The sequence below is a fragment of the Streptomyces sp. V2I9 genome, from assembly GCF_030817475.1.
In the GTDB taxonomy this organism is placed as follows: domain Bacteria; phylum Actinomycetota; class Actinomycetes; order Streptomycetales; family Streptomycetaceae; genus Streptomyces.
The window spans coordinates 5,515,148-5,572,818 of sequence record NZ_JAUSZJ010000002.1 but is presented as its reverse complement, the minus strand read 5'-3'; the positions used below and the strand labels follow the sequence as shown (position 1 = coordinate 5,572,818).

Annotated in this window: 43 protein-coding genes, 1 pseudogene and 1 riboswitch (2 of these 45 running past the window's edge); of the genes and pseudogenes, 12 read left to right on the top strand and 32 right to left on the bottom strand. The window is 70.6% G+C overall.

Going from position 1 to position 57,671, the window contains the following annotated elements; all coding sequences use genetic code 11:
* On the top strand, positions 1-150 hold the 3' end of the coding sequence (locus QFZ71_RS24410) for a hypothetical protein (protein ID WP_307670302.1). 537 nt of this gene lie to the left of the window's left edge; 150 of the gene's 687 nt are visible here — the last part of the coding sequence; the start codon falls outside the window, past its left edge; it ends in the stop codon at positions 148-150.
* A 60-nt stretch (positions 151-210) separates the two neighbouring features.
* Here the strand turns inward: QFZ71_RS24410 and QFZ71_RS24405 are convergent, their stop codons facing one another.
* The 5 genes from QFZ71_RS24405 to QFZ71_RS24385 all read right to left on the bottom strand — a co-directional run bounded on the left by QFZ71_RS24405 (position 211) and on the right by QFZ71_RS24385 (position 16,365).
* Positions 211-7,071 (bottom strand): polymorphic toxin-type HINT domain-containing protein, encoded by a 6,861-nt coding sequence (locus tag QFZ71_RS24405; RefSeq protein WP_373465146.1) that lies wholly within the window; start codon positions 7,069-7,071, stop codon positions 211-213.
* A gap of 113 nt (positions 7,072-7,184) precedes the next feature.
* The gene (locus QFZ71_RS24400) at positions 7,185-9,719 is read right to left on the bottom strand and encodes a LamG domain-containing protein (protein WP_307670300.1); all 2,535 of its coding nucleotides are present in this window, start codon (positions 9,717-9,719) and stop codon (positions 7,185-7,187) included.
* A 22-nt stretch (positions 9,720-9,741) separates the two neighbouring features.
* Complete coding sequence (locus QFZ71_RS24395; RefSeq protein ID WP_307670299.1) at positions 9,742-11,403, bottom strand: hypothetical protein; 1,662 nt, start codon at positions 11,401-11,403, stop codon at positions 9,742-9,744.
* Positions 11,404-12,623: 1,220 nt separating this feature from the next.
* Entirely contained in the window at positions 12,624-13,952 is a 1,329-nt protein-coding gene (locus QFZ71_RS24390; RefSeq protein ID WP_307670298.1) for a class I SAM-dependent RNA methyltransferase, read from the bottom strand.
* A gap of 301 nt (positions 13,953-14,253) precedes the next feature.
* The gene (locus tag QFZ71_RS24385; RefSeq protein WP_307670297.1) at positions 14,254-16,365 is read right to left on the bottom strand and encodes an APC family permease; all 2,112 of its coding nucleotides are present in this window, start codon (positions 16,363-16,365) and stop codon (positions 14,254-14,256) included.
* A 322-nt stretch (positions 16,366-16,687) separates the two neighbouring features.
* On the opposite strand from QFZ71_RS24385, the gene QFZ71_RS24380 reads away from it, so the two are divergent.
* Positions 16,688-17,356 carry a TrkA family potassium uptake protein gene (locus QFZ71_RS24380; RefSeq protein WP_030114657.1) on the top strand — a complete coding sequence of 223 codons (669 nt, stop codon included), beginning with the start codon at positions 16,688-16,690 and terminating at the stop codon, positions 17,354-17,356.
* A complete protein-coding gene (locus QFZ71_RS24375) occupies positions 17,356-18,045 on the top strand; it encodes a TrkA family potassium uptake protein (RefSeq protein WP_307670296.1) in 690 nt (229 codons plus the stop codon). Before QFZ71_RS24380 ends, QFZ71_RS24375 begins: the two co-directional genes overlap by 1 nt.
* 178 nt (positions 18,046-18,223) lie before the next feature.
* Here the strand turns inward: QFZ71_RS24375 and QFZ71_RS24370 are convergent, their stop codons facing one another.
* The 8 genes from QFZ71_RS24370 to QFZ71_RS24335 form a co-directional block, all read right to left on the bottom strand.
* Positions 18,224-19,015, bottom strand: a complete 792-nt coding sequence (locus QFZ71_RS24370) for a DUF3159 domain-containing protein (protein ID WP_307670295.1) — start codon at positions 19,013-19,015, stop codon at positions 18,224-18,226.
* Positions 19,016-19,018: 3 nt separating this feature from the next.
* A complete protein-coding gene (locus QFZ71_RS24365; protein WP_307670294.1) occupies positions 19,019-19,444 on the bottom strand; it encodes an OB-fold nucleic acid binding domain-containing protein in 426 nt (141 codons plus the stop codon).
* A gap of 215 nt (positions 19,445-19,659) precedes the next feature.
* Positions 19,660-20,355 (bottom strand): response regulator, encoded by a 696-nt coding sequence (locus QFZ71_RS24360; RefSeq protein WP_307670293.1) that lies wholly within the window; start codon positions 20,353-20,355, stop codon positions 19,660-19,662.
* A 139-nt stretch (positions 20,356-20,494) separates the two neighbouring features.
* Positions 20,495-23,038 (bottom strand): sensor histidine kinase KdpD, encoded by a 2,544-nt coding sequence (locus QFZ71_RS24355; RefSeq protein WP_307670292.1) that lies wholly within the window; start codon positions 23,036-23,038, stop codon positions 20,495-20,497.
* A gap of 258 nt (positions 23,039-23,296) precedes the next feature.
* Positions 23,297-24,031, bottom strand: coding sequence for an ABC transporter ATP-binding protein (locus QFZ71_RS24350; protein ID WP_307670291.1), 735 nt, complete (start codon positions 24,029-24,031; stop codon positions 23,297-23,299).
* Between the two features lie 171 nt (positions 24,032-24,202).
* Positions 24,203-24,976, bottom strand: a complete 774-nt coding sequence (locus tag QFZ71_RS24345; RefSeq protein WP_307670290.1) for a DUF3710 domain-containing protein — start codon at positions 24,974-24,976, stop codon at positions 24,203-24,205.
* A 1-nt stretch (position 24,977) separates the two neighbouring features.
* Complete coding sequence (dut, locus tag QFZ71_RS24340) at positions 24,978-25,508, bottom strand: dUTP diphosphatase (RefSeq protein ID WP_307670289.1); 531 nt, start codon at positions 25,506-25,508, stop codon at positions 24,978-24,980.
* Positions 25,505-26,089 (bottom strand): PaaI family thioesterase, encoded by a 585-nt coding sequence (locus QFZ71_RS24335; RefSeq protein WP_307670288.1) that lies wholly within the window; start codon positions 26,087-26,089, stop codon positions 25,505-25,507. The genes dut and QFZ71_RS24335 overlap by 4 nt, the downstream gene beginning before the upstream one ends.
* A gap of 58 nt (positions 26,090-26,147) precedes the next feature.
* On the opposite strand from QFZ71_RS24335, the gene QFZ71_RS24330 reads away from it, so the two are divergent.
* A complete protein-coding gene (locus QFZ71_RS24330) occupies positions 26,148-26,606 on the top strand; it encodes a DUF3093 domain-containing protein (RefSeq protein ID WP_307670287.1) in 459 nt (152 codons plus the stop codon).
* A gap of 59 nt (positions 26,607-26,665) precedes the next feature.
* Here QFZ71_RS24330 and QFZ71_RS24325 read toward each other — a convergent pair whose 3' ends face one another.
* The 4 genes from QFZ71_RS24325 to QFZ71_RS24310 form a co-directional block, all read right to left on the bottom strand.
* On the bottom strand, positions 26,666-27,628 hold the full coding sequence (locus QFZ71_RS24325; RefSeq protein ID WP_307670286.1) for a hypothetical protein: 963 nt from the start codon (positions 27,626-27,628) through the stop codon (positions 26,666-26,668).
* Between the two features lie 13 nt (positions 27,629-27,641).
* A complete protein-coding gene (locus QFZ71_RS24320) occupies positions 27,642-27,938 on the bottom strand; it encodes a DUF4193 domain-containing protein (protein WP_003965732.1) in 297 nt (98 codons plus the stop codon).
* Between the two features lie 405 nt (positions 27,939-28,343).
* Positions 28,344-29,585, bottom strand: coding sequence for a cell wall metabolism sensor histidine kinase WalK (locus QFZ71_RS24315; protein WP_307670285.1), 1,242 nt, complete (start codon positions 29,583-29,585; stop codon positions 28,344-28,346).
* Positions 29,586-29,590: 5 nt separating this feature from the next.
* Positions 29,591-30,244 (bottom strand): response regulator transcription factor, encoded by a 654-nt coding sequence (locus tag QFZ71_RS24310; RefSeq protein WP_307670284.1) that lies wholly within the window; start codon positions 30,242-30,244, stop codon positions 29,591-29,593.
* Between the two features lie 392 nt (positions 30,245-30,636).
* Here QFZ71_RS24310 and QFZ71_RS24305 point away from each other — a divergent pair, with 392 nt between their 5' ends.
* Positions 30,637-30,810 (top strand): hypothetical protein, encoded by a 174-nt coding sequence (locus tag QFZ71_RS24305; RefSeq protein ID WP_307670283.1) that lies wholly within the window; start codon positions 30,637-30,639, stop codon positions 30,808-30,810.
* Positions 30,811-30,920: 110 nt separating this feature from the next.
* Here QFZ71_RS24305 and QFZ71_RS24300 read toward each other — a convergent pair whose 3' ends face one another.
* Together QFZ71_RS24300 and QFZ71_RS24295 are read right to left on the bottom strand one after the other, a co-directional pair.
* Positions 30,921-31,721, bottom strand: coding sequence for an inositol monophosphatase family protein (locus QFZ71_RS24300; RefSeq protein WP_307670282.1), 801 nt, complete (start codon positions 31,719-31,721; stop codon positions 30,921-30,923).
* Between the two features lie 56 nt (positions 31,722-31,777).
* Complete coding sequence (locus tag QFZ71_RS24295; protein WP_307670281.1) at positions 31,778-32,905, bottom strand: ferrochelatase; 1,128 nt, start codon at positions 32,903-32,905, stop codon at positions 31,778-31,780.
* 76 nt (positions 32,906-32,981) lie between these two features.
* Between QFZ71_RS24295 and QFZ71_RS24290 the strand changes: the two are divergent.
* Together QFZ71_RS24290 and QFZ71_RS24285 are read left to right on the top strand one after the other, a co-directional pair.
* Positions 32,982-33,410: pseudogene (locus QFZ71_RS24290) on the top strand (MFS transporter); the annotation flags it as partial.
* Positions 33,370-34,692, top strand: coding sequence for a D-arabinono-1,4-lactone oxidase (locus QFZ71_RS24285; protein ID WP_307670280.1), 1,323 nt, complete (start codon positions 33,370-33,372; stop codon positions 34,690-34,692). The pseudogene QFZ71_RS24290 and the gene QFZ71_RS24285, both read left to right, overlap by 41 nt.
* Positions 34,693-34,784: 92 nt before the next feature.
* On the opposite strand, the gene QFZ71_RS24280 is transcribed toward QFZ71_RS24285, so the two are convergent.
* Positions 34,785-35,948: a hypothetical protein gene (locus tag QFZ71_RS24280; protein WP_307670279.1), complete on the bottom strand. Its 1,164-nt coding sequence runs from the start codon at positions 35,946-35,948 to the stop codon at positions 34,785-34,787.
* Positions 35,949-36,443: 495 nt separating this feature from the next.
* Here QFZ71_RS24280 and sepH point away from each other — a divergent pair, with 495 nt between their 5' ends.
* Positions 36,444-37,535, top strand: a complete 1,092-nt coding sequence (gene sepH, locus QFZ71_RS24275; RefSeq protein WP_307670278.1) for a septation protein SepH — start codon at positions 36,444-36,446, stop codon at positions 37,533-37,535.
* A gap of 93 nt (positions 37,536-37,628) precedes the next feature.
* Here the strand turns inward: sepH and QFZ71_RS24270 are convergent, their stop codons facing one another.
* Positions 37,629-38,459 (bottom strand): sulfurtransferase, encoded by an 831-nt coding sequence (locus QFZ71_RS24270; RefSeq protein WP_307670277.1) that lies wholly within the window; start codon positions 38,457-38,459, stop codon positions 37,629-37,631.
* Positions 38,460-38,695: 236 nt separating this feature from the next.
* Between QFZ71_RS24270 and QFZ71_RS24265 the strand changes: the two genes are divergently transcribed.
* Positions 38,696-39,487, top strand: a complete 792-nt coding sequence (locus QFZ71_RS24265; protein WP_307670276.1) for a VOC family protein — start codon at positions 38,696-38,698, stop codon at positions 39,485-39,487.
* A 54-nt stretch (positions 39,488-39,541) separates the two neighbouring features.
* On the opposite strand, the gene QFZ71_RS24260 is transcribed toward QFZ71_RS24265, so the two are convergent.
* The 5 genes from QFZ71_RS24260 to QFZ71_RS24240 form a co-directional block, all read right to left on the bottom strand.
* Positions 39,542-40,594 (bottom strand): DUF4073 domain-containing protein, encoded by a 1,053-nt coding sequence (locus QFZ71_RS24260; RefSeq protein ID WP_307670275.1) that lies wholly within the window; start codon positions 40,592-40,594, stop codon positions 39,542-39,544.
* 134 nt (positions 40,595-40,728) lie between these two features.
* Positions 40,729-41,379, bottom strand: coding sequence for a thymidine kinase (locus tag QFZ71_RS24255; protein ID WP_307670274.1), 651 nt, complete (start codon positions 41,377-41,379; stop codon positions 40,729-40,731).
* A 47-nt stretch (positions 41,380-41,426) separates the two neighbouring features.
* Complete coding sequence (locus QFZ71_RS24250) at positions 41,427-42,614, bottom strand: alkaline phosphatase family protein (protein ID WP_307670273.1); 1,188 nt, start codon at positions 42,612-42,614, stop codon at positions 41,427-41,429.
* Positions 42,614-43,210 carry a DUF5998 family protein gene (locus tag QFZ71_RS24245; RefSeq protein ID WP_307670272.1) on the bottom strand — a complete coding sequence of 199 codons (597 nt, stop codon included), beginning with the start codon at positions 43,208-43,210 and terminating at the stop codon, positions 42,614-42,616. The genes QFZ71_RS24250 and QFZ71_RS24245 overlap by 1 nt, the downstream gene beginning before the upstream one ends.
* Positions 43,211-43,281: 71 nt before the next feature.
* Positions 43,282-46,209 carry a GNAT family N-acetyltransferase gene (locus QFZ71_RS24240; RefSeq protein WP_307670271.1) on the bottom strand — a complete coding sequence of 976 codons (2,928 nt, stop codon included), beginning with the start codon at positions 46,207-46,209 and terminating at the stop codon, positions 43,282-43,284.
* A 172-nt stretch (positions 46,210-46,381) separates the two neighbouring features.
* Between QFZ71_RS24240 and QFZ71_RS24235 the strand changes: the two genes are divergently transcribed.
* Positions 46,382-46,663, top strand: coding sequence for an HPr family phosphocarrier protein (locus tag QFZ71_RS24235; protein WP_307670270.1), 282 nt, complete (start codon positions 46,382-46,384; stop codon positions 46,661-46,663).
* A 184-nt stretch (positions 46,664-46,847) separates the two neighbouring features.
* Here QFZ71_RS24235 and QFZ71_RS24230 read toward each other — a convergent pair whose 3' ends face one another.
* The 4 genes from QFZ71_RS24230 to QFZ71_RS24215 all read right to left on the bottom strand — a co-directional run bounded on the left by QFZ71_RS24230 (position 46,848) and on the right by QFZ71_RS24215 (position 51,716).
* Positions 46,848-47,555 (bottom strand): GntR family transcriptional regulator, encoded by a 708-nt coding sequence (locus tag QFZ71_RS24230; protein WP_307670269.1) that lies wholly within the window; start codon positions 47,553-47,555, stop codon positions 46,848-46,850.
* A gap of 191 nt (positions 47,556-47,746) precedes the next feature.
* On the bottom strand, positions 47,747-48,541 hold the full coding sequence (locus QFZ71_RS24225) for a M23 family metallopeptidase (protein ID WP_307670268.1): 795 nt from the start codon (positions 48,539-48,541) through the stop codon (positions 47,747-47,749).
* Between the two features lie 13 nt (positions 48,542-48,554).
* A riboswitch (cyclic di-AMP (ydaO/yuaA leader) is annotated at positions 48,555-48,722 on the bottom strand.
* Between the two features lie 223 nt (positions 48,723-48,945).
* Positions 48,946-50,316, bottom strand: coding sequence for a pitrilysin family protein (locus tag QFZ71_RS24220; RefSeq protein ID WP_307671564.1), 1,371 nt, complete (start codon positions 50,314-50,316; stop codon positions 48,946-48,948).
* A 26-nt stretch (positions 50,317-50,342) separates the two neighbouring features.
* A complete protein-coding gene (locus QFZ71_RS24215; RefSeq protein ID WP_307670267.1) occupies positions 50,343-51,716 on the bottom strand; it encodes a pitrilysin family protein in 1,374 nt (457 codons plus the stop codon).
* Between the two features lie 268 nt (positions 51,717-51,984).
* Here QFZ71_RS24215 and QFZ71_RS24210 point away from each other — a divergent pair, with 268 nt between their 5' ends.
* Entirely contained in the window at positions 51,985-54,438 is a 2,454-nt protein-coding gene (locus tag QFZ71_RS24210) for a DNA topoisomerase (ATP-hydrolyzing) subunit A (RefSeq protein ID WP_307670266.1), read from the top strand.
* 87 nt (positions 54,439-54,525) lie between these two features.
* Here the strand turns inward: QFZ71_RS24210 and QFZ71_RS24205 are convergent, their stop codons facing one another.
* Together QFZ71_RS24205 and QFZ71_RS24200 are read right to left on the bottom strand one after the other, a co-directional pair.
* A complete protein-coding gene (locus tag QFZ71_RS24205; RefSeq protein ID WP_307670265.1) occupies positions 54,526-55,680 on the bottom strand; it encodes a GTP-binding protein in 1,155 nt (384 codons plus the stop codon).
* 24 nt (positions 55,681-55,704) lie between these two features.
* The gene (locus QFZ71_RS24200; protein WP_307670264.1) at positions 55,705-56,859 is read right to left on the bottom strand and encodes a citrate synthase; all 1,155 of its coding nucleotides are present in this window, start codon (positions 56,857-56,859) and stop codon (positions 55,705-55,707) included.
* A 116-nt stretch (positions 56,860-56,975) separates the two neighbouring features.
* Here QFZ71_RS24200 and QFZ71_RS24195 point away from each other — a divergent pair, with 116 nt between their 5' ends.
* On the top strand, positions 56,976-57,671 hold the 5' portion of the coding sequence (locus QFZ71_RS24195; protein ID WP_307670263.1) for a citrate synthase. It continues 564 nt past the right edge of the window; the window shows 696 of its 1,260 coding nt (coding positions 1-696); it begins with the start codon at positions 56,976-56,978; its stop codon lies off the right edge, out of view.

The window sequence follows — 57,671 nt, the reverse complement described above, 5'->3', positions numbered from 1 at the left end:
CCGAGCGATGATCCCGACGAAGGCCATGACGTCACCCTGGCGGCGAGGGCGCCAGGCGATCTCTCCTGGGCGGAGAATATGCCAGGAGTCAAGTGGCGCTCATACTCCGGCGCTCAGGACCACACAACCGATGAACCACTGCCCTGGTAGACAGGGAAACACGAATCGGCGGCCGATCCACCTGGATGGGCCGCCGATTCCTTTCCTAACTCAGTCAGGAAGTCCCGTGAATTTTTCAGTCCTACGCGGTGAGATCACCCACAGCTGAGCACCTTCGGGCAGCATGTCAGGCAATGTACTTCTGCATGTTCCGCAGGCCCCCGTCGGGTAGTCGATGTAGAGCACGGCCTTTCTGACACCCGGGTTCATACGCAAGAAAGCTGCTGCGTGAGTCTCCACGTGCTCCCCGTTGGCCTTCGTACGACCTGGGAGGTTCTTGAGGAGTCCAGACTGACCGCCTGGACCACTGATCATCGGCAGCTGATCGCCCCCGACATCAAGAATTCCCACAGTGCGCCGCGGGTAGTCCTTCTGCAAATCCTTCAGGGACGGGCCGCAGTTGCTGTTGTGAACAAGGACCGGAGTCTGCCCCGCCAGCACATAGTACGTGTGCAGGTCGCTGACGGTCAGGTTGTAGACGGTGGCCTGCTGGGCCGTCCAGCGACTGATGGCGGTGACCTGGACCCGGGTGCCGTGGCTGGTCTTGAGCCCCTGGCCGGATTCAAGATCGATGGCGTCGATCCATTCACCGATATCCGAGACCCAGAAGGGGTGGTTGTGAGTGGCGGTGATGCTTGCCGTCTTGGATCCCTGGTCACCATCGATGTCGATGGTGACCTCGACCAGACGCTTGGTACCTTCGCCCTTTATCTCGGCAGTGACGGTCTCGATTTCTCTTTTGCCAGACTTGGGGTCGGTTGCCAGGACCTTTTCGCCGATCTTAACTTCCTCGATCGGCTTGGTACTGCCGTCGGCCATCAACACCTTCGTACCAGGCACGAAGCTGTTGGGCTCACATCTCGTCTTCTTGAGCAAGCTTTTCGCCAGCCGCGCCTCACCTACCAGAGGGATAGCACTTATTGCTCTCTCGCTTGCTGCTTGATAGTTCCCCTGAATGAGATCGTTGATTCCCAGGACAGCATCAGCTGCCGGCCCAAGAATTGGGACGAAGATACCCACGGCCTCGACGACCTCGGTCCACGGAATGACCCGGGTCCTGTCGATCCAGTTCTTGCAGCCGAGACACCCGTGGGTGTAGTAGCGCTTTCCGGCCTTGTTTTCGTCGTACTTCTTCCAGTACCAGCCGCTCTTTTTCTTGGTCCAGGATTCGTTGTAGGTGACGGTGGCACTGGATATCGAGTTGCTTGGCACGCACGTGCTGCTGTTTCCGCCACAGATTCCGTCTGGACGCAGGCCGGTGGGGTCGGAAAGGGTGGCCGGAGCGTTGTTGGCGTAGTTATAGCCGTTGATCTGTTGTGGGTCGGCGAGGTCCATAATCGGGTCGACGCTGATGAATCGGCCGATGCCTGGGTCGTACTCGCGGGCACCGAGGTGGGTCAGTCCCGTGCTGGTGTCGGTGGTGCCGCCGACGAAGCCCTTGGTGCTGGGCCAGCTCGTCGGGACATCGCCGCGGGCACTGCCGAAGGGGTCGGTGCGGCGCTGGGTGAGGGCGAGGCTTGCGGCGTCGACTGCGAGTTGGCCGGTGCCATGATGGTCGCCGATCGTGAAGGCGACGCTGCCGTTATCGTTACGGACGGCCTGCTGGCCGTTGCCCAGGTCGATGAACCGGGTGGCCTTCGGTACCGCCGAGCCCTTGGGCAGGACAATCTCGGTGTGGCCGAGGTAGAGAGTGGTCTCGCTGTCCGTGCGACCGATCAAGCGGCTTCCGCCGGCGTCGTACAGATACGCGGTGGTCTTGTCAGCGGCACCCTCAACCGGCTCCGTAACCGAGGCCAGGTGGCCCTCGGGATCCCAGCTCAGTCTCTGCGTGGTGCCTGCGACCGTGCGGCTGGTCGTGTTGCCCATCTCGTCGTAGGTGTAGCTGTCGCGCGAGGTGACCGTCGGACCGACGCTGGTCACCGAGGTCAGGGCGTGTGGCTTCGCCCCACCAGCCGGGGGGTAGGCGTAAGTGCGCTCGGTGTTCTTGGCCTGGTCGCCCGTCAGGTCGTGCGAGGTCTCGCTGAGCCGGTTGCCGACCTTGTCATACGTATAGGAGTTCCAGTAGGGCGCTGGGCCGCCGACCTTCCCCGCTGTGGGTGCGCTCGTGCAGGTGGGGGCCGGCTCTGTCCACTCCTGAGTCACCCGACGCAGGTGGTCGTAGGTGAAGCACTGGGTGTCGGTGCCAGACCGGGAGACATCCGCGACGGACAGGACATTCCCTGTCTCGTCATAGCGGTAGGTGGCGTACTTGTCCACGCCCGCGATGTCTTGCCGGTCGACGCGGCTGGTAGCCAGGCGCTGGGTGCCCCACTCGTAGGTATTGGTGACCTGAGTCTGCTTACCGGTGCCGCCGTTGGTCATCTTCACTTGTAGCGGCTTGCCAGTGAGGCTGTAGCTGGTGGCAGCGCTGTAGCCCTGTCCTGTGACCCCGTTGAGGCGCAGGATGTCGTCGTAGCTGTAGGTGATGACCTCGCCCGGCAGGGAGCCGGCCTTGGAGTAGTTGGCACTCTGCAGCAAGCCGCTGGGCTTGAAGACCGAGGCCGTCTGATAGGTGCCTGCCAGCGCTCCTTCCGCCGCGGGGATCGTGATGGCCGTACGGGTGGCCCGATAGAGCGGGTCGTAGGCGGTTACCGAGCTGGTGTATGCGCTGCCGTTCACGTAGCGGGTGCTGGAGGCCAGTTGGCCCTTGGCTCCGCTGATGGTGTCGTAGGTCCAGTCGACGAGCTTTGTCCCGGTCGCCGAATCCTCTCGCAACTCGGTCTCTCGTCCGAGGTTGTCGTAGGTGTGGTGGAGGGTGCTATGGGCAGCCGTGGTCGAGGCCGCCGTCGTGGAGACGAGTTGCCCTCGGTCGTCATACGAGCTGTCGGTTGTGCCCTTGTCCGGGTCGGTGGTGCGCACCTGGCGGCCGAGTTGGTCGTATGTGTACGTCCAGGAGTTGCCGGCAGGGTCGGTAACCTTTTCCAGCTTGCCGCTGGGCGTATGGGCGTAGCGGGTTGTGTCGTAGTCGGCGCCGAGGGTGCGCTCGTGGTGCTGGCGCAGCTCGGTGGTCTGGCCTCGGGCGTCATTGAGTGTGGTGGTAGCGGTGCCGCCAACGGGGGGGATGACCGTGGTGCGGTCGCCGTTGTAGACGGTGCGGGTGATGCCGAGGACTTGGCCGCCGTCGCCGTTGCCCGCTATCTGCCGGGACTCGGTGATGCGGCCGAGTCCGTCGTAGAGGTTACGGGTCTGTGTCTCCACGCTCAGCGCGTCAGCGGGCGCGAACAGTTCGGTCGACGGGGCCTGCGTGGTGTAGTAGGTGCTGAAGTTCTTGGCGGCCAGTCCGCGCTCATCGTAGAAGGTGTCTGCAAGGAGGCTGCCGCCGTCCGGGCCCGGTGCTTGGGTCTGGCGTTCGCGCAGGAAGCCGTCGTAGAGGGTGTAGGAGGTGATATGGCCGCCGGTGTTGTTCAGGGTGCTGGTCGCGACGGCGACCGCTTTGCCGTCGGTGATGGTGTAGGTGAACGCGTGGTTCGGCGTTTGTGAGGTGTATCGGTTAGCGAGCCAGACCTTTGCCGAGCGGCCGAGTGCGTCGTAGGCGAACTCGGTCACCTTGTCGTTGGTGTCCGTGACCCGTAGCGGCTGGCCGCGTAGGGGGTCGTGTTCCGAAGTGGTGCTCTGGGAGCTTCCGCTGTTTCCGGAGACAGCTGGTGGTGTGGTCACCTTGGTCTGCTTGGGAAACCCGGTGGCCGGGGTGTACGCCGTGACTGTGGTTCGCCCGTCGTTGCGCACAGTTCGCACTGGTGCCACGTCACCGGTCGCTGTGACGTTAGCGGTCAGGTCGGTCACGTTCAGCTGACGGCCGTAGGTGTCGTACGTGGCACCGGCTTCCAGGTAGGTGGCCTTGGTTCCGTCGTGCTGCTTCAGTGTGGCCGTAGCGGTGGCGTCGCCCTTGGTGGGCTCGGCTCCGTATGCGCCGCCGTCATAGGCGGTGCGCACGTCAGAGATGACGTCCTTGGCCCGGTCCGGTGCGACGTCGCATGCCTTGGCTACGGTCTCGACCCTGGACGGCAGCGAGAGGATGTTGTCGGTGCTGTTTGTGGCATACGTGGTGCGTGTGCACTGATTGTCTTCTGCGGTTGAGTTGTCACCGCGGTCATCGACCTCAATGACCCGCCCAGCCACCGTTTCGTAGGTGTTGGCCGTGGAGGTTATGCGCCACTGGGAGCCGGCCCCGCCGTCGAGAGAGGTCCAGGTCTTGGCACTCTCGGTCCCTGTGAGATTGGCCGTAACGGTGCCCCAACTGCGTTTCTTCTCGGCAGTTTGACGGTGCCAGGGCCTGTCCACCGTCTTTTCGAGTACCTTGCCACCAGGCTTGTCGAAGGTGACTGTTTTGTACGGAAAGCCGTTCGCCGACTCATGGTCGGTTATCGGCTCTCCCTCATCCGTGCCGAGACTGACTGAGACGCTCTTGGTGCCGCCGGTGGTGGTGGCCCGGTCACCGTCCATGCCGCGCAGAAAGTAGTGGTCCTGCTGGGACTTCATGGCGGCAGCACCGCCCTGCCCGCCGGTCTGAACCCTGACTTGGCCATAGCCGCGCCACTGGGACCAGGTCTTTTCCTTCTCCTTGGTCAAGCCGTCATCGTCGTCGAAGTGCCATGCCGCGTTGCCGAGGTACTGGTATGTGGTGACCTGGTCGGGCGCGCCACCGGTGCGGTCGGTGCTTGTGACGGAGTCGGTGACGTACTTGTTGAACCACTGTTGTTCTGCGGGGTCGGTGTCATTGCCACCGATGTACTGGGGGAAGCAGCGGGTGGTGTTCGTCGCTGGAGTCGGCAGCGCACTCCAGTCGCAGACGGCAGCCGAGTAGTTCACACTGATCTGCCCGCCGGACTCATCGTCCACCGAGGAGAGTCGGTCCTTGATGAACGGGGCGAACCCGTCGCCTGTCTTGTCCAGCCGGTTGGCGAGCTGGGTGTAGGCGAAGGTGGTTTTCGGCAGAGTGATGGTCGGGGTCGCCGACTGACCAGTGTGCTGGACACTGTCGAGGAGGAGCTGGTAGTCCGTGTCGGCCATGCCCCATCGATGGCCGAGCTTCCAGGAGTCGACTTTGCCGTAGGTGCCGTCGGCCTTGAGAACCTGTGTGGTGACGTCGGTCAGTCGCTTGCGGGTCCAGAAGGACGGTGACAGCCGGCCGTTGTCACAGGTGGTCTCGGCCTTGCAGTTCAGGTCCCACGGGGTGTCGTACCAGTAGAAGGCTTTGGTGTCGATCGTGTCGGCGGCGCAGGTGACACCGGTCGCTTGTATGCAGCGCTCCGTGTTGTCGAAAACGACCTGTGCCAAAGGTTTGGCAGCATATAGATCAGGGGTCCGCTGCCCGTAGTCGATGCGCGTGAGGTATCCACCACGCGTGTACGGGGTGTCGTCGGCGGACTTCAGGTTGCGGCCGTAGGAGTTGGTCTCCTTGGTGTAGTGGTAGCTGATCGCGTTGCCGTACACGTCGACGACGTAGTCGAGGTTCCACCTCCATGCCTGCTGGCACCATGAGTCGGCAAACGTCGCCGCGTGGCACTCTTCAGTGGAGTCGTTTCCGTAAACAGGAAGGGTCCAGGTGGAGTCGGTTGTGCTCTTTCCTGTGCTCCAGCCCGGCAGACGGTTGTAGCCGAAGTAGTAGCGGGTTCCGTCTGGGGATGTGAGGCGCCAGTACTCGCCGTCGTTGTCGCCGTTGCCTCGGTCGGCCGACTCCAGACGTTTGATCCTCGTACCGTCATCGCGCTTCAGTCTGAACTCGTCGTTGCCTGCGGGGACCAGTTCACCGCCGGCGCCGTTGAAGGAGATGGTCGCGTTGTCGTAGGCCCAGCACATGTCGCCGGGCTTGTTGCCGTCCGCGTTCTTGACCCCGTCATCGGCGCAGGGCTTGTAGCTGCGCTCGATGAAGCCGGGCCATAGGTCGAACCCATCTCCCACCCATGAACCTTGGTTGTTCGTCCCACCGGTTCGACCGTCTATCGTGCCGGATGAGTAGGAGAGCCCGACGCTTGGCTTCAGCGCCCCCGGTACCTCGGGGACCTCCATGTCGTAGGACCATGTGAAGTCGCCGGTGTTGAGTGCAGTGTTCCAGGTGGAGGACGGAGAAAGCGGAGTCGCCTTGTAGTCCCCTTTGTCACCGCCGACGGCGGCAGTCGCGGCCAGGACCGTGGGGGCTCCGGCCTGCAAGCTTACTGACTCTGCGGTCAGCGTCTTGCGTTCTGTGTCGTTGACGGCGGCAACAGGCTCTCCGGACCGGCACGCCTTCACTTCTGGCGTGGTGAGCACGCAGACGGGCAGCTGGACCAGGCTCATACGCGACGCGTAGGCACCACCGAAGAGCTCACTGAATTGTGCGTAGTCGACCGCCACAGCGACCGGCTGCTTCGTGCTCTCGGCTGGCGCGCTTCCGGCCCGGGCCGGCTCGCCGGCCCTGAGGGTGAACAGCAGGCCATCGATCCCGGCTCGCTCAGCCTTCTTACCCTCAAGCACCTCCGTCTTCACCGTGCGGGGAGCACGTCTCGGCGTCACGCTCGCATGTGCCTCGCCCTGAGCCCGGCCGACAGCAATAGGCTGCCCCTTGGCAGAGGTGAAGCGCTCGCCGCCTTTGGCACCTGACGGCGGGAGAGCCACCGTGACCGCTGCGGGATCAGGCTGCTCGGCCCGCGGGGCAGCCGACGGCACTCTGGGGCCCTTGTTCTTTACGCGCGGCTTAACCGTGAACCCGCGACCTCCCGCGACGGGCTTCTCTGCCGCTGGGAGCCCGGGCAGGTTGCTTACCGCATTAGCCGTAGACGATGCCGACGGCGCTGCGGCCGTCTGCAGCAAAGTGGCGACCAAAACTGCGGAGACCGCTAGCGATGCTCGGCGGAATGCCCTGTTCTTTGGGGTAAACGCTGTCGTGAGTTTCATGCGAGGGGTGTCCATCACTGCCGGGCGCCGGGTGCCTGTCGGGCTGCGGCGCGGGACTGAAACTGCAAGGCTTCGGGCACTGCTGACGTGCCTGGAACGCTGGCTGTGGGGGGTCAGCTGCCGCTAGGGACCTCTGTTGGGACATCGAACAGAGATCCGGCCAGTAGGCCGATTTGGACGTCGTTCAGTGCGCCTTGGAAGGCCCATACATCGTCGATCGAGCCGGCGAAGTACTCCCCAGTCGTGTCTCCCGAGGCGCGCCCGACCTGGATTGATTTAGACGCCTTGAACGTCAGCACGTTGTCTGCCCACGCGATGAGGTCCTGGCAGGCTGCATCATCAGCGCTGCCATCCCCGTCGGTGTCTCCACAGGCCACTTCTTGGAGGACACCGTTGACGTACAGCCGGGCTTCCTTGGCAAAGCCGTCGTATACCACCGCGAGATGATTCCAGTCCCGGACGTCGTAGAACTCAGAGCTGGCCGCCTTCTTGACCGGTGCCGTGGAGCTGTCACTACTTGGAAGGCTGAGCTCCCATCTCCCCGGACCGACAGCATCGCCAGATTCGGGCTGGAAGCGCACATCGAACGCACTGCGAGTGGCACCTTCGGCGCTCACAACGGACATGCTGTGGTCGGGCAGAGCCGCTGCCTGAGCCCAGGCCGTGACGGTGAAACTGGCTCCCGTGTCGACGGGCATGGTCGGGGTTGCCGCGTAGGAGTCGACGCCGTCCAGTTGCAGACCGTTGAAGTCGACCGTGCCGGCTCCGAGCTGGGCGCCCCCGTACAGGTTCATGGGGCGTTTCTCGACAGTGGAGTCCGGAGACGTGACCGGAGTTCCCGTGCCCGTCTCCTCGAAGTTCCAACGGCCCTTGAGGATGGGGCTCTGCCGGAACAGCTGCTGTACTTCTTCGGCAGCGACCACTCGGTCCAGGAACCGGATGCCGTCGATCTGCCCGGGGAAGTGCTGGATCATGTTGCCGCCGTCGATGGTCAGAGCGCCGACCTGGACCTGCTTGCCCGCGTACCACGATTTGGTTTGGGCGACCGTCGCCGCCTTCTCGCCATTCACGTAGAGGGTCAGGGTGCCGGCAGTTGGATCATGTACGCCGACGAGGTGCGCCCATTCGCCTACGCGTGCAGTTGTTCCCTGGGGCTGCACAACTCTGATCTGGGTTGCGCCCACCACGTCCGCGGAGTATTGGAAGAATCCCCACTGATTGCTGGTCTTGGAGTAGGCCAGCTCGAGGCCCGGCCTGTTCACCCCGAGCTGCGCGACGACTGTGGCGCCTGTGCTGGGGAGTCGGTCCAGCTTCGCCCAGGCCGAGACTGTGAAGGGGCGTTCGGTGTCCACGTGAGGGGCTGCCGTGCGCGCGTAGTCTCCGTCGCCGTCCAGCTGCAGTGCCCGGCCGCTCACTCCGGCAGCGCCCAGCTTGGCGTTCCCCGCCAGTGCCAGGGGCTGGGTGTCTGCATGCCCGGTCACTTCGGTGGCTCCGGCTGCTTCATCCAGCGGGAAGATCGCCCGTGCGGTGCGCCCGCTGCCGATCGGCTTCTTCTGATGAAGGTTGGTGACCTCCGCGTCGGAGACCGGCTTGTCGAAGATCCGGACGTCGTCAATGCTTCCGGGGAAGTAGTTGGTCGGGGTGCCGAGCAGGTTGGCTGCCCCGATCTGGAGTCCACGGCGCGCGTCCCAGGCGGTGGTGTAGGGGGTACTGCCAGCCACTGAACCATCCACGTAGAGCCGCAGCTCCTGCGCACCACCTGAGTAGACGCCAACCAGGTGGGTCCACCGTCCGGCTGTCACTCCCCCGGCAACGGGGGCCATGGCCCGGACGATAGAGGCACCTGCCGTATCGGAGGTGTACTGGTTGAAGACCCAGCGGTCATACCCCTTCGAGTAGTAAAGCTCGAACCCCGGGGAATAGTTGCCGGGCTGTGCAGCCACCACTGCAGCGTCCGTGGGCATCTTGTCCAGGTTCACCCATGCCGAGACGCTGAAGCCGTTGGCTGTGTTCACCGTAGGTATGTCCGTCGCTGCGTAGCCGCTCGTGCCGTCGAAGTGAACCGCTGTCCCGGTTGTGCCTGAGGCACCGGGGGTAGCTCCTCCATAGAGCTTTGCCGTCCGCGCCCCAGAGCCTCCAGAAGCAGAGGTCGCGTCAGCAGCATCGTCGAACTTCCAGTTCGCTCTCTCTGGCTGGCCCGCCTTCACTCTGAACTGGTAGGTCCGCACTTCCGAGCCGTTGCCGGCGGCATCAAATGCCTGCGCGGTGATGAAGCTCAGTCCGGCCTTCGACGGCAGTACCTTCACGGCCTGCGCAGCGCCGGCCGCGGTGGTGATGACATTCTTCGACGAAGGATCGCCGTTGATTCCGTACCAGTACTTGGTGACATCGCTGTCTGCAGCCTTGATCTGGAACGAGCCGTAGCGGCCTACGCCGTCGAACCAGGGATCGTCCGGGTCCTCAGGGTCCGATGTTGGGTAGTCGCCAGAGGTGATAGCGGGTGCCTTGGGAACGGTGGTGTCGTAGACGAAGTAACAGCCCGTCGGATCGCCTGCCGACGACCACGGGGAGTACTGCGCCCCGTCATAGCTGCGTACGTACCAGTTCACCGTCTTGTTCTGCGGGATCGACGTGGGCAGGCTGACCACGAAGCTCGAACCCGACGCCTTGTTAGGAGGTCAGTGCGGGCTTCCAGCGGGCAATTGCTCCCTGTCCATCGCCCGTGTCCCACATCGCCTGGAACTGCACGGCGACGTTGTCGCCGTCCGGGTCTGTGATGTTGTTCGCGTACATCTTGCCGAGGGTGCGTACACGCGGGGCGCTCTCCGGGCGCTTGCAGGTGCCCCCGTATTCCATGGTGAGCTGGGACATCTTGACCTGTGTCGGCGCAAGGTTGTACTTGACCCGGAGGAATGCCTTGTCGGAGAAGCGCTTCCAGGCGTAGCCGTCGGTCTCGCTGGCAGCCTGCAGGCCGAACGTGAGCGAGGACGCCTTGTCGTTGGCCGCTTTCTGCACTGCGGTGCGCACGTTGAACTCTGCGTCCTTGGCAGCGCAACCGTCGTAGCCGTACGCGAAGGACGAGGATGTCAGTTTCTCGATCCAGAACCCCGAAGCGTTCTGCGAGTTCCAGGTCGTCGACGGCGAGATGCCCTTCGTCCTCCACAGCTCGACGCTCCGATCCGAGCACGAAGCGGACCAGGTGTTCCGGACGACGAACTCCGCCGAGAGAACCGACTTGCCCGCGAACTTCGACGTCGGTATCTGGTAGAAGATCCGTTTCGTATCGTGCGGAGCACAGTAGGACCAGTTGCAGTAGCCCATACCTGACGTGGACTCACCGTTGAACTTCCACTGCGGCGACGATGCCCAGTACTTGGATGCCATCGTCCATGACGATGCTCTGGGTGAGTACCACTGCGGATCGATGAACACGGGGTATGTGGTGTCCGGGCCCCGCAGCAGTTCGGCGTCCGGCGTCAGTACCAGTTCGTCGCCGCCGGCCGGCACATCCACGTCCACCGGTGCGAGCGCTCCCGACTCCCCCGCCGCTGGTTCCGTCGACGATGCTGCATCAGCGTCAGCGACGCGCGCTTCGCGTTCAGGCACGTCCTCGGCGCCCTTGGCCGTTGCCGCGGCAGGTCCCGTACTGGAATCCCACATCATCGGCTTCGGGGCTTCGAAGACTGCCCCCTGCGCGCCCTTGTCGACCGCCTCGAGACCCCCGTCCTGCGTCTCATTGACGTCCATGCCCTCAGCGGCAAGCTGCAGACGCAGCTTCGACAGCGCCTCGTTCTCTGCCGCAGCCGCGGTCTTGACCACCAGGAGTTGGGTGAAGCCGTCTTCCTGCGCCTGCATCCGCAGGTCCACGTCCGGGAGCACGTCGCGGTAGGTGGCAGTCGCACCGTTCAGCTCGGGTGTCGGCAGTTCTCCCGGCCACGACAGAGCAAACTCGCGACCTGCTTTCGTCATCTTCACCAGAGGCATGTCGCCACCGCCGGAAAACGTCAGACCGACCGTAGTGACCTCGGGTGCGACTCCACCTCCACCGGCTTGCGCCAGGTCGGTGTCGACAGGCTTCCACTCGCCGTCCACACGGGCTCGCACGGGACGTAGGTACTCGCGCGCTTCCAGGTTTCCGTCACTGGTGGCGAAGACATCGCTGCTCTCGGCTCTCAGCGACAGGACCTCAACCGGCTGGCCGGTTCGTTTTGCGGCGGCTCTCGCGGCGGCTACGCCTGCCTCTCCAACATCAGGTTCGGATGCGGTTGCCCTGGCCGCAGGGGCGATCCCGGTTGAAGCAGCTACCGAAGCTGGCAACATCACGACAACCATGCTGAGCAGCGCCGTTGAGGCCATCACCCGACGTCGGCGAGACACATGACTCCACACAAAACCCACCCCGGCTCCAAGGAGATGAAGATCCACTGAGAGCGGGACCTGGTGGGGACTTTATGTAGTGGGCAGGTGAATATCCAGAGGGAAAATGCTGGCGTCACGCGCCAAACCGGACGACAATCTCGTGATTGAAGTCACGTTTACAGGTGCCTACGGCGGGCGTTGCCCTGCAGGTTGAAGCATTCGGCAGCCCCTCCGTGAAGAGGCCGCACGAGACCTTCACGACCGTGCAGCAGTCGAGCACCTGAAGAGGCCGCGGGGAGCTTGAGGTTCTGGCCCCTACCGCTCCCTCGGCAGCGCCGGACTCGACTCGTGACAGGGCGCAAGCCACTACGCGGTCGGGCAAGTTCTGTGACTGTCCGATGTCGCCAAATGATCCACGCCTCGCACGTTCTTGCCCGCCGTCCGCGAAGCGAACAGGTCCGAGGCCATGAGCCGGGTGGTGGCTGCACGCGCGTGGGTCCGCGTCGCGTGGCGGAGGGATCGATTACCGGGTTAAGCGGGCGCGGTTAGTGCTCATTCTCACCCAAACCCCTGTCTTCCGCAGAGTCCGCAACCAGCGGGCCAAGTTGCCTGCTGTAGCTGAGGGGCGGCAGCGGGACGGCGCGCGTGGAAGCCCAGTGCAGCCATCTACCTGTCAGCCAGCTTGCGGATGTTGGACGCGTCGGCCGGGACAGCGCTGATGTCGTGGTTCCCGAGCCGACGGCTGGCGGGGCGGAAAGATCTGTGTCAGCCAGTGGTGATGAATGCTCGGCTGCAACCCCAGTCCGACCTCACGACTTCCGACGTCAGGAAGCGGAAAGTGACACGCGCTCGGCAAACGATCAGTACATCGCCAATGGAGTGCAGCAGCGCCACAGCCGCCGGCCCATGCGGCTGCTGACACCAGGAGTCCCACACCGTGCGGGCGGACTCCTCCTCGTGCGGATACCCCGTCAGCACAGCCATGGCCGGAAAGGTGCGGCAGATTTAGCTTCCGCTGTGAGCGTCATCCGAGCGTCAAGATATTCCGGAGGAGATTCTGAGGACGTCGCCGCTGCACTCCAACCCCACGCAAATCCGCAGGTGAGATGGCCTGAAAGGGACATGCCGCCTACTCGACCCATCGCGCAGAGCGAAACAGGTCAAGCAACCCATCCAACCAGCAAAACAGCACGTCAGGCGCCCTTTGCTACCGGCTCCAAAATCGCCACGCACTCAACGTGCGAAGTCATCGGAAACAGGTCGAACGCCCGCAGCGTCCGTACCTTGTATCCGCCGTCCCGGAAGTACGCCAGGTCGCGGGCCAGGGCCGCCGGGTCGCAGGCCACGTAGGCGATCCTGCGGGCGCCCAGGGTCGACAGGTGCTGGACCACCTGCTTGCCCGCGCCCGCGCGGGGCGGGTCCAGGACGATCAGGTCGCACTCGGTGATGCCCGTGCGGGGCAGGACCTGGTCGACCTTGCCGTGTTCGATGCGGACGCGGTCGAGGTCCTTCAGGTTGTGGCGGGCGTCCTCCACCGCGCGCTTGCCGGACTCGATGCCGAGGACCGCGCCCTTCTCCCCGATGCGCTGGCCGATGGCTCCGGCGAACAGGCCGACGCCGCAGTAGAGGTCGAGGGCCGTGTCGTTCTTGCGGGGCAGCAGCCCCTGCATGACCGCGCGGACCAGGGTGTTGGCGGCCTGCGGGTGGACCTGCCAGAAGCCGCCGGAGCCGACGCGGTAGGTGCGGTCGTCGGCGCGCTCGCGGACGAAGGCGCGGCCGTGGACGCGGTGGACGCCGCCGTCCTTCTCGTCGACGCGGAGCACGGAGACCGGCTTGTCCAGCTCGACCAGCGGCAACCTGCCGCCGGGCTTCGGGGTGAGGATGACCTGGCGATCGTTCGAGCCGGTGGCGGTGATGGCCTCCACCGCGGCGATCTGCGGCCACTCGCGCTTCTCGACGCCCAGCTCGGAGACTCCGGGTGCCGCGATCAGGCAGCGGTCGACCGGCTCGACGTCGTGCGAGCGGTGCTTGCGCAGGCCCACCTTGCCGTCCGCGTCGACCGCGTACTGGACCCGGGTGCGCCAGGCCGGCACCTCGCCCGCGGGCAGCTTGTCGCCCTCCGCCGGCATGACCGTGCCGTCCCACCTGGCCTCCTCGGGGGTCAGCCCCGCCAGCCGCTGCAGCTGCTCGGCGATCACCTCGCCCTTCAGGCGGCGCTGCGCACCGGGCTTGGCATGCTGCCAGTCGCAGCCGCCGCACTTGCCGGGACCGGCGTACGGGCAGGGCGCCTCGACCCGGTCCTTGGACGGTTCGAGGATCCGTACCGCGTCGGCCCGCAGGAAGCGGGAGTCCGTGTCGCCCTCGGTGACCTTGGCGATGATCTTCTCGCCGGGGAGCGTGTGGCGCACGAAGAGGACCTGGTTCTCCGCGGTGCGGGCGATGCAGTGGCCACCGTGCGCCACCGGCCCGACCTCGACCTCGTACTCCTCCCCGACCAGCGACGACGTGGGTTCGTTCTGCATGAGGGGAGGCTCCTGGAGGAAGGGGGTGAACGGTCGGGCCCGAGGCCGGACGACAGCCCACCAGTCTACGCGGACGCGGTCGGACCGCTGACCACGTCGGCCGGCCCGTCCCGCCCGGCCTCCCACCCGCGCCCTCCGCTCAGCGCCCGGCATCCTCGCGCCCTGCATCCTCAGCACGGCAGTCGGCGCCCCCGGCCCGGACCCTGGTGGCCGGCGGGTGGGCCGCCTTCGCCCGGATCTGGTCTGTCCCTGTCCTCCCCCGGCCCCATTCACCCACCCGGGCCCGCACACACCAGCCCGCTCACCCCTTGCCGTTCTGCTCCTTGCCGTTCCGGCCCTTGCCGCTGTTCTGCTCCTTGCGGTGCGCGTCCTTCCGATGCGCGTCCTTGTGGCGGCGCTCCACCGGGCCCCGGCGGACCGAACCCGGAGCGCTCCAGTCCGCACGCCTGCGGGCCCGCTTCTTCGCCGCCTCGGAGGACTGGAGCTGGTACGGAACGGAGGTCACCATGACGCCCGGAGTGAAGAGCAGGCGGCCCTTGAGGCGCAGGGCGCTCTGGTTGTGCAGCAGGTGCTCGTACCAGTGGCCGACCACGTACTCGGGGATGTAGACGCTGATCACGTCGCGCGGGCTCTGGCGGCGCAGGCCCTTGACGTACTCGATGACCGGGCGGGTCACCTCGCGGTAGGGCGAGTCGAGGATCTTGAGGGGGACGTTGATGCCGCGTCGCTCCCAGTCCTCCCGCAGCGCCCGCGTCTCGTCCGGGTCGACGCTGATGGAGAGCGCCTCCAGATGGTCGGCGCGGACCAGCTGGGCGTAGGCGAGGGCGCGCAGCGTGGGGCGGTGGAGCTTGGAGACGAGGACGATGGCATGGACGCGGGAGGGGCGCGCGCTCTCGTCCGCGGGGGTCTCGTCGGCGGCGATCTCGGCGGCGACCCGGTCGTAGTGTTTCCGGATCGCGGTCATCGTGCCGTAGAAGATGACCATCCCGAGCAGCGCCACCCACGCGCCGTGGGTGAACTTGGTGGCGAGGACGATCACCAGGACCACACCGCAGAAGAACGCGCCGAAGGCGTTGATGGCGCGGGAGCGGACCATGTGGCGGCGCTTGGCCTGGTCCCGTTCGTCGGTCAGGAGTCGGTTCCAGTGCCGCACCATGCCGGTCTGGCTGAGCGTGAAGGACACGAACACCCCGACGATGTAGAGCTGGATCAGCTTCGTGGAGTCGGCTCCGTAGATCCAGACGAGCAGGATCGCCGCGCCGGCCAGGAGCACGATGCCGTTGGAGAAGGCGAGGCGGTCGCCGCGCGTGTGCAGCTGGCGCGGCAGGTAGCGGTCCTGGGCGAGGATCGAGCCGAGCAGCGGGAAGCCGTTGTACGCGGTGTTCGCGGCGAGGAACAGCACCAGGGCGGTGGCCGCCGCGAGAACCATGAAGAGGAACGAGCCGTGGCCGAAGACCGCCTCGGCGACCTGGGCGATGACCGGGTCCTGGGTGAAGTCCGCGCCGACCGGAACGCCGTCGCGGAGCAGGTCGGCCGCCGGGTTCTCGGCCATCTTGACGTCGGTGGCCAGGGCCAGGCCGATGATGCCGCAGAACATGGTGACGGCGAGCAGGCCCATCAGCGCCAGCGTGGTCGCGGCGTTACGGCTCTTCGGTTTGCGGAAGGCCGGTACCCCGTTGCTGATCGCCTCGACCCCCGTGAGGGCGGCGCAGCCGGAGGAGAAGGCCCGCAGGAGGAGGAAGAGAAGGGCGAAACCGGCCAGCCCCTGGTGTTCGGGCTTGATCTCCAACGCGGAGGTGGGGGCGTGCATCGCCTCCCCGAGGACCACCCCCCGGAAGCTGCCCCACAGGATCATGAGGAAGACGCCGGCCACGAAGAGATAGGTGGGGATGGCGAAGAGCTTTCCGGACTCCTTCACCCCCCGCAGATTCATCAGGGTGAGCAGGACGATGGCGCCGATGGCGCAGAGCGTCTTGTGCTCGATGACGAACGGGACCGCGGAACCCAGGTTCTCGACGCCGGAGGAGATCGACACGGCGACCGTGAGGACGTAGTCGACGAGCAGGGCGCTGGCGACGGTGAGCCCGGCCTTCGGGCCGAGGTTGGTGGTTGCGACCTCGTAGTCGCCGCCACCGCTCGGGTAGGCGCGGACGTTCTGGCGGTAGGAGGCGACGACCGTGAACATCAGGACGACGACGGCGACGGCGATCCACGGGCTGAAGTGGTACGCCGACACTCCCGCGATGGACAGCACGAGGAGGACTTCTCCTGGTGCGTACGCCACCGAGGACAGCGGGTCGGACGCGAAGACGGGGAGCGCGATGCGTTTGGGGAGAAGGGTCTCCCCGAGCTTGTCGCTGCGCAGCGCCCGGCCGATCAGAATCCGTTTGGGCAGGTCGGTCAGTTTGGACACGCTGAGGATCGTAAGCGGAGCCGACGGCCGAAACGCACGCCCTTTCGACGCGCCCCCGCAATCTCCTGCGGTCGGCCGAGAACGCCACACCATTCTTTAACGCGATCCTTGCACCCGTTCGTCCTTTTTTGCATTCCCTTTACCGATACCGGCGGTGATGGGGAGACGCGGATGAGGCTTCCCCTGCGCCGGAGCTTAAGCTCGACTCCGGGCCACACCGCGGGTGTGCGCTCCGTTGTTTGCCCAGCAAGCCGAGAGAGAAGTGTGAGCAGCGTGTTTTCGCAGGTCAGCCGGATGACCAGGACGGCGGGGTAGGCGCACAGTGCACATCGTCATCATGGGCTGCGGGCGCGTCGGAGCCGCCCTCGCACAGACCCTGGAACAGCAGGGGCACACCGTCGCGGTGATCGACCAGGACCCCACGGCGTTCCGTCGCCTCGGGTCCGGATTCGGCGGCCGCCGGGTCACCGGCGTCGGCTTCGACCAGGACACGCTCCGCGAGGCCGGTATCGAGGACGCCGGGGCGTTCGCCGCGGTCAGCAGCGGTGACAACTCCAACATCATCGCGGCCCGCGTGGCCCGCGAGATGTTCTCCATCGAGAACGTCGCGGCGCGGATCTACGATCCCCGGCGCGCCGAGGTCTACCAGCGCCTCGGCATCCCCACCGTGGCGACGGTGCGCTGGACGGCGGACCAGATGCTGCGGCGGCTGCTGCCCTCGGGCGCGGAGCCCCTGTGGCGTGACCCGAGCGGCGGGGTACAGCTCGCGGAGGTGCACACGACGCCGTCCTGGATCGGACACCGGATCAGCACGCTCCAGGAGGAGACGGGGGTCCGGGTGGCCTTCCTGACCCGGTTGGGCGAGGCCATACTGCCGACCTCGCAGACCGTCCTGCAGGAGGGCGACCTGGTCCACGTGATGATGCGTACGGACGAGATCGCCAAGGTCGAGGCGGCGTTCGCCCAGGGTCCCGAGGAGGACGGTCACTGATGCGTGTGTCGATTGCCGGGGCGGGCGCGGTGGGCCGTTCCATCGCCGCCGAGCTGCTGGAGAACGGGCACGAGGTGCTGCTGATCGACAAGGCGCCGACCGCCATCTCGGTGGAGCGGGTCCCGATGGCCGAGTGGCTGCTCGCGGACGCCTGTGAGATCACGTCGCTGGACGAGGCGGCGCTGCAGCGGTGCAACGTGGTGATCGCCGCGACCGGGGACGACAAGGTGAACCTGGTCGTCTCGCTGCTCGCCAAGACCGAGTACGGCGTGCCGCGTGTGGTGGCACGGGTGAACAACCCCAAGAACGAGTGGCTGTTCAACGAGTCGTGGGGCGTGGACGTCGCCGTCTCGACGCCGCGGCTGATGTCGGCCCTGGTCGAGGAGGCGGTGAGCGTCGGCGATCTGGTCCGGCTGCTGCGCTTCAGCCACGGCGACGCCAACCTGGTGGAGCTGACGCTGCCGCCGGAGTCGGCGCTGGCCGGCACCCGCGTCGGTGACGTCGCCTGGCCCGAGGACACCTCGCTGGTGACGATCATCCGGGGTACGCGGGTGCTGACGCCGAGCCCCGAGGAGACGCTGGAGGCCGGGGACGAGCTGCTGTTCGTGGCCGCCCAGGCGCGCGAGGAACAGCTGGAGGACCTGCTGTCGGTCCGGAACGGCCCGGAGTCGGGGTCGTCGGAGGGCTGACCTGCCGCCGGGGCCGTCGGAGAGGGTGGGCCGGCCGGAGTGTCGGCGGGCCGGTCCACCGGAGTCACGCGTGAGGGGCCCGGAACCGCTGAGCGGTTCCGGGCCCCTCACTCGTTCGCCGCTCCGGCCGGCCGGGGTACGGGGCGGGGCCGGGGAGGCGGATGTCCGGCTGTACGGGTCAGGCTTCCGGGTCGCGGACTGCGGCGGCGGCAGCGGCCTTGCGCTCCTTCTCGGCCTGTTCCTCGGCCTCCATCTCGGCGAAGACGTCGATGGGCGGCGGCGCCTTCGCAAGGAAGACCCAGGTGAGATAGACGGCGAGCAGGAACGGAGGGATCTTCAGCGCGATGAGCACCCAGCCGAACTGGGTGGTGTCGGCCCACCAGTACAGCGGGAAGAGGATCGCGCATTTGGCCAGCAGGATGAAGCCCCAGGCGTAACTGGCCTTGGTGTACGCCTTCTTCCGGCCCGGATTGCGGGTCCGCCAGGAGAGGTTCTCCTTGAAGACCGGGCCGAGGATCAGGCCGATCAGCGGCACCCCGGCGGCCGCGGTGGCGATGTAGGCGACCGCGAGGCCGAGGGTGTAGAGCATGCCCGGCAGATAGAAGTCCTTGGCGTTGCCCGTCATCATCGCGAAGACGACGCCGAAGGCCACCCCGAAGACACCGCTGAAAGCGTGCTTGACGGTGTCCCGGCGGATCAGCCGGACGGCGACGAGGGCCAGGGACACGGCCAGGGCCGCGATGGCCGAGATGTGCAGGTCCTTGTTGATGGTGAAGATCGTGACGAAGAGCAGTCCGGGGAGGACCGTCTCCACCATCCCGCGCACTCCGCCGAACGCCTCGAAGAGGGCGGCCTCGGTGACGGTCCGCGTCTCCGCGTCCTGCTGGGCGGCGTGCTTCCCGCCGGCGCGCTGCGGGTCGGTGCGGTGGGGCTGGTCCGTGTCGGACGTCGGCTTGTCGAGAGACGTCACCGGCTACTCCTTGCCGAGCGGTCGGAGTTCGTATGTGGGGTTGAACAGCACCCGGCGGCCGTGGCTCATGGCGACCCGCCCCGAGGCGATGATCCTGCGGCCGGGTTCTATCCCGACGATGGAGCGGCGGCCGAGCCAGACGACGTCCAGCGGCTCGGTGCCGTCGAAGAGCTCCGCCTCCAGGGCGGGCACTCCAGCACGGGGACGGAGGGTGACCGTCCGCAACGTACCAGCCACCTTCACGATCTGGCGGTCGGAGCACTCGGAGATCCGGGTGCATCCGGTGGCCTGCGCGTCCTCCCGCAGTTCCTCGGACTCCAGGTCCTCCTGGGAGCTGGAGAGCCGGTCGAGCATACGGCGGAAGCGGCCGGAAGGTCTCGCCGCCTTCCCGGACTTCCCGGCTTTCTCGGATCGGGGAACAGCACTCATACCCGAAGGGTACCGGTCCCGGGGCCGGTGCACGGAGGCGCGGGGCGACCACCCGAAAGAGTGACTCCGGACCACCTCGGCGGGTGCCCCCGAGGGCGTCGAAGTGACCGCGGGGGCGTCGGAGCGTGAAGCCGGGGCGGCGCGTCGGCGAGCGAGGCCGGGGGCGCGGGGCGGCGCGAGGTCGGGGGCGCGCGGCCGCGCTGCTTCGGGCTGCCTCAGACGCGTTCGAACCGGTATCCCATGCCCGGCTCGGTGACGAAGTGGCGGGGGTGCGAGGGGTCCGCCTCCAGCTTGCGGCGCAGCTGCGCCATGTAGACCCGCAGGTAGTTGGTCTCGGTGCCGTAGGAGGGGCCCCAGACCTCCTGGAGGAGCTGCTTCTGGCTGACCAGGCGGCCGCTGTTGCGGACGAGCACCTCCAGCAGGTGCCATTCGGTGGGGGTGAGGCGTACGTCCCTGCCGCCCCGGTGCACCTTCTTCGCCGCGAGGTCGACGGTGAAGCCGGCCGTCTCGACGACGGCGATGTCCTCGGCGCCGTTCTCCTGGCCGACCGGTTCCGCCCGGCGCACCGAGGCGCGCAGCCGGGCCAGCAGCTCGTCCATGCCGAACGGCTTGGTGACGTAGTCGTCCGCCCCGGCGTCCAGCGCCTCCACCTTCTCGTCGGAGGTGTGGCGGGCGGAGAGGACCAGGATCGGGACGCGGGTCCAGCCGCGCAGCCCCTTGATCACCTCGACCCCGTCCATGTCGGGCAGCCCGAGGTCGAGGAGGACGACGTCGGGGTGGCGGGCGGCGGCGAGCTGGAGGGCGGTCGCCCCGTCGGGCGCGGCGTCGACCTCGTACCGCCGGGCCTTCAGGTTGATCACGAGGGCGCGGACGATCTGCGGCTCGTCGTCGACCACAAGCACCCTGGTCATCGTGGACCTGCCTTTCTGCTGCACGGGGAGGGAGCAAGAGCTCTGCTGTACGGGGAGGGTCTGCTGTACGGGGCGGAGGAAGGAAGCGCGGGGCTGCGGGCGGGGTGCGACCCGAGGCGGCCGGGTCCGGCGGGGCGGGTCACGAGGTCACCCGGACCGGCAGCTCGTCGTCGGCCCGGTCGCCGCCCGCCGCCGCGGCGAGGGTGAGGACCATGGTCAGGCCGCCGCCCGGAGTGTCCTCGGCGTCGAGCGTGCCGCCCATGGCCTCGGCGAAGCCCCGCGAAACGGCGAGGCCGAGGCCCACTCCGGAGCCGCGCGGGGCGTCCCCGTACCGCTGGAAGGGTTCGAAGATCCGGTCCTTGGCCTCGTCGGGGACGCCCCGGCCGCGGTCCACCACCCGTAGTTCGACCCGGCTGCCGAGGGCGCTGGCGGCCACCGCGACGGGCTCCCGGCCGGGGTTGTACTTGACAGCGTTCTCGACGATGTTGGCGACGACCCGCTCCAGGAGGCCGGGGTCGACGGCCACCATCGGCAGCGTCTCGGGGATGTCCAGTTCGACGCTGCCGTCGGGGACTCCGCCGAGCGCCATCGGGACCACCTCGTCGAGGTCGATCTCGCGGATCAGGGGCGTCACGGTGCCGGTCTGGAGGCGGGACATGTCGAGCAGGTTGCCGACGAGGTGGTCGAGCCGGTCGGCGCCGTCCTCGATGCCTTCCAGCAGCTCCGCCTCGTCCTCGTCGGACCAGGCCACGTCGTCGGAGCGCAGCGAGCTGACGGCGGCCTTGATGGCGGCCAGCGGGGTGCGCAGGTCGTGGCTGACGGCGGCGAGCAGGGCGGTCCTGATCCGGTTGCCCTCGGCGAGCCTGCGGGCCCGCTCGGCCTCCCCGACCAGACGCCGGCGGTCCAGGACGACGGCGGCCTGGGCGGCGAACGCGCCGAGCACCCGGCGGTCCTCGGCGGGCAGCACCCGGCCGGAGAGCGCGAGCGCCAGGTTGTCGCCGACCGGCATGTCCACGTCGGCATCGTCGGGGCGGGAGACCGGGGCCGGTCCGACGGAGCCGGCGCAGGTCCACGGTTCCACGTCGCTGCTGCGCTCCAGCAGGGCGACGGACTCCATGGCGAAGGTCTCCCGGACCCGCTCCAGCAGCGCGTCCAGGGCGGTCTCGCCGCGCAGCACGCTGCCGGCGAGGAAGGAGAGGATCTCCGACTCGGCGCGCAGCCGGGCGGCCTGGTGGGTGCGCCGGGCCGCGAGGTCCACCACGGAGGAGACGGCGACCGCCACCGCGAAGAAGATCCCGATGGCGACCAGGTTCTCCGGGTCCTGCACGGTCCAGGTGTGGGTGGGCGGGGTGAACCAGTAGTTCAGGAGCATGCAGCCGACGGCGGCCGAGGCCAGTGCGGGTCTCAGCCCGCCGAGCAGGGCGGCGGCGACCGTCAGGAAGAGGAAGAGCAGGACGTCGTTGGCGAGGCCGGGGGCGTCCTCCATGCTCCGCAGCACCACCGCGAGCAGGACGGGACCGACGACGCCGACGAGCCAGCCCCAGATGATGCGGGCCCGGCCGAGCCGGGCACCGCGGGCGATCGGCAGGCCGCGGCCCTTGGCGACCTCCTCGTGGGTGACGATGTGGACGTCGAGATCGGGGCCCGACTCGCGGGCGACGGTGGCGCCGACGCCGGGGCCGTAGACGTACTGCCAGGTCTTGCGGCGGCTGGAGCCCAGCACGATCTGGGTGGCGTTGACACCGCGGGCGAACTCCAGCAGAGCGGCGGGTATGTCGTCGCCGATGACGTGGTGGAAGCTGCCGCCCAGGTCCTCGACCAGGGTGCGCTGGACGGTCAGCTCCTTCGGGGACGCGGAGGTCAGTCCGTCGCTGCGGGCGATGTAGACGGCGAGGATCTCGCAGCCGGAGCCCTTGGCCGCCATCCGGGCGGCGCGGCGGATGAGGGTGCGGCCCTCGGGCCCGCCGGTCAGCCCGACGACGATGCGTTCGCGGGCCTGCCAGGTGGTGCGGATGTTGTGCTCGCCCCGGTACTGCTGGAGGTACTCGTCGACCCGGTCCGCGACCCACAGGAGGGCCAGCTCGCGCAGGGCGGTGAGGTTGCCGGGGCGGAAGTAGTTCGAGAGGGCGGCGTCCATCTTGTCGGGCTGGTAGATGTTGCCGTGGGCCATCCGGCGGCGCAGCGCCTGGGGCGACATGTCGACCAGTTCGATCTGGTCGGCCCGGCGGACCACCTCGTCGGGGACGGTCTCGCGCTGCCGGACGCCGGTGATCGACTCGACGACGTCGCCGAGCGATTCCAGGTGCTGGATGTTGACCGTGGATATGACGTCGATCCCGGCCTTCAGGAGCTCTTCGACGTCCTGCCAGCGTTTGGCGTTGCGGGAGCCGGGGACGTTGGTGTGGGCCAGCTCGTCGACCAGGGCGACGGCGGGGGCGCGCTCCAGGACGGCGTCGACGTCCATCTCGGTGAAAGCGGCCGAGCGGTAGCTGATCTCGCTGCGCCGGACCTGCTCCAGACCGTGCAGCAGCACCTCGGTGCGCGGGCGGTCGTGGTGCTCCACGAAGGCCACCACGCAGTCGGTGCCGCGCTCGACCCTGCGATGCGCCTCGGACAGCATCGCGTACGTCTTGCCGACGCCCGGTGCCGCGCCCAGGTAGATCCGGAGTGTGCCGCGTCCCATGGCCCCATTGTCTTCTTCCGTCCGGCCCCGTCGTCCCGGCGGCCGGTGGCGCGCCCGGTGCGGCTGCCGCCTTCGACGCTACTCCGCCGGGGCCGGTGATTCGGCGCCGGGAGCCCCGGCGGGGGGTGTATTGACGGAACTCTGATGCCCACCGGGCGCGGGAAGGGGCAGGTCACCGGGGGTATGGGGTGGGTGGGCGGAGGGGGCCGGCCGTCCGTCGCGGGCGCAGGGGCCGTCGCCGGCTCGGCCGTGCTCGGCTCAGCCCTGCTCGACGATACGGCCGTCGCTCAGCTCCAGGACCCGGTCGGCCAGGCCCAGCAGCTGGGGGTCGTGGGTGGCGACGAGGGCGGTGACGTTCTCGCTGCGGACGACCGCGCGGAGCAGCTCCATCACGGCGAGCCCGGTCTCGGCGTCGAGCTGCCCGGTGGGCTCGTCGGCGATCAGGAGAGCGGGGCGGTTGGCGAGGGCGCGGGCGATGGCGACGCGCTGCTGCTGGCCGCCGGAGAGCTCGCCGGGACGCTGTTCCGCGTGGTCGGCGAGGCCGACGAGGGAGAGCAGCAGGGCGACCCGCTCGTCGCGTTCGGCCGGGTCGGCCTTGCGCAGCCGCAGGGGTACGCCGACGTTCTCGGCGGCCGTGAGGATCGGGATGAGGCCGAAGGACTGGAAGATGAAGCCGACCCGGTCGCGGCGCAGCTCCAGCAGGCCCTTCTCGCCGAGGCCGGCCAGCTCCGTGCCGTCGACGGTGATCCGGCCGCCGTCCGGGGTGTCCAGGCCGCCGACCAGGTTGAGCAGCGTGGTCTTGCCGGAGCCGGAGCGGCCCTTGAGCGCGACCAGCTCACCGCGCGGGATCTCGAACGAGACGCCGCGCAGCGCGTGCACGGCCCCCGCCCCGCTCCCGTACGAGCGGTGCAGGTCCTCGACCTCGACCATGACCGTGCGGGCGGGGCCCTCGGCCAGGGCCGTGCCGGACTGCCCGCTGGTGCTCTCGGTCATGCTGCTCCCCCGTCGTACGTACGTGGTCTGCGTCGTCGCAAGTATGTGCGTACGGCACGCGGCCGGGCAATGGGATGCGGGGCGGCGGTCCGGAGGCGGAAAGGCCGGTGGGCCGCACCCGGGGCGAGGGTGCGGCCCACCGGCCGTGGCCGCGCGGGGCGGCCGGGTGTTCTAGCGGACCTCGGTGATCTCGGGCCCGCGCTGGAGCTGGCCCATGCCGCCGGAGAACTTCGAGCCCTCCTGCTCCTCCTGCTGAACGCCCTCGGGCACCATCTGGGCGTCGTCGGGGAGCTTGAGGACGATCGGGTCGCGGGGGGCCATCGGGCCCTCGCCCCGGACGACCACGGTGTCCCGGAAGATCGTCTCCAGCAGCCCGGCGGCCTGCGGCTGGACGGCGCCCTGGCCGGAGATCACTCCGCGCAGGAACCAGCGGGGTCCGTCGACGCCGACGAAGCGCACGAGCTGCACCCCGCCCGTGCCGTCCGGAAGCTGGACGGGGACCTGCGCGCGCAGCTCCCAGCCCAGCGGGCCCTCGACCTCGTCGATGACCCCGCCCTGCTGGGTGATGCCCGAGGCGATCTCGTCGCGGACCTCGCCCCAGATGCCCTCCTTCTTGGGGGCGGCGAACGCCTGCAGCTGGATCGCGCTGTCGCGCAGCACCACGGTGGCGGCGACGATCGCGTCCCCGGCCACCTCGACGCGCAGCTCCATGCCTTCGACTCCGGGCACGAAGATGCCGCCCAGGTCGACCCGGCCCTCGCCGGGCTGGGTGACCTCGGAGCTGTCCCAGGGCCCGTCCGGCCGGGGGGCCGGCGGGAGGTTCATCCGGCGGGCGCCGGTGTCGGCCCCGTCGGATGCGCCCGACTCGTCGGCGACCTGCTCGGCCTCGCGCACCTCGTCCGCCGCGTCCTCGGCGGAACCACTCTTCTTGCGACGTCCGAACACGTCACTGTCCTTCCCGGTCGGATACGACCGAAGCGTAGCTGTTCCCACCGTGGGTGATCCCGCCCTCGGCGCCGTCCACCGACGCATGGCCGCCGGTGGACCCGAAGCCCCCTTCGGCCCGCGCCGAGCCGGGAAGTTCCGCCACCTCGTGGAAGCGCACCTTCTCGACCTGCTGGACAACCAGTTGGGCAATCCGGTCGAACCGTTCGAATCGCACGCTCTCGCGCGGATCGAGGTTGACCACGATCACCTTGATCTCCCCACGGTACCCGGCGTCAACCGTCCCCGGGGCATTCACGAGGGCCACTCCGCAGCGGGCCGCGAGGCCCGAGCGGGGGTGCACGAACGCGGCGTACCCGTCGGGCAGGGCGATCGAGACGCCGGTGGGGAGCACCGCGCGCTCACCGGGGGCGAGTTCGGCGGCCTCGGTGGTGACCAGGTCGGCCCCGGCGTCGCCCGGGTGCCCGTACGCCGGAATCGGCACCTCCGGGTCGAGGAGGCGGATCAGTACGTCGACGGGGGCGCGGGTCACGGGTTCACCTCGAACGCGCGGGCCCGGCGGACCTGGTCCGGGTCGGCCATGGCCGCCCGGATCTCGGCGGGACGGCCGTTGTCGATGAAGTGGTCGACCTTGACCTCGATGAAGAGGGCGTCGGCGCGGACCGCGACGGGGCCCTCGGGGCCGCCGATCCGGCCGGTGGCGGTGGAGTAGATCTTCCGGCCGTGCACGGCGGTGATCCGGGCGTCGAGGTGCAGCACGGTGTCCACGGGGACGGGGCGGACGAAGTCGGTCTCCAGCCGTCCGGTCACCGCGATCGTGCGCAGCAGCCAGTTCAGCGAGCCGAGGGTCTCGTCCAGCGCCGTGGCGAGCACGCCGCCGTGCGCGAGGCCGGGGGCGCCCTGGTGGGCGGGCTGCACGGTGAACTCGGCGGTGACGCTCACGCCTTCACCGGCCCGCGCCATCAGGTGCAGTCCGTGCGGCTGTCCCCCGCCGCAGCCGAAGCAGTGTTCGTAGTGCGCCCCGAGGAGCTCGCCGGGGGCGGGCGCGTCGGGGTGCCGGACCGGCGCGACGGCGTCGGCCGGAGGTGTCAGAGCTGCTGATGTTCCACTCACAGGCGCAGACCTTACCCGCGCGGCGGTCCACCGGTCCCGCCGTGCCAAGCTTGGTGCCATGCAGCCTTCCGCACCGCCCTTCGACGAACGTCTCACCGCGCCCCGTTCCTGGTGGTTCATCGCCTTCGGGGTCGGTATCGCCTGCGCTCTGATGCTGCTGCCGCTGGGCACCCTGCCGATGCTCGCCGGGCTGGTGGGCGGCGGCGCGGCGGCGGCGGTCGCGGTGAGCGGCTACGGCTCCGCCCGGATCCGGGTGGTGGCGGGGGCGCTGGTCGCCGGGGACGCCCGGATTCCGCTGTCGGCGCTCGGCGAGGCCGAGGTGCTGGACGCGGAGGAGGCGCGGGCCTGGCGCACGCACAAGGCGGACGCGCGGGCGTTCATGCTGCTGCGCGGCTATGTGGATACGGCGGTGCGGGTGGAGGTCACGGACCCGCAGGACCCGACTCCGTACGTCTACCTCTCCACCCGTGACCCGCGGGGCCTGGCGGCCGCGCTGGGCGCGGTCCCGACCGCCTGAACGGACATCGCGGGGTCTGCGGGCCCGGACACGGGCCCGCCCGCTCGCCGGAGGTCCCCTCAGGGGCCCTCGATCTCCTTGGGCAGTTCGGCCGGGTCCGGAGGCTGTTCCAGCGGGGGCAGTGCGGGCAGCCGGTCCCAGGGGACCTGGTGCTTGCGCAGGTCGCTCCTGATCCGGTCGGCGAGCTTGCGGGTGTCGCGCCGGTTCATCGTGGCGCCCACGGCGGCGCCGATCATGAACGGGATCAGGTTCGGCAGATTGCGCGCCATGCGCTTCATGATCTGCTGGCGCAGCTCGCGTTTCATCTGGCCGCCGAGAGCGGCGTTGAGGGTGGTGGGCCGACCGACGTCGATGCCGCGCTCCTCCGTCCACGACGTCAGGTACGCGCTGCTGCGCTGGCCGAGATTGCCGGGTGGACGGCGGCCGTAGACCTCGTGGAGCTCGGCGACGAGCTTCATCTCTATGGCGGCGACGCCGGTCACCTCGGCGGCCAGCTCGGCGAGCATGGCCGGCGGTACGGGCATCATGGCGGCGGCCCCGATGCCTGCGCCGACGGTCGCGGTGCCCCGGCAGGCTCCCGTGACCAGCTTGTCGGCCAGCTCCTCGGGGCCCAGTCCGGGGAACTGCCTCCGCAGGGTGGCGAGGTCGCGCACGGGCACCCGCGGGGCTGTGTCGATGATGCGGTCGGCCAGCTGTGCGGCCAGTGCCTTCGCGCTCTCCCCGCCCTTGCGTACACCCCGTTTCACGCCGTCCAGGCGGCCCCCGGTCGTGGGCTCCGCCCGGTCCTGCCGGTCGTGCTCTGCGGGCCGGTCCGGCAGCGAGGCCGCCCCGGCCACCTCGAGCGAGGCCGAACGGCCCCGCTCGTCGTCGGAACCGCCGGAGCGATCCGGCGGGGTGGCGGACCGCTCGGCGGACGCGTGAGCGCCTCCTGCCGGGACTGTCCCGCCCGTACCGTCCTGCTGTGCCTGCTGGCCGTGCCGGCGCCAGGGGCGCCGCTTCCGGAACGGTGTCTCGCCTGCCACGGCCGACCCGACCTCAGTCGCAGTCGCGGCAGATGGGCTGACCGTTCTTCTCGCGGGCCAGCTGGCTGCGGTGGTGCACCAGGAAGCAGCTCATGCAGGTGAACTCATCGGCCTGCTTGGGCAGCACCCGGACGGCCAGCTCCTCGTTGGAGAGGTCCGCGCCGGGCAGCTCCAGGCCCTCGGCGGCGTCGAACTCGTCGACGTCGACGGCGGACGCCGTCTTGTCGCTTCGGCGCGCCTTGAGCTCTTCGAGACTGTCCTGGTCGACGTCGTCGTCGGTCTTGCGTGGGGTGTCGTAATCCGTTGCCATGTCGCTCTCCCCCTCTTGGGTTCATACGGGTGTCTCAGCGCACGTAACGCGTGAGAGGCCGGACTTGTGCCCGACCTGAGGCGGAGATTTTGCCTCACATCAAGGTCTGTTACTCAATCGACACCCGACCGGCCGCCTCGGCGAGGCTCGGCTTGGGTGGCGATGGGGACCGTACACGGTCCCGTCCATGCAGTTCACGGGTGCCACCCCGTGTACTTCCCGTGATAACGATCCCCGAAAACCCGGACGTTTACCGGCTTTTTGACAGACTCGTCGTCACCGTGCGTAGATGGCCGAAAAATCGCCCGTGTGATCGATCACACACGGATCATCCGGAGACGGGTCACGAAAATTCCGCCCAAAGCGAACGTGGAGATGCGGTGCGGAGTCACGACGCGCAGCTTCTCAGACCGGCAGAGTGACGCGCATCACGAGGCCCCCGCCCTCGCGGGGCTCCGCGATGATACGGCCTCCATGGGCCCGCGCGACGGACCGCGCGATCGACAGGCCGAGCCCGACACCCTTGTCGCTGCCCGTGCGCTCCGTACGCAGCCGCCGGAAGGGTTCGAAAAGGTTGTCGATCTCGTACGCCGGAACCACCGGGCCGCTGTTGGAGACGGTCAGCAGGGCCTGCCCGTGCCGGACCTCCGTGGTGACCTCCACCCAGCCGTCCTCGGGCACGTTGTAGCGCACGGCGTTCTGCACGAGGTTCAGCGCGATCCGCTCCAGCAGGACCCCGTTGCCCTGGACCACGGCCGATTCCCGCTCACCGCGGATCTCCACCTTCCTGTCCGTCGCCTCCGTCCGTGTCTGATCGATGGCGCGCTCGGCGACCTCCGCCAGGTCGACCGGCTTGCGCTCGATGATCTGGTTGTCGCTGCGGGCCAGCAGCAACAGGCCCTCGACCAGCTGCTCGCTTCGCTCGTTGGTGGCCAGCAGGGTCTTGCCGAGCTGCTGGAGCTCCGGCGGGGCCTCGGGGTCGGAGAGCTGGACCTCCAGCAGGGTGCGGTTGATCGCCAGCGGGGTGCGCAGCTCGTGCGAGGCGTTGCCGACGAACCGCTGCTGTGCGGTGAACGCCCGCTCCAGCCGGTCCAGCATGTCGTCGAAGGTGTCCGCCAGCTCCTTGAGCTCGTCGTCCGGGCCGTCCAGCTCGATCCGCCGGGTGAGGTCCGTACCGGCCACCCGGCGGGCGGTACGGGTGATCCGGCCGAGCGGGGACAGGACGCGTCCGGCCATGGCGTACCCGAAGGCGAAGGCGATGACGCTGAGGCCGACCAGGGCGAGGAGCGAACGGTTGAGCAGGGTGTCCAGGGCGTGGCGGCGCTGGGCGGCCGTGCACGCCTTGATCGTCTCGTTCACCTGGTCGATGTTGGTCGCGGAGGCGAGCTGCGGGCAGGCGTCGCTGGCGATCAGCACATTGGTGCCGCCGACCTTGAGCTCCAGGCTCCCCGCGTCGTGCAGGGCCTGCGCCGCCAGCATGTAGATGATCGACAGCAGCACGATGCCCGCGATCAGGAACATCCCGCCGTAGAGCAGGGTGAGGCGTATGCGGATGGTCGGGCGCAGCCAGGGGTAGGGGGGCTCCTGCTGCTTGGGCTCCCAGGTGGGTTTCGGAGGCGCCGCGGGCACGTCCGGGGTGGTGGCCATGGTCCTCAGATCCGGTATCCGGAGCCCGGCACGGTGACGATGACGGGCGGTTCGCCGAGCTTGCGGCGGAGCGTCATCACCGTGACCCGCACCACGTTGGTGAAGGGGTCGGTGTTCTCGTCCCAGGCCTTCTCCAGCAGCTGCTCCGCCGAGACGACCGCGCCCTCACTGCGCATCAGCACCTCCAGCACCGCGAACTCCTTCGGGGCCAGCTGGATCTCCACGTCGTCGCGGAAGACCTCGCGGCGGTTCGGGTCGAGCTTGATCCCGGCGCGCTCCAGGACGGGCGGCAGCGCCACCGTCGTCCGGCGGCCCAGCGCGCGCACCCGCGCGGTCAGCTCGCTGAAGGCGAAGGGCTTGGGAAGGTAGTCGTCCGCGCCCAGCTCCAGGCCCTCGACCCGGTCGCTGACGTCGCCGGACGCGGTGAGCATGAGCACGCGGGTGGGCATGCCCAGCTCGACGATCCGGCGGCAGACGTCGTCCCCGTGCACCACCGGGAGGTCCCGGTCCAGCACGACGACGTCGTAGTCGTTGACCCCGATGCGCTCCAGGGCCGCGGCTCCGTCGTAGACGACGTCGACGGCCATGGCCTCCCGGCGCAGTCCGGTGGCCACCGCATCGGCGAGCAGCTGCTCGTCCTCGACGACGAGTACGCGCACGGCGCAGTCCTTCCTTCGGTCCTTCGATGGGTTCACGGAGTGAGCGGCCCACGCGGGCCGGTCGGACGCGGGCAGCGATGCCCACGGTGTGATCCCATCCTGCCTGCAACGCGCATAAACCGGCGGTAAGGCGGCGGCGGACCGTCCTCCCTCCGGCGCCCCTCGGACCTCCCGTCGAGCAAACCGGCGGATTTCCGGGCCGGTTGAGGTTTCTCTGAGGTTCGGCATGGGGATGAGGGGTTCACACCCGCGATCACGCCTGCCACGTGGCATCCCACAGCCCGCTCCTCTTCCCTGGAGCTACGGCGCGATCAGCTGCTCCTCCGGCTCCCCGGCCGGGGGGATCACCGGGCACACCCCCGTGCCACCGACCCACGATGAGGGGGCGCATCATGGACGCTTTCACCGCAGGTCTGCTGCACCGCATCAAGACGACCGAGTCCGACCTCACGCGGGCGCGCGAGGACGGCGACGACTTCCTCGCGGACGTCGAGCAGAGCGAGCTGGACGATCTTCACCGGCTCGCCGCCGAGCACGGCGTGAACGTCGGCGTCACCACCGTCTGAGTCGCACGCACGGGGTCCCGGACGCCTTCTCGGTGTCCGGGACCCCGTTGCGTGCGCGGCGCTCCCGGCCTCCTCGCCGGGGCAGTCCGGCGGGCCCGCGGTGCGCCGAGTCAGTCGTGCCAGGCGCCCAGCTCGTCCAGTGCGGCCTGCAGCGGCTCGAAGACACCGGGGCTGGCGGCCACCGTCAGGTCTCCGTCGGCGGGCAGTCCGGGGCGTCCACCGGTCAGGGCGCCCGCCTCGCGGGCGATGAGGTCGCCCGCGGCCAGGTCCCAGGGGTGCAGCCCGCGCTCGTAGTAGCCGTCGAGACGGCCGGCCGCCACATCGCAGAGGTCGATGGCGGCCGATCCGCCGCGCCGGATGTCCCGAAGCCTCGGAATCAGCTGCTGGGCGACGTCCGCCTGATGGGCGCGGACGTGGGCGACGTAGTTGAAGCCGGTCGACACGAGGGCCTGGTCCAGCGGCGGGGCGGGCCGGCAGCGCAGCGGCTCGCCGTTCGCGAAGGCGCCGCCGCCGAGGACCGCCCGATAGGTCTCGCGGCGCATCGGGGCCTCGACGACGCCCACGACCCGCTCGCCGTCCCGTTCGGCGGCGATGGAGACCGCCCAGGTCGGCAGGCCGTAGAGGTAGTTCACGGTGCCGTCGAGCGGGTCGATGACCCAGCGGATTCCGGTGCTGCCGGGGGCGCCCGCGCCCTCCTCCCCCAGGAAGCCGTCGTCGGGGCGGAAGTCGGAGAGGTAGCCGGTGATCAGCTTCTCGGCGGCGATGTCCATCTCGGTGACCACGTCGATGGGGCTGGACTTGGTCGCGGCCACCCCCAGGTCGGCCGGACGGCCGTCGCGCAGCAGGGCTCCGGCGCGGCGGGCCGCCTCCAGGGCGAGTTCGAGCAGGTCGGACAGGTCGGGGTCGGTCACGGTGCTCCCAGGTGATCGGTGGGCCGGACGGGTGGTCGTACGGGCCGGTCGTACGGTTACGCGTACGGGCTGTCCGCGCCCGCCGCCGCAGGCTTCGGAGCCCTGGCGGGGCAGCAGCCGACCGGGCAGAGGTCGTGGGAGGGGCCCAGCGCACCCAGCGCGCAGCGCTCCACCGCCCGGCCGCGCTCGCTCGCCGCACGCTCCAGGAGCAGGTCCCGTACGGCGGCGGCGAAGCGCGGGTCGTCACCGACCGTGGCGGAACGGCGCACCGGCAGTCCGAGCTCTTCGGCCTTGGCCTTCGCCTCGGTGTCGAGGTCGTAGAGGACCTCCATGTGGTCCGAGACGAAGCCGATGGGTGCCATCACGACCGCCGGGACGCCCTCGCCGTGCAGGGTCTCCAGGTGGTCGCAGATGTCGGGCTCCAGCCACGGGATGTGCGGGGCCCCGCTGCGGGACTGGTAGACGAGCTGCCAGGGGTGCTCGACGCCGGTCTCGGCGCGCACCGCCTCGACGATCAGGCGGGCCACGTCCAGGTGCTCGGCGACGTACGCGCCACCGTCGCCGTGCGCCTCCCCGGGGCCCGAGGCGTCGGCGGCGGAGGTCGGGATGGAGTGGGTGGTGAACGCGATGTGCGCGTCGGCGCGGATGTCCTCGGGGAGGTCGGCGAGCGAGGCGAGGACGCCGTCCACCATGGGCTCCACGAAGCCGGGGTGGTTGAAGTAGTGCCGCAGCTTGTCCACCCGCGGCACCTCCAGCCCTTCGGCCTCCAGGACGGCCAGTGACTCCGCGAGGTTCTCGCGGTACTGGCGGCAGCCGCTGTAGGAGGCGTAGGCGCTGGTGGCGAGGACCGCGATCCGGCGGTGGCCGTCCTCGGTCATCTCCCGCAGGACGTCGGTCAGGTACGGCGCCCAGTTGCGGTTGCCCCAGTAGACCGGGAGGTCCAGGCCGTGGTCGGCGAAGTCCTTGCGCAGCGCGTCGAGCAGGGCACGGTTCTGCGCATTGATCGGGCTGACTCCGCCGAAGAGGAAGTAGTGCCGGCCGACCTCCTTGAGGCGTTCCTCGGGGATGCCGCGGCCGCGGGTCACGTTCGCCAGGAACGGAACCACGTCGTCCGGGCCCTCGGGACCGCCGAAGGAGAGCAGCAGCAGGGCGTCGTAGGGAGCGGGCTCGCGCAGATCGGACATGACACCGATCCTGCCACCCGCCTCGGACGGAGCGGCGACCGACATCCGGCGCCCCGCGTCCGGGCCGCCGGGTCCGAAGGGGCGCCCCGCGACCTGGTGGCTGGTGGGTGGCGCCGCGAGGGCCGTGAGTATGATCCCCCTCCAACTGGCCGGGAACCTTCCGTTGCCGGCCGTGGCGCTCTTTGTCGCGGGCCTCGCCATCGCACCGACGGTGGTCGCCATGGCCCTCGTCGAAGCGCGCGTACCGCGCACCAAGCTGACCGAGGGCATGACCCGGACCGGTACCGGGCTCGCGGTGGGAGTGGCGCCCGGCTCCCCTGCCGTCGGCCGGGTGGCCGACGCCGCCGGGGCGAAGGCGGGGTACGCGATGCCCGTCGCGGCGGGAGCGCTCGCGGCGGCGGCGGCGGCGTTTCCGGGACATCGCCGGCTGGCCGGGCCGGCTACGACGGGAGGGCGCGGGGAAGATGACCGACACCTACGCACGGACGAGGACGAGCACGTGGCACAACTGGGCGGGCACCGTCACCGCACGCCCCGCCCACACCGAGTCCCCCGCTTCCGTGGAGGAGCTCGCGGACGTGGTGCGCCGCGCGGGCGCGGACGGCCTGAAGGTGAAACCCGTCGGTTCGGGCCACTCCTTCACGGCGGCGGCCGCCACCGACGGCGTGCTGATACGCCCCGACCTGCTCACCGGCATCCGGGACATCGACCGTGAGGCGATGACCGTGACGGTGGAGGCCGGGACTCCGCTCAAGCGGCTCAACACCGCACTCGCCCGCGAGGGTCTGTCGCTCACGAACATGGGCGACATCATGGAGCAGACGATCGCCGGGGCGACCTCCACCGGCACGCACGGCACGGGCAGGGACTCGGCGTCGATATCCGCGCAGATCCGGGCGCTGGAGCTGGTGACCGCCGACGGGACGGTGCTGGTCTGCTCGGCCGAGCAGAACCCGGAGATCTTCGCCGCGGCCCGGATCGGACTCGGCGCCCTCGGGGTGATCACCGCGGTCACCCTCGCCGTGGAGCCGATCTTCCTGCTGACGGCCCGCGAGGAGCCGATGACCTTCGACCGGGTCACCTCGGAGTTCGATCAGCTCGTGGCCGAGAACGAGCACTTCGAGTTCTACTGGTTCCCGCACACCGGGAACTGCACCACCAAGCGCAACAACCGCAGCGCCGGTCCGGCCGCCCCGCCCGGCAAGGTGAGCAGCTGGATCAACGACGAGCTGCTGTCCAACGGGGTCTTCCAGGTCGCCTGTTCGCTCGGCCGCGCGGTCCCCGCGACGATCCCGTCGATCGCCAGGCTCTCCAGCCGGGCGCTGTCCGCGCGTACGTACACCGACATCCCGTACAAGGTCTTCACCAGCCCGCGCCGGGTGCGGTTCGTGGAGATGGAGTACGCCGTTCCGCGCGAGCGGGCGGTGGCGGCGCTGCGGGAGCTGAAGGCCATGGTCGAACGCTCTCCGCTGAAGATCAGCTTCCCGGTCGAGGTGCGCACCGCTCCGGCCGACGACATGACCCTGTCGACCGCGTCGGGCCGGGACAGCGCCTACATCGCCGTCCACCTGTACCGGGGCACGCCCCACCGCTCGTACTTCACCGCGGTCGAGCGGATCATGACCGCGCACGCGGGCCGGCCGCACTGGGGCAAGATCCACACACGGGACGCGGCCTACTTCTCCGAGCTCTATCCGCGGTTCGGGGAGTTCACCGCGCTGCGCGACCGGCTGGACCCGGACCGCATGTTCGGCAACGACTACCTGCGGCGTGTGCTCGGCGACTGAGTCTCGCGGCTCCCGGTACGCGCCTCGGCCCCGGCCCTCCGTCGTGAGGGGGCCGGGGCCGAGGCGCGTCGTGCCGCCGGTCGGTAGGCCGGTCACCCGGCGTCGTCGGCGGGCGGGCCCTGCTCACCCTGGCCGGGGGCGATGCCCGTGCCGGCCGGAGGCGCCTCGGTGCCGGTGTCGCCGGGGGCCGAGGGGGTGGGCTGCGACGGGGCGGGTGCGGTCCCGCCGGTGGAGCCGGAGGGCGTCGGGGTGGGGGTGGGCCCGGTGGTGGGCTTCTCCCCTCCGGTACCCGTCCCGGGGTCCGGGCTCGTACCGCTGCCGTCGCCGCCGTCCGTGGCGGGGGTCGAACCGGTCGGGTCGCCGGGGGTCGGCTCTCCGTCCGTGCCGCCGTCCCGGCGGGTGTCCTCGGAGGGCGTGGGGTCGGCGGGGCCGGGGTCCCGGTCGCCGCCGCCGCGCACCACGGAGCTGAGGGTGGTGCCCTGGCCGCCGCTGAGGTCGTTGCCCGAGATCATCTCGAACACGGTGATCCCGGCCATGGAGACCGCGAAGACGGCGGCGGCCGCGAGCGCCGGGCGCTTCCAGCCGCGCAGCCGGGTGCCGTGCGTCACACCCGCACCGAACTCCTCGTCGGCGGCGGCCGGGACCGTTCCGGTCCGTGGGATCGGTCGCGTACGGGCGTCGTCGCCCCGCAGCATCCGCGTGCGGTCGTCGTCGCCGGCCGCGTGGCCTCCGCCCGGCGGCGGCACGCGGAGCATCCTGGTCCGCGCGTCGCCGAGGTCGAGCAGCTGGGTGCGGTCGGGGTCCGCGGCGGTGAGCGGGGGAAGCGGTCGTGTGCTCTCCGCGTCCGGGACCACCTCCGGAACCGTGCCGGGGTCCACCGTCGGCAGCACGGTCGTGGCGTCCTCGGCCGGCTCCCGCTCCGGTTCCGGGTCGGACCGCCGTGCGGCGGCTCTGCGCCCGGCGGGCGTCGTCTCCTTGGTGTGCACCGTCACCTGGCGGCCCTCCGGGTGGACCACCTGGACCGTCACCTCGCGGATCTGCTCACCCGTGCGGCGGAAGAAGTGCTGGAAGACCGAGCCGCCACAGGTGGCGACGACGCTCATCACGCCCGCCCCGGCGATCGTGCCGTACACCCCCAGTTGGGAGGCGGCCACCGCCGCCGCGACGGCGGCCACAGCGCTCCCGGCGACCTGCGGGAGACTCAGGTCTATGCGCTTTTCCTTCTGTTCCGTGTCGTTTTCCGGCTTCTGAACCATTACCAGCCCCTGCTTGACATCTCTCCCACCATGCACCAGGAAGGGACAAATGAGCGAAGCGGATAGTTCCGCTTCCGGGGATTGCGTGAAGCACAACACGCGTCAGGGGCGATTCACGCAGAACGGGGTACATCAACTCCCGCACCTCGTGAGAACTTCGGCGGCGCGCCGGTCCACCCCGGTGGCCCGAATGGAGTACTGTGACGAGCCCTGGGGCGGACTCCGACGTGGGATTCCGCAGCCACCGGAGGGGGCCGACGGCGGCACCCGAACCGGCGGTTTCGAGGCATCGCACGGATGCCCGCTACACAAGGCGGCCAAATCGGTCACTTTGGGTCGCAATGGACAACCGTGTCATGGTGGCACCCTGGGACGAGCGCCCGACACGCCGGGCAACTTGGCAAGGTTGTGGCAGGCTGCACCCGGGCAGGTCACACTCGACTAGCGGAAGCAGCGACGCACGTGACGTCGGCAGGCACCACCCGGGAGGTCCCCATGCCCGAACTGCGTGTCGTGGCCGTCTCCAACGACGGCACACGACTGGTGCTCAAGGCTGCGGACAGCACGGAGTACACGCTTCCGATCGATGAGCGGCTGCGCGCCGCCGTGCGCAACGACCGCGCCCGGCTCGGCCAGATCGAGATCGAGGTGGAGAGCCACCTCCGTCCCCGCGACATCCAGGCCCGGATACGAGCCGGCGCCTCCGCGGAGGAGGTCGCCCAGTTCGCGGGCATCCCGGTCGACCGTGTACGCCGCTTCGAGGGCCCCGTGCTCGCGGAGCGCGCCTTCATGGCCGAACGGGCCCGGAAGACCCCCGTGCGCCGTCCCGGCGAGAACACCGGTCCCCAGCTCGGCGAGGCGGTGCAGGAGCGCCTCCTGCTGCGCGGCGCCGACAAGGAGACCGTCCAGTGGGATTCCTGGCGCCGCGACGACGGCACCTGGGAGGTCCTGCTCGTCTACCGGGTCGCGGGGGAACCGCACTCGGCGAGCTGGACGTACGACCCGCCCCGGCGGCTGGTCCAGGCCGTGGACGACGAGGCCCGCTCCCTGATCGGCGAGACCGACGACGCCGCGCCCGAGCCCAGCTTCCCCTTCGTCCCCCGGATCGCCCGGCTGCCGCGCGACCGGCCGCTGGACCGCAGCCTCGACCGGCAGGTCGACCGCGACCGCCCGCTGGACCGGGCCCTGGACCGGCAGATCGAGCGGCCCGCTCCGGCCGCCGAGCCCGAGGAGTACGTGAGCAGCGCCTCGGGCGGTGAGCGCGACTCGCTGACCAGCCTGCTGGAGGCGGTGCCGAGCTTCCGCGGCGACATGGTGGTGCCCGAGCGGCCGGCGCAGCCCGAGCCGCCCGCGCTCGAACCGGCGGAGGAGGCGGAGGCGGACGAACCGCCCGCCGCCGCTTCGGCCGGAGCGGGTTCCGCCTACGCGGACGTGCTGATGCCTCGGGCCGTGGCCGGCCACCGCGACCGGCTGACCGGGACGACGGACCGTCAGGCCGAGGCGGACGGGGTGCGGCCGGGCCGCCGGGCCGCGGTGCCGAGCTGGGACGAGATCGTCTTCGGCACCCGGCGCAAGAAGCAGGACTGACCAGGAATGACGGCCGGTGGGGGCGGGGCCGGTGCGCGTCCGCGCACCGGCCCCGCCCCCGCGTCGTCGCCCGCCCCGGCCGGGGCGGGCGATTTACCGGGGCTCGGGACCCGTGGCGACCGGCCGGGAGGGGTCCGAGGACCACTCGGACCAGGAGCCCGGATACAGGATGCCCGTGATGCCCGCGATCTCCAGGGCCAGCACCTGGTGGGCGCCGGAGACCCCGGAACCGCAGTACACGCCCACGCCTTCGGGGCTGCTCTCCGCGCCCAGCCCGGCGAACCGTGCGGCGAGCCGGTCGGCCGGCAGGAAGCGCCCGTCCGCGCCGGTGTTCTCCGTGGTGGGGGCGGAGACTGCTCCGGGGATGTGTCCGCCGACCCGGTCGATCGGCTCCACGTCGCCCCGGTAGCGCTCGGCCGCCCGCGCGTCGAGCAGCAGACCCGAGCGGGCGAAGGCGGCCGCGCTTTGCGCGTCCAGGGTGGGCAGGGCCCCGGGCTTCGGCCGGAAATCGCCCTCGGCAGGGTGCGGTACCTCGGTGGAGAGGTCGCCCGTCCAGGCGGCGAGCCCGCCGTCCAGCACCCGTACGTCCCGGTGTCCCGCCCAGCGCAACAGCCACCAGGCCCGCGCCGCGGCCCAGCCCTGGCCGCCGTCGTACACCACGACGGGGGTGTCCTGGCCGACCCCGGCCCGGCGCATCGCGGCTCCGAAGACCTCCGGGTCCGGGAGGGGGTGGCGGCCGCCCTCGCCCGCCGGGGAGGCGAGCTCCTTGTCGAGGTCGACGAAGACGGCTCCGGGCAGGTGGCCCGCCTCGTAGTCGGCGCGGCCGTGCGGACCGCCGAGCTGCCAGCGGACGTCCAGGACGACGGGCGGCCGCGGTCCGGCCGACTCGCTCGCGTATGCGGATGCGGTGATGATGGGCTTCATGGGCGCCATCCTCGCGCAGCGCACCGGGCGCCCGTAACCACAGCGGACAGGACGGTCGGCGGGAATCCGGCCGTCCTTCGCCGGGCACCGGGACGACGCGGCGCGGCCGGTACGCTCCCCGCCCCGGGGGGTGCGAGCATCTGCACGGGGCACGCGGGCCCCGCCCCGACCGGGGGCGGCGCGCCCGCCCCCTTCCCCCGTACGGCCACCACAACGGTCCGAGGAGAGAAAAGACGATGACCGAGGCCCCCGCCCGGCGTACGCCCGGAACACCTTGCTGGGTGAGTCTGATCGTGCACGGCCTGACCACGACCCAGGAGTTCTACGGCGCCCTGTTCGACTGGGAGTTCCTGCCGGGCCCCGATCAGCTGGGCCCCTACGTACGCGGGCTGCTGCACGGCGAGGAGGTCGCGGGCATCGGCCAGCTCCCGCCCGACCGGCACCTCCCGATCGCCTGGACCACCTACCTCGCCACGGACGACGCCGACGCCACGGCGGAGGCCGTCCGCTCCTGCGGCGGGACGGTCGCGGTCGGTCCGCTGGACGCGGGCGAGGCGGGGCGGCTCGCCATCGCGTCGGACCCGAGCGGGGCGGTCTTCGGCATCTGGCAGGGGTCGGAGCACATCGGCACGATGACGGCGGGCGTGCCCGGCACCCCCGTCTGGAACGAACTGGTGACACGGGAGACCTCGACGATCGCGAAGTTCTACCAGACGGTCTTCGGCTACGAGACGGAGGCGGTCCTCTCGGCCGACTTCGACTACCAGACCCTGCACCTGGACGGCGTCCCGGTGGCAGCGCTGCACGGGGTGGGCCATGCGCTGCCGCGTGACCGGGGGCCGCACTGGATGACGTACTTCGAGGTCGCCGACACCGATCTGGCGGCGGCCCGCGTGGTGGAGCTGGGTGGACGCGTGCTGCAGCCGCCGCGCGAGGCGTCGAGCGGCCGGCTGGCGACGGTCGCGGACCCGGAGGGCGCCGTGTTCACCATCGTCAGGTCGGCGGGGAGCGACGCTTTCGGACGGTGAAGGGCGGGCGGGACGGGGCCGCCGCCGATCCGGCCTCCCGTCCCGCCTCCCGTCTCAGGCCGCCGTGTGCAGCGGGACCGTGAGCTGCTTGAGCCAGGTGCCCGTGGAGAAGTCACGGGCCTTGATGACGACCGTGCGCGGGCCCACCTCGACCTGGAGGCCCTGGTTGAACGTGCCGCCCACCGCGACCTCGCCGCCCTTGCCGTCGTCCGTCCAGCCCGTCTGGACCGCCGAGGTGTTCACGACGGTGAAACCGTCGAGGTTCCCGGTGCCGGGGACCACCCTGCGGACCGCCCAGTCCGACAGGTTGAGGTCCCAGTGGGTGTGGCCGGAGAAGAGGAACACGTCCTTGTGGCGGCCGAGGATCGACAGGAGCCGGTCGGGCTGGAGGTAGTCGCCGAGGTAGAGCTTGTTGCGGGTGCCCGACACCGTGTTGGGCAGGGGGTGGTGGGTCAGCACCATGACGGGCCTCCGCCGCCGCGACCAGTGGGCGAGCCGGTCCTCCAGCCAGGCGAACTGCGCGTCGCTGATCCACACCTCGTCCCACAGCTTCGCGTCGTGGTAGTGCGCGTAGCGCTCGGTCCCGAGGGTCAGGACGGGGACGCCGCCGAACGACATCTCGGTGTAGACCTTGTTCCGCCCCGCGAAGTTGTAGAAGCTGCGGAAGAGCGAGTCCTCCGTGGTCCCGTTGGGCCAGGTGTCCTGGGCGAGCGTGTTCGGGTCGCTGTACTTGGGGACGTAGAACTCGTGGTTGCCGATGGCCCAGGCGACGCTCGCGGGGTGCCGGTGCCGCTGGAGGGTGCGGCGGACCTCGGCGTACTCGAAGTCGTAGCCGCGGGGCGTGATGTCACCCGCGATGCCCAGTCCGGCGCTGCCGGGGTTGATCCGGTGCAGGTCGTCGAGCGCCTTGCCGAAGTCGGCCAGGTCGCCCTGGATGTCGCTGATGATGTTGAACCGCACCGTCCGCCCGCCATCGTGGCGGCCGCGCTCGTCGGGCGCCGGAGCGGCGGCGGCCGGTGGCGCCGCGAGCGCGGCGCCCGCGGTGAGGGCCCCGCCCGCGAGGAGGGAGGCGCGGCCCGTCGTGGCCATGAACGATCTGCGATCCATCGGTGGTTACTTCCTTCGTGGTGCGCCCCCGGACGGGGGTCGGACGAGGGAAGCCTGGCCGACTCCGGTGACTTCTCGGCGTAGGCGAGATGGCCCCGGACTGAATGCCGGGGGCGGGCCGGCGGCCCCGCGGCTCAGTCCGAGGGCACCGGCAGGACGTCCGGCGAGAGGGCGCCGGCACGGGCGGAGCCGCTCGTCATGCGGCGGCGGTGGTGGCGGCGGCACAGTACCTCGTAACCGACCTCGCCCGCCGGCCGGTTGACGTCGCCGACCACGACCTGCGCACCCTCGACGACCATCTCGCCGTCCACCGTACGGGCGTTGTGCGTGGCGCGCGCCCCGCACCAGCAGAGCGCCTCGACCTGGAGGGCCTCTATCCGGTCGGCCAGCTCCATCAGTCGCTGGGAGCCGGGGAACAGCTTGGTGCGGAAGTCCGTGGTGATGCCGAAGGCGAAGACGTCGAGGCCCAGCTCGTCGACGACGCGGGCCAGTTGGTCGATCTGCGTCGGGGCGAGGAACTGCGCCTCGTCCACGATCACGTAGTCGACCCGGCCGCCCCGGCTCACCCGGTCCACGATGTGCGCGTAGACGTCCATGCCCTCATCGGCCTCGACGGCGTCCGTCACCAGGCCGAGCCGGGAGGAGAGCTTGCCCTCCCCCGCGCGGTCGTCCCGCGTGAAGATCACGCCCTGGAGGCCGCGCGCCGAGCGGTTGTGACCGATCTGCAGGGCCAGCGTGCTCTTTCCGCAGTCCATGGTTCCGGAGAAGAACACCAGCTCGGGCATGAGGGGTCGAGCACCTTTCGGAGGGGGTCGGTCGGGGAACGGGAGGGTTACGAGCGTACTTCGAGGAGGGGGACGAGCTGTTCCACGGGGGTCAGGGAGCCGTGCACACCGGCCATCGCGGACTCGTGGGGTTCGTTGACGGAGGCCGTGATGATCACGTCGTCGTGGGCGGCGGCGACCACGTCGCCGATCCGGCCGTGGACCCGCTCGTCGATCACCGGACCGAACCAGCCGGCGGCGATCGCCTCCTCGCGGCTCGCCACCCAGAACTGTTCGCCCAGCACCTCGCGCCAGACGGCCAGCACGTCGGCCCGGGCGCCCGGTACCGCGTAGACGTGGCGGGCACGGCCCTCGCCGCCGAGCAGGGCGACGCCCGCGCCGAGCTCCCAGTCCTCGTCGAAGTCGATGCGGGACTGCTCGTCGAAGGGGATGTCGATCATGCCGTGGTCGGCGGTGATGTAGAGCGCCGAGCGCGGCGGAAGCTGTTCCGCGAGGCGGCGGGCGAGCCCGTCGACGTACATGAGCTGGCCGCGCCAGGCGTCGGAGTCGGTGCCGAAGCGATGGCCCTTGCCGTCGACCTCGCTGTAGTACGTATAGACGAGCGAGCGGTCTCCGGCGGCCAGCCGCTGGGCGGCGACGTCCATGCGCTCCTCGCCGGAGAGCCGGCCGAGGAAGGAGCCGCCGCTGAGCGCGATCTTGGTGAGCGGCGTCTGTTCGAACATCGGCGCGGAGACCTGCGCGGTGCGCACGCCGGCGGCGTCGGCGCGCTGGAAGACCGTGGGGTGGGGCTGCCAGACCTTGGGCTCGGTCCACGGCTTCCACCGGAGCTGGTTCATCAGCTCGCCGGTCCCCGGATCGCGCACGGTGTAGCCGGGCAGACCGTGCTCGCCGGGCGGCAGCCCCGTGCCCACCGAGGCCAGCGAGGTCGCGGTGGTGGAGGGGAAGCCCGCGGTGAGCGGCCGGCCGGTGCCGCCGCGCGAGGTGGGGAGCAGGGAGTGCAGGAAGGGCGCTTCGTCCGGGTGGGCCTTGATCTGCTCCCAGCCGAGGCCGTCGATCAGGAAGACGCAGTTGCGGTCGGCCGGGGTCAGCTCGGGGATCGCGGCGGTGAAGCCGGGCACCTCCTGCCCGGCGACGAGCGTCGGCAGCAGGTCGGCGAGCGAGCCGCTGCCGTACTCGGGCACGGGCGCGGTGTCGAGGGCCAGCGGAACGGGGTCCTGCCACGCGGGCTGCGCCATCAGCGGCCGGTCGCCGCGGTGGCGGCCGTGGCCTCGGAGAGCGACTGGGCGAAGGCGAGGGTCTGGCGCACGGTGTCGGGGCCGTCGCCGGCCTCGCTGACCCGCAGGCTCAGGTCGTCGGCGGTGGAGCTGCCGGTGTAGCCGTGGTCGGCGTCGCAGTTGGAGTCGCCGCAGGCGGCGGGCTCCAGGTCGATCCGGGAGACCGCGCCCCAGCCGATGGTCAGGACGACCTCGCGGGGCAGGGTGCCCGGAACGTACTTCTCCGGGTTGGCCACCATGCGGCTGACCACGACGGAGGAGATCCGCTCCAGCTTGACCGACTCGGTCGAGGTGGTGGCGTACGGCGTCGGGGAGCTGCTGTCGGCGGCCTGCTCGTCGGTGTGGCTGACGATGAACCGGTGCTCGGTCAGGACGAGGACCGTGACGTGGCGGCGGACCTCGTTGGAGTCGAACGTGGTCTCCTGGTGCACCAGATACGAGGCGACCGGCTCCCCGCCGACGGCGGCCTCCACCGCCTCGGCCACGAGGGCCGGGTAGTAGCCGCTGCGCTCGATCGCCGCGCGCAGCCCCTGGGTCGTCGTACCGGTCTTTGCCATGGGCACCATCCTACGGCGGGCGGGTGGCTGCCGGGGACGCCCCGGCGTCCCCCCGCCGATCGCCGGGGGGCTCAGTAGTTCGGAAGGCGGCGGGGGCCCAGGTCGCTGCGGGCGGGCGGCGGGGCGAGCCGGACGGTCGCGCCGAGCGCGGTCAGTCCGTGCGGGGCGACGACGACCGGTTCGAGGGCGACGGAGACCACCTCGGGGTGGTCGTCGACCAGCCGGGAGAGCCGCAGCAGCAGCTCTTCCAGCGCGGCCGTGTCGACCGGTGCCGCGCCGCGCCAGCCGAACAGCACCGGGGCCGCCCTGATGGACCGGATCAGCTCGGCGGCGTCGCGGTCGGTGACGGGGACCAGCCGGTGCGCGGTGTCGCCGAGCAGTTCGGAGGGCGCGCCCGCGAGGCCGAACGAGATGACGGCCCCGGCGGCCGCGTCGATGGAGGCGCGGACGACGGTGTCCACGCCGCGCGGGACCATCGCCTGGACGACGGGGAGCAGTTCGGCGGGCTTGCCGAGGAGGCCGGTCAGCTCTCCGTACGCCCGGCGCAGCGCGTCCTCGTCGGCGAGGTCGAGGCGGACCCCGCCGAGGTCGGCGCGGTGGCGCAGGTGGGGCGCGGTGGTCTTGAGGGCGACGGGGTAGCCGAGCCGGGCGGCCGCGGCGACGGCCGCGTCGGGGTCGGGCGCGGGCAGCGTGGGGCGCACGTCGATGCCGTAGCGGCCGAGGAGTTCGCGGGCCTCGTCGTGGCTGAGCTGCCGTCCGCGCGGATCGGGGGCGGCGGCGAGGCGGGCCTCGATCAGGTCAGCGGCCCCGGCCTCGTCGATGGTCTCGTCGAGGAGTTCGGGGACCTTGCCGGGAACGGCCGCCTGCCGCCGCCACTGGGCGTACTTCACGGCCTCCGCGAGGGCCCGTACGGCGCGTTCGGCGGCGGGGTAGGCGGGGATGCGGCCGGGGTGGGGCGGGGCCGCGGGCGTGGTGGGCCGCGGTTGCCCGGAGGCGGGGGCCGGTGAGCCAGGGGCGGCGGCCGCCTCGGAGGTCCGGGGTGCGGCCGGGGTGTCCGCCGCCGCCCGGTCGGGGGCGGCTTCCGGGGGCGCGGTTCGGGGCGTGGTGGAGCGGGGGCGCGGGGCGGCCGTGCTGCTCGCGGCGGCCAGCGCCTCGGCGAGTCCCCCGATCTCGACATGGACGACGGCCACCGGCTTGGCCGAGCCTCCGGCCACGGCCGTGTGCAGGGCGGCGGCCAGCACCTGGCCGTCGCCGGACTCGGCCTCCCCGTTCTCCCCCACCCACGGGATGGCCGTGACGATCACGGCGTCGCAGGCGGTGTCCGCGAGCGCCGCCGCCAGCGCGTCCCGGAAGTCCTGCGGTGAGGCGGCGGTGGTGAGGTCGATCGGCGGGCGCGGGCGCAGCCCTTCGGCGAGGCAGGCGTCGTACGTCAGGAGGCCGAGGGACTCGGAGTTGCCGAGGATGGCGACCCGCGGGCCGACCGGGAGGGGCTGGCCGGCCAGCAGGATGCCGGCGTCGACCATCTCGGTCACGGTGTCGACCCGGATGACCCCGGCCTGGCGCATCAGCGCGGAAACCGTGGCATCGGGGATACGGCTGACCGGGACCGCGTGGCCGGGCGGGTTGGTTCCGCTGTGCCGGGCGCCCTTCACCACGACGACGGGCTTCACGGCGGCGGTGCGCCGGGCGAGCCGGGTGAACTTGCGGGGGTTGCCGAGCGATTCGAGGTAGAGCAGGGCGACGTCCGTGTCCGGGTCCTCGAAGGAGTACTGGAGGAAGTCGTTGCCGGAGACGTCGGCCCGGTTGCCCGCCGAGATGAACGAGGACAGGCCCGCGCCGCGCCGGTGGAGGCCGGAGAGCAGGGCGATGCCGATCGCGCCGGACTGGGTGAACAGGCCGATCCGGCCGCGGGCGGGCGACTCGGGGGCGAGCGAGGCGTTGAGCCGGACGGTCTCGGCGGTGTTGATGATGCCGAAGGCGTTGGGGCCGATGATCCGCATTCCGTGGGAGCGGGCCTGGCGGACCAGTTCGCGCTGGAGTTCGCGGCCCTCGGCGCCCCGCTCGGCGTAGCCGGCGGAGACGACGACCAGGCCCTGGACGCCGTGCTCGCCGCAGTCGGCGACGGCCTCGGGGACCCGGTGGGCGGGGACGGCGATGACCGCGAGGTCGACCGGCTCGTCGATCTCGCCGAGCGAGCGGTGGGCGGGGACGCCGTCGAGCGTGGCCAGGTCCGCGTCGAAGGCGCGGTTCACCGCGTAGGTGCGGCCGGTGTAGCCGGCGGCGAGAAGGTTGCGCAGGACCGTGCGGCCCACTCCGCCGGGGATGCGGCCGGTGCCGATGACCGCGACGGAGCCGGGGGCGAGGAGGCGCTGCACCGAGCGGGCCTCGGCGCGCTGTTCGCGGCCGCGCTGGACGGCGAGGGACTTCTCGGTGGGTTCGAGGTCGAGCGTGAGGTGGACGGAGCCGTCCTCGAAGCTGCGGCGCTGGGTGTAGCCGGCGTCCCGGAACACTTTGATCATCTTGGTGTTGGCGGGAAGCACCTCGGCGGCGAACCGCCGGATGCCGCGCTCTCGGGCGACCGCGGCGATGTGTTCGAGCAGCGCCGAGGCGACGCCGCGGCCCTGGTGGGCGTCCTGGACGAGGAAGGCGACCTCGGCCTCGTCGGCGGGGGCGGAGGCGGGGCGGCCGCGGTCGTCGATGCGGTCGTAGCGGACGGTTCCGATGAACTCTCCGCCGATCGTGACCGCCAGTCCCACCCGGTCGACGTAGTCGTGATGGGTGAAGCGGTGCACGTCCCGGTCGGATAGCCGGGGATACGGGGCGAAGAAGCGGTAGTACTTCGACTCGTCGGACACCTGCTCGTAGAAGCTGACCAGTCGCTCGGCGTCGTCCGTGGTGATCGGCCTGATGCGCGCGGTGCCTCCGTCGCGGAGCACCACGTCCGCTTCCCAGTGGTCGGGGTACGCGTGATGCGGACTCTGCTCGGGCTTGGGCTCCATGCGCAAAGCCTACGGCGGGGAGTCCGGTCGCGGAGGGTCCGGTGCCGGGGCAGTCTGAGGAGGCCCGAACGGGGACATCCGGGGCGCAGGGCCGGGCGGGAGACCGGGCACAGCACCACGCACCGCATGAGAGACTGGTCTAGACAACCGTTGATATGTGAAGGGCAGAACCATGGCTGAGCGCCGCGTCAACGTCGGTTGGGCCGAGGGCCTGCACGCCCGCCCCGCTTCCATCTTCGTCCGGGCCGCCACGGCGTCCGGCGTCCCCGTGACGATCGCCAAGGCCGACGGCAGCCCGGTGAACGCCGCCTCCATGCTCGCGGTGCTCGGTCTGGGCGCGCAGGGCGGCGAGGAGATCGTGCTCGCGTCCGACGCGGACGACGCCGAGGCCGCGCTGGACCGGCTGGCGAAGCTGGTCGCCGAGGGTCTGGAAGAGCTTCCCGAGACCGTCTGACCGTGCCCTTCCCTTTCCGGCGGCGCTTCTCGGCCGGAAGCGGGTGTGCGAGAGCCGTGATCCCCCCGGGGGTCACGGCTCTTTCGCATTCAGAAAAAAGGGGGGACGCCCCGCGAATTTCGGGGGTGCGGGCAGCGCGGAACGCATTCCGGCTTTTCGCCTCTCCCTGTATACGACTTCTCTGTTAATGGCGGACGCCTGCGGTGTTTACGCCATGTTGCGGCGTGCTCACACGGGCGGCGGGCGGTGTGCGGTGCCTCGGGAGATCCGGGCGGCGCAGCCGGTGGGCCCCGGCGGCGCGTTCGGCGTGCTGGGCGCTGAGCGCCCTCGCCCGCTCCGCGTCACCGCGCGCCACGGCGTCGACGATCGCCCCGCGCTCGGCCCAGGATTCGACGGGGCGGGCGGGCTGCTCGACCGTGTACATCCAGTCGATCTTGTGCCGGAGCTGGGTGAGCAGCGCGATGAGGCCGGGGCTGCCGGACGCCTGGGCGAGAGTCTCGTGGAACCAGCCGCCCAGGGCGCGCAGGTCCTCCCCCTCACCACGGCGGGCGCGCTCCTGCCCCAGCCTGACCAGGCCCCGCAACACCTTGAGGTGGGCCTGGGTACGGCGCCGGGCGGCGCGGGCCGCGCTCAGCGGCTCCAGGAGCGTGCGCATCTCCAGGAGGTCGGCCGCCTCCTGGACGGTGGGTTCGGCGACACAGGCGCCGGCGTGCCGCCGGGTGACCACGAAGCCCTCGGACTCCAGCGTGCGCAGAGCCTCGCGGACCGGGACGCGGGAGACTCCGTAGCGGCGGGCCAACAGCTCCTCCGTGAGGCGGCTGCCGGGCCCGTGGACTCCGGAGACGATGTCGTCACGCATGGCCCTGCATACCGCCTGCGCGGGAATGCGCATATCCGAACCTCCGCCTCGATCCCCGCGAAACGCGGCCGCCCGACGTCTGTTCCGCGACTCTATGACAATCCGCCGGAATTTCCGATGGCAGGCCGGAATTCGGGGATACCCCCGGGCCGGAATTGCCGTAGGCCCCGGCGGACGCCGGGGCCTACGGGCGGGGCCGCGCGGATGGATCGCGCGGAGGTGTGTCAGACGTTCAGACCGTGGGAGCGCAGGTAGCCGACGGGGTCCATGTCGGAGCCGTAGTCGGGTGTGGTGCGGGCCTCGAAGTGCAGGTGCGGGCCGGTGGAGTTGCCGGTGGAACCGGAGAGGCCGATCTGCTGGCCGGAGGAGACGCTCTGGCCGACGGAGACGCCGATCGAGGAGAGGTGGCCGTACTGGGTGTACGTGCCGTCCGCCATCCGGAGCACGATGTTGTTGCCGTACGCGCCGCCCCAGCCGGCCTCGACGACCGTACCGGCTCCGACCGCGACGACCGAGCTGCCGGAGGCGGCCATGAAGTCCACGCCGGAGTGGCTGCCGGAGGACCAGAGCGAACCGCCGCTCTTGTAGCCGGTGGTGACGTGGGAGCCGGCGACCGGGAGGTGGAAGGCGTTCAGCCGGGCACGCTCGGCGGCGCGGGCGGCGCGGGCCTTCTCCTCGCGCACCTCCTCGGCGCGGGCCTCGGCCTTGCGTGCGGCCTCCGCCTTCGCCTTGGCCTTGGCGGCGGCCTCGGCCTTCTTGCGGGCGATCTCGTCGGCCTGCCGCTTCTGGGCGTCGGCCTGCGCGTCGATCCGGTCGGCGAGTGTGGCGTCGAGGTCGAGGGCCTGGGAGAGGCCGGCCCCGGTGGACTTGGCGGCCTCGGAGTCCGCGGCGAGCGCCGGGGAGGACAGCGAGCCGATGACTCCGGTGGTGGCCAGGGCCGCGATGCCGGCGACCTGGGCGCTCCGGCGCGTGAGGCGGCTCGGGGCACGGTGCTTCCCGGTGGCACGGGTGAACGCCATGGAGAGGCTGATCCTTTCCTTCCTTCTCGCCTACCGGGTTAGCTGACGGGTTCGGAGCAGGAAGGTCTCCTACGGATTCCCGCGCCGGTTCACGGCACGGACCTCCGATTCACCCCAGGGACTGCGATGGGTCCCCGGCTCCCCGGGCTCGCGCCTGACGGGGACTCGGCGATGACTGCCCGGCGCCACGGACGCGGCACAAGGTGGCGGACAGCCGAGCCGACGCTAGGCGGCGCGACTTCCCATCGCCAAACGGACGAGGGGTTCTGTCGCACATCCCACAGGACATACCGGCACTCATTATCTGGAAGGTGATGAAGTTACGTAAACGGTCAAAAGAGCAGGACCCCGACGAAGTGTTTCCCGTCGGGGTCCTGTGCGCAGCGGTGCGCCGCAGGAAGGCGTCAGCCGGAGACGACCGACACCTCACCGATGCCGAGCGCCTTCACGGGCTCCTCGATCTGCGCGGCGTCCCCCACGAGGACGGTGACGAGGCGGTCGACCGGGAACGCGTTGACCACGGCGGCGGTCGCCTCCACGGTGCCGGTCTCGGCGAGCCGGGCGTAGAGGTGGGCCTGGTAGTCGTCGGGGAGGTGCTGCTCGACCTGGTCGGCCAGCGTGCTCGCGACGGAGGCGGCGGTCTCGAACTTCAGCGGGGCGACGCCCACCAGGTTCTGCACGGCCGTCTCGCGCTCGGCGTCGGTCAGCCCCTCGGCGGCCAGGGTCCGCAGGACCTTCCAGAGGTCGTCCAGAGCCGGTCCGGTGGACTCCGTGTCCACCGAGCCGCTGATCGCGAGCATGGCGGCGCCACCCGAGTCGGGGCCGGAGGAGCGCAGCACCTGGGCGAAGGCGCGCACCCCGTAGGTGTAGCCCTTCTCCTCGCGCAGCACCCGGTCCAGCCGGGAGGTGAGGGTGCCGCCCAGGCAGTAGGTGCCGAGCACCTGGGCGGGCCAGACGCGCTCGTGCCGGTCGGCGCCGATCCGGCCGATCAGCAACTGGGTCTGGACCGCGCCGGGGCGGTCCACGATGACCACGCGGGCGGTGTCGTCCGCGGTGATCGGCGGTACCGGACGGGTCTGCCCGGCGTTGCCCGACCAGTCTCCGAGGGTGTCCGCGAGCAGCGCGTCCAGGTCGATGCCGGTGAGGTCGCCGACGATGACGGCCGTCGCGGTGGACGGGCGGACGTGCGCGTCGAAGAAGGCGCGCACGGCGGCCGCGTCGATCCGCCGGACCGTCTCCTCGGTGCCCAGCCGCGGCCGCGACATCCGGGACGTGGCCGGGAACAGCTCCTTGGAGAGCTGCTTGGCGGCGCGCCGGGACGGGTTGGCCCGCTCGTGCGGGATCTCGTCGAGCCGGTTGCCGACGAGGCGCTCGATCTCGCTCTCGGCGAAGGCCGGGGCCCGCAGCGCCTCGGCGACCAGGCCGAGGGCCTTCGCCAGCCGGGAGGCCGGGACCTCAAGGGAGACCCGGACACCGGGGTGGTCCGCGTGCGCGTCGAGCGTGGCGCCGCAGCGCTCCAGCTCGGCGGCGAACTCCTCGGCGCTGTGCTTGTCGGTGCCCTCGGAGAGCGCCCGCGACATGATCGTGGCCACCCCGTCCAGGCCCTCGGGCTCGGCCTCCAGGGGCGCGTCCAGGAAGATCTCCACCGCGACGACCTGCTGGCCGGGGCGGTGGCAGCGCAGCACGGTCAGCCCGTTGGGCAGCGCGCCGCGCTCGGGCTCCGGGAAGGCCCAGGGGCGGGCCGTGCCGGGCGTGGGCTGCGGGTGGAACTCCATGGCTACTCCAGTCACGGCGGCGTCGCTCACTTGGCCGCCCCCTCGTGCGCGTCCTCGGTGCCCTCGTCGGCCTGCTCGCCGTCGGCGTCCCCGGCCGGCTCGATGGGCTCGTAGACCAGCACCGCCCGGTTGTCGGGGCGCAGGGACGCCTCGGCCGCCGCGCGCACCTCCTCCGCGGTGACGTCCAGGACCCGCCCGACCGCGGTCAGGGCGAGCTGCGGGTCGCCGAACAGGACGGCGTAACGGCACAGTTCGTCGGCGCGTCCGGCGACGGTGCCGAGCCGGTCCAGCCACTCGCGCTCCAACTGCGCCTGTGCCCGCTCCATTTCCTCGGGGGTGGGCCCCTCGGCGGCGAACCGGGCCAGCTCCTCGTCGACCGCGGCCTCGATCTGCGCCACCTCCGCGCCGCCGGACGTCTTCACGTCCAGCCAGCCGAGCGAGGGGGCGCCGGCGAGCCGCAGCAGTCCGAAGCCCGCCGCCACCGCCGTACGGTCACGGCGGACCAGGCGGTTGTGCAGCCGGGAGGACTCGCCGCTGCCCAGCACCGTGAGTGCCAGATCGGCGGCGTCGCAGGCGCGGGTGCCGTCGTGGGGCAGGCGGTAGGCGGCCATCAGGGCGCGCGCCGGAACCTCGGCGGTGACCACCTCGCGCCGCTCCTCGCCGATGGTCTCGGGCAGCGTCCCGTCGCGCGGCGGCTGCTTGCCGTCGTGGGAGGGGATGGAGCCGAAGTACTTCTCGATCCAGGCGAGCGTCTGCTCGGGGTCGATGTCTCCGACCACCGAGAGCACCGCGTTGTTGGGCGCGTAGTACGTACGGAAGAACGCGCGGGCGTCCTCCAGCGTGGCCGCGTCCAGGTCCGCCATGGAGCCGATCGGGGTGTGGTGGTAGGGGTGGCCCTCGGGGTAGGAGAGGGCGGTCAGCCGCTCGAACGCGGTGCCGTAGGGCACGTTGTCGTAGCGCTGGCGCCGTTCGTTCTTGACGACGTCGCGCTGGTTCTCCATGGACTCCTCGTCGAGGGCGTCGAGGAGGGAGCCCATGCGGTCGGCCTCCAGCCAGAGCGCCAGCTCCAGCTGGTGGGTGGGCATGGTCTCGAAATAATTGGTCCGCTCGAAGCTGGTGGTCCCGTTGAGCGAGCCGCCGGCCCCCTGGACGAGCTCGAAGTGGCCGTTCCCCTTGACCTGCCCCGAGCCCTGGAACATCAGGTGCTCGAAGAGGTGCGCCAGACCGGTGCGCCCCTCGACCTCGTGGCGCGAGCCGACGTCGTACCAGAGGCAGACCGCGGCGACCGGGGTCAGATGGTCCTCGGAGAGCACCACACGCAGGCCGTTGGCCAGGCGGTGCTCGGTCGCTGTCAAGCCGCCGGAGCCGGCCTGTGCGGTGGCCGTGTGACCCATGGGCATGTACGTCCCTTCGATCGCGATACTGGACTTCCTGCCAGACCTGCCACTCTAAGCAAGCGCACCGGCACCTGGCGAAGTTCCCGTTCCCCGGATGTTTCCGTCGATGGTGTCGCGGACGCCCCCGCGGGCGGGCCGCCTCCACCGCTTCGGACGGGTCGAGGTCGGCGTTGTCAGTCCGGAGGTCCACAATGGACCGCGTCAGCAGCTCGTGTTGAACCGAACAAGCTCAGGTCGCCCGAACAGAATCCGTGAAGGAGTCGCAGCCGCGATGGCCCGCCGTAGCACGAAGACCCCGCCGCCGGACGACTTCGAGGAGAAGATCCTCGACATCGACGTCGTCGACGAAATGCAGGGCTCCTTCCTCGAGTACGCGTACTCGGTGATCTACTCCAGGGCCCTGCCCGACGCCCGCGACGGCATGAAGCCGGTGCACCGCCGCATCGTGTCCCAGATGAACGAGATGGGACTGCGGCCGGACCGCGGCTACGTGAAGTGCGCACGCGTCGTCGGCGAGGTGATGGGCAAGCTGCACCCGCACGGCGACGCCTCGATCTACGACGCGCTCGTGCGGATGGCCCAGCCCTTCTCGATGCGGCTGCCCCTGGTCGACGGCCACGGCAACTTCGGCTCGCTCGGCAACGACGACCCCCCGGCCGCCATGCGGTACACCGAGTGCCGGATGGCCGACGCCACCTCGCTGATGACCGAGGCGATCGACGAGGACACCGTCGACTTCCAGTCGAACTACGACGGCCAGGAGCGCGAGCCGGTCGTCCTCCCGGCCGCCTACCCCAACCTCCTGGTCAACGGGGTGTCCGGGATCGCGGTGGGCATGGCCACCAACATGCCGCCGCACAATCTGGGCGAGGTCATCGCCGCCGCCCGGCACCTGATCAAGCACCCGGGCGCCGACGTCGAGACGCTGATGCGCTTCGTCCCCGGCCCCGACCTGCCCACCGGCGGCCGCATCGTCGGCCTCTCCGGCATCAAGGACGCGTACACGGCGGGCCGCGGCACCTTCAAGATCCGCGCCACCGTCGCCGTGGAGAACGTGACGGCCCGCCGCAAGGGCCTCGTCGTCACGGAACTCCCCTTCGCCGTCGGCCCGGAGAAGGTGATCTCCAAGATCAAGGACCTGGTCTCGGCGAAGAAGCTCCAGGGCATCGCCGACGTCAAGGACCTCACCGACCGGGCGCACGGCCTGCGCCTGGTCATCGAGGTGAAGAACGGCTTCGTGCCGGAAGCGGTGCTGGAGCAGCTCTACAAGCTGACGCCGATGGAGGAGTCCTTCGGCATCAACAACGTGGCGCTGGTCGACGGCCAGCCGCTCACCCTGGGCCTCAAGGAGCTGCTGCAGGTCTACCTCGACCACCGCTTCGAGGTCGTACGGCGGCGCAGCGAGTTCCGCCGCACCAAGCGGCGCGACCGGCTGCACCTGGTCGAGGGCCTGCTCGTCGCGCTCCTCGACATCGACGAGGTCATCCGGATCATCCGGGACAGCGACAACTCCGCGCAGGCGAAGGAGCGCCTGATGGCGCACTTCTCGCTGAGCGAGATCCAGACCCAGTACATCCTGGACACCCCGCTGCGCCGGCTCACCCGGTTCGACCGGATCGAGCTGGAGGGCGAGCGGGACAAGCTCACCTCCGAGATCGAGGCGCTGACCGCGATCCTGGAGTCGGACGCCGAGCTGCGCAAGCTGGTCTCCACCGAGCTGGCCGCCGTGGCGAAGAAGTTCGGCACGGACCGGCGCACGGTGCTGCTGGAGTCGGCCGGTTCGCAGATCGCGTCCGTGCCGCTGGAGGTGGCGGACGACCCGTGCCGGGTGCTGCTCTCCTCCACGGGCCTGCTGGCCCGCACGGCGAACGCGGAGCCGGTCGAGATCTCCGAGGACGCCCGCCGGACCAAGCACGACGTGATCGTGTCGGCGGTGGCGGCGACGGCCCGCGGCGATGTCGGGGCGGTCACCTCCACGGGCCGGCTGCTGCGGCTCTCGGTGATCGACCTGCCGCAGCTCCCGGACACCCATGCCGAGCCGAACCTCTCGGGCGGCGCGCAGATCTCCGAGTTCCTCACGCTGGAGTCGGACGAGGAGCTGATCTGCCTCACCACCCTGGACGAGTCCTCGCCGGGTCTGGCGATCGGCACCCTCCAGGGCGTGGTGAAGCGCGTCGTGCCGGACTATCCGGCCAACAAGGACGAGTTGGAGGTCATCACCCTCAAGGACGGCGACCGGATCGTGGGCGCGACGGAGCTGCGCACGGGCGAGGAGGACCTGGTGTTCATCACCTCCGACGCCCAGTTGCTCCGCTATCCGGCGGCTTCGGTGCGTCCGCAGGGCCGCCCCGCCGGAGGCATGGCGGGCGTCAAGCTCACGGCCGGGGCCGAGGTGCTGTCGTTCACGGCGGTGGACCCGGCCGCCGAGGCGATCGTCTTCACGGTGGCCGGTTCGCACGGCACGCTGGACGACTCGGTGCTGACGTCCAAGCTCACCCCGTTCGACCAGTATCCGCGCAAGGGCCGGGCGACCGGCGGGGTGCGCTGCCAGCGGTTCCTGAAGGGCGAGGACGTGCTGGTCTTCGCCTGGGCGGGACCGGCCCCGGCTCGGGCGGCGCAGAAGAACGGCACCCCGGCGAAGCTGCCGGAGCCGGACCCGAGGCGGGACGGTTCGGGCACGCCGCTGCTGGAGAAGGTGGCCGTGATCGCCGGCCCGCCGCTGTAGGCGCCCCTTCCGTACGGGCTGCTCCAGGCGTCCGTACGGTGGCGCCGCGGGCAGCTCGTCGTGCGGCGGGGAGCGGCCGCGGAAGGGTCACACCTCCGCGGCAGCTCCCCGCAGCCCGCCGCGTTCTTCCGGCACGTCCTCGGTGTCCTCGTCCTGGCGGACGTACCGGAGCACGCCCCACATGGCACGCTCGACGGCGGCGGCCTCCTCGGCAAGGTCTCCGGGGGGCGGGTCCACCGCGCGGCAGGCGGCGAGCCCGGCCCGCAGCGCTTCGGCGCCGAGGCCCGCGCCGATCATGACGAGCTGGGTGAGGCGCTGCTCGCCTCGCGCCCAGGGCCGGGGGACGAAGCGCAGGAAGCGGCCGACCGCGTGCAGCGCGTAGCTGTTGTCCCGGTCCCCCGCGCCGAAGTCGACGAACCCCTTGATCCGGTACAGGCCCTCGGGCCGGGAGTCCAGGAACGCCATGAAGCGGCGCGGATCGAGCGGCACGTCCGAGGTGAACTCGACGCTCTCGTACGCCGCGTGGAGATGGCGGTCGTGCCCGTGCCCGTCGCACCCCTCGTGTTCGTCGCACTCCACCTCCCGCAGCAGGTCCTCGAAGCTCAGCTGACCGGCCATCTCCTCGGGGTCCGGCCGCAGCGCGGGATCGAAGAGGAGCTCCGGGTCGATCCGGCCGTGCACGGCGGAGATCACGGCGGCCGGGCCGCTCAGCTCCGTGACCGTCGCCCGCAGCCGCTCCCGCTCCGCCTCCCCCACCCGGTCCGTCTTGTTCAGGACGACGAGGTCGGCGACGGCGAGATGGCGGTCGAGCTCGGGGTGACGCTCGCGGGTGGCGTCGAACTCCGCCGCGTCGACGACCTCGACGAGGCCCCCGTACAGGATGTGCGGGTTGTCGCTGGCGAGCAGCATGCGCACCAGCTCCTGCGGCTCGGCGAGGCCGCTCGCCTCGATGACGATCACGTCCAGCCGGGCCGAGGGCCGGGTCAGCGTCTCCAGGAAGGTGTCGAGTTCGCTCGCGTCCACGGCACAGCACAGGCAGCCGTTGCCCAGCGACACCGTGGAGCCGACCTGGCCCGAAACGGTCATGGCGTCGATCTCGATGGCCCCGAAGTCGTTGACGATCACGCCGATCCGGGTGCCCGCCCGGTTGCGGAGGAGGTGGTTCAGGAGCGTGGTCTTGCCCGAGCCGAGGAAGCCCGCCAGGACGACGACCGGGATCTGCGGGGTGCGGGGCGGGGTCAACGGGGGCCTTCCTGGGCGAAGTGGTCAGGGAGCCGGGACCGGCTGCGGCGGGGGTGCGCCGACGTAGCGGGCCGCCGGGCGGATGATCTTCGAGTCCTCCGCCTGCTCCAGGATATTGGCGCTCCAGCCGATCACCCGCGCCGCGCAGAAGGTGGGGGTGAACATCGCGCGCGGAAGCCCGCACAGCTCCATGACCACTCCGGCGTAGAACTCCACGTTGGTGTGCAGCTCCCGGCCGGGCTTGAGCTCGGCGAGGATGGCCTCGACCCGCGCCTCCACCTCGACGGCGAAGTCGACGAGCGGCCCGCCGAAGTCCTGCGCGAGGGACTTGAGCATCCGGGAGCGCGGGTCCTCGGTGCGGTAGACGGGGTGGCCGAAGCCCATGATGCGGCGGCCGGAGAGGACCTGTTCGCGGATCCAGCCGTCGATGCGGTCCGGGGTGCCGATGGCGTCGAGGGTGTCCAGGGCCCGGCTGGGGGCCCCGCCGTGCAGCGGCCCCGAGAGGGCGCCGACCGCCGCCACCAGGCAGGCGGCCAGGTCCGCTCCGGTGGAGGCCACGACGCGGGCGGTGAAGGTGGAGGCGTTGAAGCCGTGGTCGACGGTCGAGACGAGGTACCGCTCGATCGCCCGGACCTGGTCGGGACCGGGATCCGAACCGGTCAGCATGTACAGGTAGTTCGCGGCGTGGGGCAGGTCCTCGCGCGGTTCCACCGGCTCCAGCCCCTGACCGAGGCGGTGGAGGGCCGCCAGGATCGTGGGGACCGCCGCGCACGCGGCGAGTGCGTCCGCGCGCCGGCGCGCGGCATCGATGTCGTACACCGGGCGGAAGCCGGCCGAGGCGCCGAGCAGGGAGAGCGCGGTACGCAGTCCGGCGAGCGGGCCGGAGACGGCGCTCGCGCGGGCGATGGCGAGCAGGGCCTCGCGCACCTCGGCGGGCAGGGTGCGCAGCGCGGCCGTGCGGGCGGCGAAGCCGGCGGCGGCCGCCCGGTCGGGGAGTTCGCCGTGGACCATCAGGTACCACACGTCCTCGAAGCCGCGCGTCTCCGCGAGTTCGATCGCCGAGTACTGCCGGTAGTGGTAGAAGCCCTCGCGGCCGCGGACATCGCCGAGTCCGGTGTCGGTGACGACGACACCGGCGAGACCGCGCGGGACGGCGGGGGCGTCAGGGGTGGTGGTCATGGCTGTTCCCTCTTCCGTGCATGCAACATTGATTCGACTGTCCATGCTTGATGGAAGATCTGTCAATGTTGATTGAATCAATACAGAGGGCTCATGAATATGGATACGGTGGTCCCATGACGGATCAACCAGAGCCCGGCCGGCACGGCGCTTCCCGGCTCACCACGCGGGAGGCGGCCGAACTGCTCGGCGTGAAGCCGGAGACGGTGTACGCCTACGTCAGCCGGGGCCAGCTGAGCAGTGTCCGGGCCGCCGGAGGGCGGGGCAGCACGTTCGACGCCGACGAGGTGCGGGCGCTGGCACGGCGGTCGGGGCGGCGGGACCCCTCCCCGGCCGGGGGCGACCTCGCGTTCCGCACCGGTATCACGCTCATCGAGGGCGACCGCTGCTACTTCCGGGGGGTGGATGCGACGGAGCTGGCCCGGCGGTACGGCTACGAGGAGGTCGCCGAGTGGCTGTGGACGGGCGAGCCGCGGCCGGGCGCGCGGTTCACCGCCCCCGCCGGTCCCCTCGCGGCGGCCCGCCGGACGGTCGGCGCGCTGCCCGCGCACAGCGGTTCGACGGACCGGCTGCGGGTGGCGGTGACCGCCGCCGCGGCCACCGACGCCCTGCGGTTCGACCTGTCGCCCGAAGCGGTCCTCAACAGCGCGCGCGGCCTGATCCCCACCCTGGTGGGCGCGCTGCCGACGCTCGGCGGCCCCGCGCCCGAGGGGAGTTCCCTGGCGCGGGAGCTGTGGTCACGGCTGACCGCCGAGCCGGCCGACGCCCCGTCCCTCGCGGTGCTGGACGCCGCCCTGGCTCTCCTGATCGAC

Excerpts from the sequence above, each read along its gene's own strand:
- QFZ71_RS24405 (WP_373465146.1), bottom strand. The coding sequence starts at position 7,071 with ATGAAACTCACGACAGCGTTTACCCCAAAGAACAGGGCATTCCGCCGA.
- QFZ71_RS24395 (WP_307670299.1), bottom strand. The coding sequence starts at position 11,403 with ATGGTTGTCGTGATGTTGCCAGCTTCGGTAGCTGCTTCAACCGGGATC.
- QFZ71_RS24390 (WP_307670298.1), bottom strand. The coding sequence starts at position 13,952 with ATGCAGAACGAACCCACGTCGTCGCTGGTCGGGGAGGAGTACGAGGTC.
- QFZ71_RS24375 (WP_307670296.1), top strand. The coding sequence starts at position 17,356 with ATGCGTGTGTCGATTGCCGGGGCGGGCGCGGTGGGCCGTTCCATCGCC.
- QFZ71_RS24365 (WP_307670294.1), bottom strand. The coding sequence starts at position 19,444 with ATGAGTGCTGTTCCCCGATCCGAGAAAGCCGGGAAGTCCGGGAAGGCG.
- QFZ71_RS24360 (WP_307670293.1), bottom strand. The coding sequence starts at position 20,355 with ATGACCAGGGTGCTTGTGGTCGACGACGAGCCGCAGATCGTCCGCGCC.
- QFZ71_RS24355 (WP_307670292.1), bottom strand. The coding sequence starts at position 23,038 with ATGGGACGCGGCACACTCCGGATCTACCTGGGCGCGGCACCGGGCGTC.
- QFZ71_RS24350 (WP_307670291.1), bottom strand. The coding sequence starts at position 24,031 with ATGACCGAGAGCACCAGCGGGCAGTCCGGCACGGCCCTGGCCGAGGGC.
- QFZ71_RS24330 (WP_307670287.1), top strand. The coding sequence starts at position 26,148 with ATGCAGCCTTCCGCACCGCCCTTCGACGAACGTCTCACCGCGCCCCGT.
- QFZ71_RS24320 (WP_003965732.1), bottom strand. The coding sequence starts at position 27,938 with ATGGCAACGGATTACGACACCCCACGCAAGACCGACGACGACGTCGAC.
- QFZ71_RS24315 (WP_307670285.1), bottom strand. The coding sequence starts at position 29,585 with ATGGCCACCACCCCGGACGTGCCCGCGGCGCCTCCGAAACCCACCTGG.
- QFZ71_RS24305 (WP_307670283.1), top strand. The coding sequence starts at position 30,637 with ATGGACGCTTTCACCGCAGGTCTGCTGCACCGCATCAAGACGACCGAG.
- QFZ71_RS24295 (WP_307670281.1), bottom strand. The coding sequence starts at position 32,905 with ATGTCCGATCTGCGCGAGCCCGCTCCCTACGACGCCCTGCTGCTGCTC.
- QFZ71_RS24285 (WP_307670280.1), top strand. The coding sequence starts at position 33,370 with ATGACCGACACCTACGCACGGACGAGGACGAGCACGTGGCACAACTGG.
- QFZ71_RS24280 (WP_307670279.1), bottom strand. The coding sequence starts at position 35,948 with ATGGTTCAGAAGCCGGAAAACGACACGGAACAGAAGGAAAAGCGCATA.
- sepH (WP_307670278.1), top strand. The coding sequence starts at position 36,444 with ATGCCCGAACTGCGTGTCGTGGCCGTCTCCAACGACGGCACACGACTG.
- QFZ71_RS24270 (WP_307670277.1), bottom strand. The coding sequence starts at position 38,459 with ATGAAGCCCATCATCACCGCATCCGCATACGCGAGCGAGTCGGCCGGA.
- QFZ71_RS24265 (WP_307670276.1), top strand. The coding sequence starts at position 38,696 with ATGACCGAGGCCCCCGCCCGGCGTACGCCCGGAACACCTTGCTGGGTG.
- QFZ71_RS24260 (WP_307670275.1), bottom strand. The coding sequence starts at position 40,594 with ATGGATCGCAGATCGTTCATGGCCACGACGGGCCGCGCCTCCCTCCTC.
- QFZ71_RS24255 (WP_307670274.1), bottom strand. The coding sequence starts at position 41,379 with ATGCCCGAGCTGGTGTTCTTCTCCGGAACCATGGACTGCGGAAAGAGC.
- QFZ71_RS24250 (WP_307670273.1), bottom strand. The coding sequence starts at position 42,614 with ATGGCGCAGCCCGCGTGGCAGGACCCCGTTCCGCTGGCCCTCGACACC.
- QFZ71_RS24245 (WP_307670272.1), bottom strand. The coding sequence starts at position 43,210 with ATGGCAAAGACCGGTACGACGACCCAGGGGCTGCGCGCGGCGATCGAG.
- QFZ71_RS24240 (WP_307670271.1), bottom strand. The coding sequence starts at position 46,209 with ATGGAGCCCAAGCCCGAGCAGAGTCCGCATCACGCGTACCCCGACCAC.
- QFZ71_RS24235 (WP_307670270.1), top strand. The coding sequence starts at position 46,382 with ATGGCTGAGCGCCGCGTCAACGTCGGTTGGGCCGAGGGCCTGCACGCC.
- QFZ71_RS24230 (WP_307670269.1), bottom strand. The coding sequence starts at position 47,555 with ATGCGCATTCCCGCGCAGGCGGTATGCAGGGCCATGCGTGACGACATC.
- QFZ71_RS24225 (WP_307670268.1), bottom strand. The coding sequence starts at position 48,541 with ATGGCGTTCACCCGTGCCACCGGGAAGCACCGTGCCCCGAGCCGCCTC.
- QFZ71_RS24220 (WP_307671564.1), bottom strand. The coding sequence starts at position 50,316 with ATGGAGTTCCACCCGCAGCCCACGCCCGGCACGGCCCGCCCCTGGGCC.
- QFZ71_RS24215 (WP_307670267.1), bottom strand. The coding sequence starts at position 51,716 with ATGCCCATGGGTCACACGGCCACCGCACAGGCCGGCTCCGGCGGCTTG.
- QFZ71_RS24210 (WP_307670266.1), top strand. The coding sequence starts at position 51,985 with ATGGCCCGCCGTAGCACGAAGACCCCGCCGCCGGACGACTTCGAGGAG.
- QFZ71_RS24200 (WP_307670264.1), bottom strand. The coding sequence starts at position 56,859 with ATGACCACCACCCCTGACGCCCCCGCCGTCCCGCGCGGTCTCGCCGGT.